This window comes from Parabacteroides sp. HGS0025 (assembly GCF_000969845.1).
Taxonomy (GTDB): Bacteria; Bacteroidota; Bacteroidia; order Bacteroidales; family Tannerellaceae; genus Parabacteroides; species Parabacteroides gordonii.
Map to the genome: position 1 here is coordinate 850,439 of NZ_KQ033903.1, position 57,671 is coordinate 908,109.

Below are 57,671 nucleotides of genomic sequence, written 5' to 3' on the forward strand. Positions count from 1 at the left end.
TTCAGCGGATCGCCAAGGTAAGCAGCATTATCGTTCCGGTGATGGCTCTCGGATACGTTGCGCTGGCATTAGGGATCGTACTTTTCAATATAGGAAAACTTCCGGCTGTACTGGAACTGATCATCGGTAATGCTTTCGGTTGGGAACAGGCTCTCGGCGGCAGTATCGGAGCAGCACTGATGCAGGGAATCAAACGAGGATTGTTCAGCAACGAAGCCGGTATGGGTTCCGCCCCGAACGTGGCCGCAACAGCAGATGTTTCTCATCCGGTCAAACAAGGCCTGATCCAGACATTAGGCGTTTTCACCGATACACTGATCATCTGTACTTGCACGGCTTTCATCATCCTTTTCAGTGGTGCCCCACTCGACGGAAGCGTGAACGGCGTGCAACTGACACAACATGCCCTGACCAATGAGGTAGGAAGTATCGGCAGCATCTTCGTCGCTGTAGCCATTTTGTTGTTTGCATTCAGCAGTATTATCGGTAACTATTATTACGGAGAGGCCAATATACGGTTCGTCACCCAAAAGAAAAGCGTATTGCTCACCTACCGTCTGTTAGTCGGTGGAATGGTGATGTTCGGTGCTTTGGCAAGCCTCGACCTGGCCTGGAGCCTGGCCGATATAACAATGGGATTGATGACGATCTGCAACCTGATTGCCATCTCCCTGCTCAGCCGCCAGGCATTCCTCTTACTCAACGATTACATCACCCAGAAACGAAAAGGAATAGCAAGCCCCGTATTCACAAAGGACAGCATCCCGGAACTGAAGGACAAGGCGGAATGTTGGTAAACTTCTTACTGATAAATCAGGCTAAACAACCGCTCCGGTGCAAATACCTCATTCGCCACTTCCTGTATCTCTTCGGCTGTCAGGCTTTCGACCTTGCTGAAAACTTCCGGGAGGGTATCATAGCGGTTGTAGTGGAGGAAGCTTTTTCCCAGTCCGAGGAAAAGCCCTTCTTTGTTATCTCCCGAAACACCCAGCTGACCGATTACCTGTTTCTTGGCAGCAGCCAGTTGTGTAGCGGACAACTTAACGTCACGTATCTTACCTAACTCTTTATGAACCAGCTTCAGCGCTTTCTCCATATTCTTCGGATCGGTACCGAAGTAGATGCTGGCTAAACCGGTATCGGTATAAGAAGTAACATTCGATTCCACATTATAAACCAATCCATGCTTCTCACGGAGTGATACATTCAGGCGGTTGTTCATGCCCGGGCCACCCAACATATTATTAAGCAGGAATAACGGTATCCGTTTTTCATCATGCATACTATAAGCGCGGCTACCGATCAGTACATGTGCCTGGTGCGTATCCTTATGCACCTTCTTCACACACGGAAGGATTTCGGCAGGCGCCACCCGGTTGCGGGAAGCAATCGGGAAAGCGATATCCGACAACAGACTTTCCGCCAGTTTCACGATCTTCTTAAAGTCCACGCGCCCCATCGAAAAGAATACCATATTCTCCGGTGCATAGAAACGGCGCATGAACGAACGGCCCGATTCCGAATTAAAACTCAGCAGGGAAGCCTCGTCTCCCAATATATTATGGCCTAAAGCATGTCCGTCATAAAGTAAATTCTCGAATTCATCGAAGATAAGTTCGGAAGGGCTATCCTCATACGAATTGATTTCATCCAGAATCACATCCACTTCCTTCTCGATCTCCTGCTGCGGAAACTGGGAGTGGAAGATCAGGTCAGTCAGCAGTTCGAAAGCACGCTGATAATGTTCTTCCATAAAGATGGAATAAACAAATGTCTCTTCCTTGGTGGTATAGGCATTCAATTCGCCCCCTACATTCTCCATTCGGTTCAGGATATGCCAGGATTTACGCTTTTCGGTGCCTTTAAACATCATATGTTCTACGAAATGCGCCAGGCCGAACTCGTTCGCTTCTTCGTCACGTGTTCCGGCATTGACAGCAAAACCACAGTATGAAACCGGCGATTCCATCGGCAGGTGTACCATACGAAGACCATTAGGTAAGATATGTGAGAAATAATGCATTGCTTCTTTTTGCTTAATTGACCCGCAAAAGTACAACAAATATTCGATAACAGATAATTATCTCTGCTTTAGACAAAGTCACCGACTGAAACTACATACCTGCGTTAAAAAAACAACGAGATACAGTAACCAACCGATTAAAATCGTATTTTTGCAAACTGTTAGAGATTATTGTATAATTAATAAAGTATCTATGTCAAACGAAGCAATCGCCTGCATCCTGCAGCAGGAAGCTGCAGCAGTCCTGAATATTCCCGTTAGCTCCGGCTATGAAGAAGCTGTAACCCTCATTGTAAAACATGTTCACGAACTGGGGGGGAAACTAATCACCAGCGGAATGGGGAAAGCCGGGCAAATTGCAATGAATATTGCCACAACCTTCAGTTCCACAGGGACACCCACCTCATTCCTACATCCCAGCGAAGCACAACACGGCGACCTCGGGATTGTACGGAACAACGATATCATGCTGCTGATCTCCAATTCCGGAAAGACACGCGAGCTGATCGAGTTGGTAGACCTGACCCGCGGACTCGTGCCGGATATGAAATTTATCGTTATCACCAGCAATGCAGACAGCCCGCTGGCCAAAGAAGCGACCGTACAGTTGCTTACCGGAGCCCCCAAGGAAGTTTGTCCGCTGGGCCTTACTCCTACCACTTCCACGACTGTGATGACAGTTATCGGGGATATCCTGGTAGTCGGTACGATGAAAAGGATCAATTTCAGCAATAAAGATTATGCGAAACGCCATCACGGCGGTTACCTCGGTTCGAAAAGCCGTGAACAGAGCAAGCACGAATAGTCTATAAACAAACCAACATATATGAGAAAAGTTATTGGCATTGGAGAAACCATTCTCGACATCATTTTCAAGAACAACCAGCCGCATACAGCTGTGCCGGGCGGATCAGTCTTTAACGGATTAGTATCGCTGGGTCGTCTGGGAGTTCCGGTTTCTTTTATCAGCGAAGTCGGCAACGACCACGTCGGCGATATTATCCGTCAGTTTATGGAAGAGAACCATATCTCAACGGAATTCGTAGACCGTTTCCCCGATGGGAAAAGCCCTATATCGCTGGCTTTCCTCGACAACGAGAACAATGCCAATTACACATTCTACAAAGATTACCCGAAGCAACGGCTGGAAGTACCCCTGCCTGTCATCAACGAAGACGACATCTTTATCTTCGGCTCCTATTATTCCCTGAATCCGGTTTTACGTGAACGGATGGTAGAATTTCTGGAATATGCCAAAGAGCGGAAGGCCATTATCTATTATGACCCGAACTTCCGCAAGGCGCATGCGCACGAAGCAATCTACCTCACTCCTACTATCCTGGATAATCTGGAATATGCCGACATCGTACGCGGCTCGGATGAAGATTTCTTCAATATCTTCGGTAAATCGGATGCTAAACGGATCTATACGGATCATATCAAGTTCTATTGCGACCGTTTCATCTCCACCCACGGAGCCGATGGCATTAATCTTTATACCGGTAAGCTGGAAGAACATTTCGATACCGCACCTATCCAACCGGTCAGCACCATCGGAGCTGGGGATAATTTCAATGCAGGCATCATCTACGGGCTACTGAAATATAATATCGGATACCATGATCTTTCAACCATGAGCAAAGAAGCCTGGACAAAGGTCATTCGTTGCGGTATCGACCTGGCCACCGAAGTATGCCAGAGCTACGATAATTACATTTCTAAAGAATTCGCCGCCTCATACGGCCGGTAGTCTTAAATATCATTAACTCTGGTACTATAAAGAGCTGGATTTATTATCTTTGTAAAGTATGTATGCTAGAAAGACAATATTTGTAAGAGTTTCATCATTGCTCGCCTGTGTAGCACTATTGATAGGCTGTTCGTCCAACAACCCTGAAATACGGACGATATGCCTGCGCGATGGTATAGGGAACTATATTATCAAGTGGGAAACAGAACCGCAGATAGACGGCATCCTAAAAATGTATGTGTCCGATGATCCGGAAACATTCAACAAATCCCTTCCGGCAGGATACGCCAATATCAACGACGGCGTTTTCACCTACATTACTAACGACAATATGTCGCGTAAATACTTCCTGCTGTCTTTCAACGATAAATACTTCAAAACAATCGGTGCCCGTTCCGTCGGAATGGACAGCATACAGAATGTACGCGAGATAGGCGGTTACGGAACCGTCCACAACCATAAAACAACCCGCTGGGGACAGGTATACCGCTCCGGACAGCTCAGTTCCCTGAGCGAATGGGACTCTATCCGCCTGAACAATCTGCATATAAAGACTGTTATAGACCTGCGTGGAAACGATGAAGTGGCCGTCAGTCCACTGCGTTATTCCAATGCAAACATTGTCCGCATCCCTATTCCTATCAAGAATATGGATAACGTGGTCACCCGCATTCAGGAAGACCGTATGCGTAAAGGAGACGGGATCCTGTTTATGCAGGACACCTATTTACAATACGTGACCGATTACAGCGAGCAATATGCCAAGGCTCTCGATGTTTTTCTGGATAAGGACAATTACCCGATCCTGATAAGCTGTTCGATGGGGAAAGACCGTACGGGTTACCTGACAGCCATGCTGCTGTTCGCCCTCGGGGTACCGGAAGAAACCGTAGTGAAAGACTATATGGCTTCCAACGAGAATATCAACATCGGACACCTGGCCTATATGGCGCGCGACCTGAGTACAAATGCGCAGGAAACGATCACAGCACTGCTCACGGTCAATGACGGGCTTATCGACCTGGTTCTGAAACGGATCAGGAAAGATTACGGTTCGGTAGACAAATATCTGTCAAAAGGCTTACACCTGACCGACAAGAAACGGGATACATTAAAAGATATCTTACTATATTAATGTGAATCCGAATAATTTATCTACCTTTGTGCCCTCTGAATTTATTATATATACATATATCACATTTTGAAAACATTTGAAGAATTAGGAGTTGCCGCCCCCATATTGAAGGCAATTCAAGAAATGGGTTATGAATCACCCATGCCGGTACAGGAAGAAGTGATTCCTTTCTTGCTGGGAGAAGACAACGACGTAATTGCATTAGCACAAACGGGAACAGGAAAAACAGCCGCATTCGGTCTGCCCATCCTGCAGAAGATCGATGTGACAAGATATCAGCCTCAAGCACTTATACTTTGTCCCACCAGGGAACTTTGTCTGCAAATTGCGGACGACCTGAATGACTACTCCAAATATATCGACAACCTGAAGGTACTGCCGGTATACGGAGGATCAAGCATTGAAAGTCAGATCAAGACTTTAAAACGCGGCGTACACGTAGTTGTAGCGACTCCGGGACGTCTTTTAGACCTGATGAACCGCAAGACAGTAGATCTGGGCACCGTGAAGAGTGTCATCATGGATGAAGCAGACGAAATGCTGAACATGGGATTTACAGATAGCATCAACGCTATCCTCGCTGAAGTTCCGCCGGCTCGTAACATGTTACTTTTCTCCGCTACCATGCCGCAAGGTATTGCCAGCATCATGAAGAAGTACATGAAGAACCCGAAAGAGATCGTTATCGGGAACAAGAACGAAGGCAACAAGAACATCAAGGATATCTATTATATGGTACAGGCAAGAGATAAATATCTTGCACTGAAACGTATCGCCGATTTTTATCCGAACATCTACGGTATCGTTTTCTGCCGCACCCGTAAGGAGACACAGGAAATTGCCGACAAACTGATACAGGACGGTTACAATGCCGACTCTCTGCATGGCGAACTGAGTCAGGCACAGCGCGACTATGTAATGCAGAAGTTCCGCGTAAAGAACATCCAGTTGCTGGTTGCTACAGACGTGGCTGCCCGCGGACTCGACGTAGACGACCTGACACACGTAATCAACTACGGTCTGCCTGATGAAGTAGAATCCTATACACACCGCCGCGGACGTACCGGACGTGCCGGTAAGACAGGTATTTCTATCTCTATCTGCCACGTAAAGGAAAAAGGTAAGATCCGTCAGATCGAGAATATCATCAAGAAGAAATTCGAAAAAGGCGTTATGCCCAGCGGACACGATATCTGCGAAAAGCAGCTGTTCAACCTCGTCGACCAGATCGAAAAGGTAAAGGTAAACGAAGAGGAAATCGAAACGCTGATGCCGCAGATCTATCGCAAGCTCGAATGGCTGGATAAGGAAGATATCATCAAACGTGTTGTTTCTCTGGAATTCAACCGTATGATCGACTATTATAAAGATGCCGACGAAATACAGGATGTGGATGAACGCTCAGCCCGTATGGATCGCTCTGAACGCAGCGGTGAACGTGGCGAACGCCGTACTTTCACGGCAGAAGAAGGTTACTCCCGTTTCTTCCTCAACTTCGGTAAGGCTGACGGTTTGTATCCGAACCAGTTGATCGAACTGGTCAACAAATGCGTACCGGGTAAAGTACGTATCGGAAAGATCGACCTGCGCGACAACTTCTCATTCTTCGAAGTGGAAGAAGGCGAAGCACAACGCGTAATGGACAGCATGAACGGCTTCGAAATAGACGGACGCCGTATCTCCGTAGAGCCTGCACAAGGTAAAAGCGAAGGCAGAGGTAGCCGCGGTGGCGGTGGATTCAGCCGGGGCGGAGGTAGCACACGCGGTGGTGGTGCCGGTTCCAGAGGTGGTTACAAAGGCGGTGGCGGCTATAAAGGTAAACGCGAAGGGGGTTTCAGCGGTAGCACGACCGATAGACGTAACGGCGAAAAGCCTTGGAGACGCGATACGGCCGACCGTACTGCCCGTAAGAAAAGATACTAATCTATACTATACATAAAGCCAGAAGGGCGGAGTTCGGAACTCCGCCCTTTTTATTTGCATTTAACCGTTCTGCAGTACATCTTCTTTCTCGGGCGCATCCGGCTCGGGAGTAGAATCGGGATTGAACGGATTAAAATAATAGATACCGAATGTATCAAGGTATTGCAGGAAGTAAGGCAACTTCTTCATAAAGAGACTGCTTTCTTTCGCTTTTGCAGGTGTCCAGGCCGACTCGGCGACAGCCGCCAGACGAGGGAATGTCATATAATCCAACCGCTTCGCATCTGCTACACGTTCTGTCCACAAAGAGAATTGCATACCCATCACTTGGTCTTCATAATCTTTCGTCAGGTGAATGATCGGATCGGGGAAACGATAAATATCCTCGATAGGGTCGTAACCGTTCCACAGGCGTCCTACCTTATGGGTACTGTATTGTACAAAGTCGGCATACAACGGACGACGCGGGGTCATAATCACACGGAAACCATTCTCCAACGCCTTTACCAACTGATGCTTACGGTCGTGGCGCCACCACATGATAACGGCTTTATCAGGAGAAACGCCTGCATCGATGATTTCATCCCAGCCGATCATTGTTTTCCCTTTAGAGGCTACGATATCGGCTGCACGTCTTACGAAGTAATGTTCCAGCCCTGTCTCGTTCTGTAATTTCTTATCCTTAATGAACTGCTGAATCTCCGGGTCGGTGAACCAGCTTTGATTGCCGTAATGCACTTCATCCCCTCCGATATGGATATAGGGAGACGGGAATAAGGCCACGATTTCGTCCAGTACATCACTGATAAACTGGTAAGTCGTCTCTTTACAGGGATGGAAAGTGAAACCGTCCCATTTACCTTCTCCCCCGCCCGACAGCTCCGGATAAGAACGGCAGACAGCCGTTGCATGCCCCGGCATATCGAACTCCGGAACGACCATGATATGGCGGTCGGCTGCATAGGCAACGATCTCTTTGATATCTTCCTGTGTATAGAACTGTGCCGGTGCTTCCGGATCGTGCCAGTTACCGATAGCGCCGACGGACGTCAGCTTCGGATATTTCTTGATCTCAATACGCCAGCCCGGTTCGTCGGTCAAATGCCAGTGGAAGACATTCATACGGAGAGATGCCATAATATCGAGATATTGTTTTACCTTTTCTTTCCCGAAGAAGTGACGGCTTTCGTCCAGCATGAACCCTCTCCATTCGTAACGGGGCTGGTCTTCGATCCGGCAGGCTTTCAAGGTACCGTCGCCAAAACGTACCAACTGCAACAGGGCTTCTTTGGCATGGAACAGACCCGACTCGGAAGAAGCTTCCAGTAAAACCGTTTCCGGTAAGATATTCAGGGAATAGGCTTCGTCAGCCATCCTCAACTTCTCGTCCAGCACCAGACGGATCTCTCCTCCGGTAGCGGAAGATTGTTTTCCTGTGGCCTTCAATTCTGATTGTAGTTTCTTTGCGAGGACATCGGCATACCCGCCATTCCCGCTGATCTTCGGATTTATTCCTACCGTAAACGAGCCCTTTTGCCCCACCACTCTGGCTGGGGTAGGAAACATCGCCAACTGTGCCAAAGCCGGCAACGTAAGGAATGCCAGCAATAAAACGACTGAAAATAGTTTTCTCATGGTAATTATTATTGTTGTGTTATCGTACACATTACAGATTTGGGCAAATATATGTAATTATTCCGATACAGTTTGTATCTTTAACGGATAAATCAAATGACGAACACATGAACAAACTGTTTATCTTAACTCTTACACTTATCTGCCACTGCCTGATCTCATCTGCGCAGGAGATAGAATACTCCCAGCCGGTGAACAGCCCGGAGAGTTGCACTAGTATTATGGTCGGTAAAAAAGCCTCGGCAGACGGCTCCGTAATGACCAGTCACACCTGTGACTCCAACTACCGAACCTGGATGGATATCGTTGCCGCCGCCACTTACGACCGCGACACCACCGTTGCCATCTACACAGGCCGGATGCACACGGAATATCCGGGTGATGAAACGAACGTCAGGCTGAAAGGAACCATCCCGCAGGCCCGTTCCACGTATCAGTTCCTGAACACCTCTTACCCCTGTCTCAACGAAAAGCAATTGGGCATCGGCGAGACGACCATCTCCGGCCGCAAGGAAATGGTTAACGAAAAGGGAATGTTTATGATCGAAGAGCTTCAAAAGATCGCATTGCAACGTTGCTCGACAGCCCGCGACGCTATCCGCCTGATGGGTAAGCTGGTGAAGGAATATGGCTACAGCGACTCCGGCGAATGCCTGACGATTGCCGACCCGAACGAAGTCTGGATCTTCGAGATCTTTGGAGAAGGGCCGGATAAGATCGGCGGTGTATGGGCTGCCGTCCGTATTCCGGACGACCACGTCAGCGTATCGGCAAACGTTTCCCGCATTTCTACCTTAGATTTAAAGGATAAGGATAACTATATGGCTTCAGACAACGTGTTCGATGTAGCCAAAAAGATGGGCTTCTGGAACGGAAAAGAACCGTTTCGCTTCTGGAAAGCATATAGCGGCGGAAACTATTTCGGCGAACTCAAATCGTACAGCCTCCGCGAGTTCTTTATATTAAACAAACTGGCTCCTTCCCTGCATCTGTCTTACGACTCGGAAGAGCTGCCGTTAAGCGTAAAGCCTGACAAGGCCGTTTCCGTAACCGATGTAATGGCACTTTTACGCGAAACATACGAAGGCACCGAATGGGACGTGACGAAGAACCTGAAAGTGCTGGCCAAGAAGAAAGACAGCCAGGAAAAAGACTCGATTACCAGTGCGTCGGCTAATCCGTGGATGACAACCGATATGATCAATATGCTGAACGGCGTGAAAGAAGGGACAGTAACCCGCAACCGCCTGGTCGCTGTGCCGCAATGTTCCTATTCCCACGTGATCCAGTTACGCAGCTGGCTGCCCGATGCTATCGGCGGTATTGCCTGGATGTCGTTCGACAACCCGGGACAAAGCCCGCGTTTCCCCATTTTTGCCGGTTCCACCGCACTTCCCCCCTCTTTTGCGATCTGCGGACAGCACCGTCACCGCGATGATGCAGCGATCTGGTCGTTCCGTGAAGCCAACAAGCTGGCGACCGTACGCTGGGGACTGACCAAAGAAACTATGCAAAATGCAATCATGCATTTTGAAGACAAAGGACAGCGGGAATTGCCTTTCGTAGAAAGCCAGTACAAACAGATACAGCAAACAAAAGGGGATGATGCCGCCAAAGCATATCTCACCGGCTACACCTCCGACTTTGCCGGAGCCACCATGCAACGCTGGGAAGACATGGCAGACGAATTCTGGAAGATGTTCGCAAGAGGTTTCTAAATTATAAACACAAACAATTAAATCATATCTTATGAAAGCATTATTTATTTCCTGCGCCTTGCTGCTTTCCGCTTTAAGCGCATTTGCACAAGGTTATCAGTTTACCGAAGTGGTAACGGTTCCGGCCACTCCTGTAAAGAACCAGGCGGCAACCGGTACTTGCTGGTGCTTCGCCACAACTTCATTTATGGAGTCGGAATTGTTGCGCATGGGAAAAGGAGAATACGACCTTTCCGAAATGTTTATCGTACGCCAGAAATACATGAACCAGCTACAAGATAACTACCTGCGCCGCGGGGAAGGCAATATCGGACAGGGAAGCCTCTCGCATACCTTCATGAACGCTTACCGCCAGGTCGGTATCGTGCCGGAAGAGGTGTACAAAGGTATCAACTACGATTCCGAACGCCATAACCACAGCGAACTGGTTCAATACATGAAAGCAATCGCCGACGTTGCCGTAAAGAATAAGAAACGCAGCCCCGAATATGACAAGCTGATCGAAAACCTGTTCGATACTTATCTGGGCAAACTTCCGGCTAAGTTCACCTACAAAGGGAAAGAATATACCCCGAAGTCGTTTGCCGCTTCCCTGGGACTGAATATGGACGACTACATCGAGCTGACCAGCTTCACCCATCATCCATATTATGTAAAGTTCGACATGGAAGTACCCGACAACTGGGAACATTCGCTGATGTATAACCTACCGCTCGATGAAATGATGGAAACGGTAGATTATGCCTTAAACAATGGTTTCACCGTATGCTGGGATGGTGATGTAAGCGAGAAAGGTTTCTCTTTCAAGAATGGCGTAGCGATCAACCCGGAAGTAAAGAAGGTAGAAGACTTCTCGAACACCGACCGTGCCCGTTTTGAAAAGATGGACGAAAAAGAACGTCTGGAAGAAGTGTATAAATTCGAACAGCCTTATCCGGAGATCCAAGTAACTCCCGAAGTCCGTCAGGATGGTTTCGAAGCATTCGTCACTACCGACGACCACCTGATGCACCTGACCGGTATCGCTAAAGATCAGAACGGCACAAAGTATTATATCACCAAGAACTCCTGGGGTACAGACCGCAACAAGTTCGGTGGTTACCTGAACATGTCGGAAAGTTTCGTCCGTGCCAAGACTATTTATGTAATGGTACACAAGGATGCTATCCCAAAAGCAATCAAAACTAAATTAGGTTTATAAGGGAAGTGCATTCATTGGATTCATTCAACGGATCTCCCTTTAATTATCAATTCATAGCAGATGAAGGCATCTCTATATAGTGCCTTCATCTGCTTTCATTTTGGGGTTCATTGTCTTGTCCTGATTCCGGTTAACGGCTTATTCCCGTGAACCACTCTTTTTATATCACATATGTTTCAACCGCCAGTAAACGCTCCGCCTCTTTCTTCATTACATCCGGAACCATCATCACGGCACCATCATCGATCGACCGGATAAAGTCGGGGAATTCCCTGCGATACACATCGAGCATATGGTTGACAAAGACGAACATTGTCGTGTATTGTATATTGGCTAACCGGTCGCACATCTTGATAAACGAAGCGAATCTAGTCTCACGGATTCCTTTATAATAGCGTTCGTCCGCACGTTCCTTCCGGTTTCGTCCCTTCTCATTCGTCAGTGCATAGACAATATCAGGTACCTGTTCCTCTATCCGGTGCAACAGGTCTTCCGGCAAAGCAATGTTTCCTTCACGAAAATCCCGGATAAACTTTACGACATCATTATAAGTCATTCGTGCATCCTCTATCGTATCGTGGAGATAAGCGGCCGCATACAGGATCAGGACATCCGCCTCACACTCCGCCATCAGATACCCATAGCGGGAGACGTACGAAGCCGTCATCTTCAGATGAAAGCCATAAGGTAATACATAATCATATTTCTGATTCACATCCTCATGTATCCTAAAAGCGGCTTTTTCCATACAGCTGATCCAGGAGTAATAACGCTTTGCTATAGCAATAAAAGACTGCTTCTCCATTTTTCAATTCTTACTGATTAACCAATAATAAACAACCGGCAAATATATCACTTAAAATCAATATCCAATCGATATAGGCTAATAAATTCAATCAATCCGACCATAACACAATTATCCTGTACCCGAACAACTAATCGCAACGTCCTATCCAACTAAATGTAAAGTGCCGACCCACTAATTCAAGACTCCCTACTCACTAAAACCAGAGTGTACAGGATAACCGATTAAGGTGTACACCTTAATCGGTTATCCTGTACACTTTGATGAGCCACCCTGTACACCCTGGCAATACGAAGTAGTAAGCTTTGGATTACTTAGTCCATACATTAGCTTTAAAAAGGGCAGGAGTAAACAATAGTGGCTGTAAAAGACAACATCTCATTGTTAGGAAAAAGCGAGGCTCAAAACTAGAAAAAACTGAGCTATCTGATTTGTGACTGATGGTAACCAGCTCCCCTCTTGAGAGGGGGTAGGGGGTGTGTAAATGCCAGTAAATAAAACCGGCAAAAACATAGGGATGGCTTAAATATATTTATGTGTTATTAATTAAAGCTCGTTTATAGGCGGGACTATGACACACCCCCTTCCCCCTCTCAAGAGGGGAGCCAGATACAACCGGTCGCTATTATCAAAGACTCACTTCTGCCAAATAGTGAACCATTCATATCTCTAAAACTTACACGATGAAGGCCAAATGAAAGCAGAATCAGGAATGGATTCATAGTTCTTTTGATTGAATATCAAATACTACATTGCCTAAATGAACACTGACAGCAAAAATCATTCTTGCAGTATTAATACCTGTTTTCTGAAGGGTGTACCGCCTGGGGCTTCTTCACCCTTTTTGCATATGCAGCTCAATATAAGCAGAAAGCATTCCGGACAAACAATACGGCATATTTATCAGAGTAAAACTCTTTCCTTCAGAAATCTTAATTTCCTCCTGATGATACCCTCCGGCATACAAACGAACAGCCAACGGAGCTCCTGACAATTCCATGTACATCAATAACGATTTCAAGTGACCGGTAGCACCCGCTTTCACTTCCACAGGTATATGACCATAGGTAGAAGGGTATAAGAAATCTACCTCTGCATTGGAAGTTTTCTGTTCTCTTACCCAAAACTGAAGGGGTTGCAGATAATTATCAGAGTGGGCGATCAGTTCCTGCCCTACGATATGCTCGGCAATCCGTCCTTTGTAAAGATTATTCAGATCCTTAGATGTAAACACTTCCTTCTGTATATTGGAGAAATAGTTAAGCATCCCCGTATCTAATACTTGTAAACGCGGCGAACGTTTAATATCCGGAATAAAAGGAAGCATCGTCTGCGTTGTCGGATAAGTAAGATGCAAAATTAATGCCTTACGCAAAGTACGCATCGCTTCGCCCACCTCTTTTGAAGAATAGGCAGACTCCCCAAACCCGGCAAACTTGATACGCTCACCGGCTTCTGCAAAACAGGAACGGATACAGTGGCGCATTACTTGTACCTGGTTGGTCGTCGTCGCATATTTCTCCACGTCATCCAAATAAGATAAAAGAAGCGTATCATAAACCGGTTTGACCTGCGCCAGATCCTTTGTGACAACATAACGATACACCGCTTCAGGCATCCCCCCGACCAAAGTATAGGTATGAAATAACTGCATCAATTTATCAACAGCATAATCAGGAACCGGGACTTGACGATAAGCACTCAGCACATTCTTTTCATCCAGTGCCTCCAGGAATTCATCAAACGAAAACGGATACATATAAAGATAATCCACACGCCCCACCGGAAAACTGACATCCCGGTCAAAAAGCGATTCCAACAAAGAGCCGGCAGCAATTACATGATATTCCGGATATTCTTCATAAAAATAACGAAGCATATTCAAAGCAGACGGAACTTCCTGAATTTCATCTATAAAGATTAATGTATCAGCCTTCCCCTTTTCTGCATCTTTCAAGAAGAAGATCCGGTCAACTATTTTGTGTATATCACGTTCGCCCTCAAACGATTTTGCATCATCTGTCTCCAGATTCAGGTAAACAAACTGTTCGTAATTGACAGCAAACTGCTTTACAGCCGTAGTCTTCCCTACCTGCCGGGCTCCCCGTAAAACCAACGGTTTCCGGAAAGGAGACTGGCTCCATGCCTTTAGCTTATCTTCTATGTTTCTTCGAAATGCCATGTATCATACTGTTATACAATGACAAAGATAACAATTATATCCATTGAAAGCACAAAGTAAGGGTAAATTATGCGCCGAAATGGAACAAAGTAGGGGTAAATTTGCCCGGACAATGGCACAAAGTAAGGGTAAATCTCAATCCGAAGGAAAACGATACTCTGTGATATGCTGGTACTTTTCCGTTTCATCGATCAGGATGGAAGGGAAAGAGGGTTGGTTGGGAGCATCCGGATAACCCTGGGGTTCGATGGCGATACCGGCACTGGCATAGTAGGGAGTTTGATCCTTTCCAATATCTGTTCCGTCCATAAAATAACCGTTATATACCTGGACAGAGGGTTGATTGGTATAAATCTCCATCTTTCTTCCGCTGATTTCATCCGACAGACGGGCAGCAAAGTTTAATCCGCCGTCCTCCGCTCCGTCTAAAGCATAGGCCAGAGAGAAACCTTTACCCTTTTGTATTTGCGAATGTTCCTGCGTTAACGACGAGGCTATGGTACGGGGCGCACGGAAATCCAGCAACGTATTATCAACCGGAAGCAGCCGGCCTGTTGGGATCAGCTCGCTGTCGCAGGCAATGATAGCAGAAGCATTAAGGGTAAGCAGATGGGATAAGACATTCTTTTTTCCGGACATTTGAGAAGAGGATTGCAGGTTGAAGAAAGCATGATTCGTCAGGTTAACGGGGGTCGGACGATCGGTCGTTGCTTCACATTCCATCCGGAGAGTATTATCTTCCTTCAGTAGGTACGTAACTTTTACTTGCAGGTTGCCGGGATAGCCCTCTTCACCGCTTTGTGAACTATTTGTGAACTCGACAGCTTCCTCTCCAGAGGGAGTAATATATGTACGGGATTTCCAGTAACGGTTGTGAAAAGCATCGATTCCACCGTGTAAATGGTTACGAACAGGTGTACCGTATGCATCGTTGGAAGCAAGCAGATACTCCTGTTCTCTTATTTTGAAACGGGCATTACTGATCCGTCCGCAAACACGGCCAACGATAGCACCGTGATACCTTTCACCCGCTGTCAGATAACCATCGATCGTATCGAAACCGAGGATAATATCAGACAGGTTCCCGTTACGGTCGGGTGTCCACATACTGACCCAGCGGGCACCATAGTTGGTAAACTGGGCAACAAGCCCGTTACGGTTCCTTAATGTAACCAATTCAGCGGAAGAAGACTGGCTTCCTCCGCTGAAGGTTGATGCAGATAGTAATTTCATCAACGAGACTATGCTTTATTGTTTTACTATTTTAAATATCCGGCTCTTGAATGCACCATGCAAAGGAAATTCCACACCTATATTCATCAGCTGGCTACCTTTACAAAGACCTTCCATTCCTTCGATCTGATAGGAAGCATCCGGTTGCAGTCCACGTAACTTAACGTTTTTAGGACGTTTCGTTTCCAGTATCGCGTTATTGGGATATTCTGCCAGATTATATACGAACACGATGGATTCGGACTTCGGCTTATTTACAAACTGAAGTACGCTCCGGTTATTCTCATAAGGTGAAACCAGGCGGTAATGATCCCCTTTGTGAACAGTTTCACGGATCTCTTTATACCGGGCGATCTTCTCACGTGCCACCTCTTTCTCCTTATCTGTCCATTTCGTTATGTCATAGCCAACACCCAGTACACCGCACATGGAGACATCGAACTTAAATTCGAGCGGATGGTTCTGGCCGTGCCAATCTTCCTGTGTCACCCAACTGATCATTGAGTTAGCGGGAAAAACATTCAGGAAGGAATGTTGTATAAATGTCCTTTCCACCGGATCGGTATTATCACTTGCCCAACAGAAATCAGTACGGGCCATCATACCCAGATCCACTCTACCACCTCCACCGGCGCAATTCTCAAACCATACTTCCGGAAATTCCGACCGTAATGTTTCAAGCAGACGGTACAGGTTCTCGACATACTTAATACGGACAGCACGTTGTTCATCAGTCGGAGCAGCAAGGAAACCGGGCTCAGTAACGCCCCTGTTCATATCCCATTTGATAAACTTGATATTGTTTTCACGCAATAATGTAGAGAAACAGGTATATAAATACTGATAGACATCTTCACGGGCAAGGTTCAGCATCAACTGGTTACGCGTTTCATGACGGGTACGGTTCGGATAATGGAACACCCAGTCCGGATGCTGACGATACAGGTCGCTGTTGGGATTAACCATTTCCGGCTCTATCCAGATACCGAAATCGAGTCCCATATCATTGATCTTCTGGATCATGGGCTGCAAACCGTTGGGGAACTTGTTCTTATCTACTGTCCAGTCACCCAGACCGCCTTTATCGTTGACACGGCCTTTAAACCATCCATCGTCAATCACAAAGATCTCCACACCCAGATCTTTTGCAATCTTAGCCAGTGCCAACTGATGTTCTTCGTTTACATCGAAAGTAGTGGCATACCAACTGTTATATAAAACCGGACGAACCTGGTCACGATGCGACGGATAAAGAACTTTTTCACGAGTATAGGAAGCTAGGTTCTGAGAAGCGCCTTCCATTCCACGATCAGAATAGCCGATGATCATTTTAGGAGTAGTAAAACTCTTACCGGGTTTGAGCATCAACGTCTGATCCCAGAAGTTGATACCGCAGGTAGCCTGAAGTTCACCCGGTGCGAATTTTTCAAGGTCAACACGCCAGTTACCGCTGTATTGCAACGTACCGAACCATACTTCGCCACAGGTCTCTTCCTGTTCCCCCTCGGGGCGTATCGCAAAGAAAGAAGAACCATACGAACGCAGGTCTTTTGTTTGAAGCGTTTTCAGTCCCTGTGTTAATTTTGTTACATTCTGCTGATACTCATATCCCCATCTACCGGACAGATGCGTCAGTTCGTAAGCATTTTTCGGAAGGAAGAAAGTTCCCGATTGGGCATTCTCTATTTCAATATCACCCTTCTTCCCCGTATTTCTGATCTCCACCCATTTCTCTAACAGGTCGTATTCCGGCAAAACACGGATATATTCCGTTACAGACAATGGGTAAAAGTTATCTTTCTGATGGATAGCCAACACTGTATATCCATCTTGCGTCTGTATTTCAGAACCTGCATAAGTCAATTCGATATCCCGCACACGGTCTTTAAAGATCGCTTCCAGCATAGGGGTTGTAGCAGAATAGCCACCACGTACAGTTACTTCTTCACCTAACGGGTTATTGAGCATATCCGGATTCTGGTTCTTATCACCAAAATAAAACATATTCACCACCCCCTGGTTGGAAACACGGATCTGATAAATAAACGAATTTGTCGTCAACGTCCAGGATTTCCCATCATTGCCGACTGTGACAGGCGACTTCTGCGCCCAGGTAATTCCTGTCACAAAAACAAATAACACAACTAAGAGCTTTTTCATATAACTTCATTCTTAATATTAATAAATATCTTCCGGTTTGCTCACACCCGAAAGTGCTCCACCCAGACGTAATTGAGATAAAACATCCGATTCCATCGCAGATGACGGATGGAAAGCGTCACTTTTCATGTACTCCAGCAGGCTGAAGTATAATTGCCGTGCTTCAGGACGTTGTGCCCAATCGGACAGCAGATCCATAGAGCAGAAGATCAGTTTACCCTCTCCCACTTTTGCCTCAAAGAGATTGCTCAGTCGGCGGTTGTTAGCGAAGTTGTCGACAACCTCTACTAGCGGGGTTACGGAAGAAAGACTATCCAGTACGACTGTTTTAGACTGTTTCAGAAGCGACCACCATTGCCAGTCGGTATAGTTTCCTGTCGGGAACCGGCCGAATGCCGGATGGTTGGCATCACATAAGATGCCCATCGAACCGGCTTGTTTCGGGAAATGTACGGGGCTCCAGAATACCGGAACGAATTTTCCTTCCAGACCTGCGGTCTTCTTATAATCCGGATTATACAATACTTTCTTTCCACCGGCCAATGCTTTCCGGGCTTCATCCAGGTCACAGGTAACAACGATTCCCCCTTTATCCGGACTCAGTTGGGCCGGATATACCCATACGCTCCATTCATTTTTGTAAGGAGTATTTTCCAAAGCAAGCGATAAGGTTAACCGTGTTGCTTCAGGCTGATCCAACGGGCTGACGATCGTTCCGGACAATTTGTTCAAACCGATGGAGAGTGACGGACAAGCAATCGTCCCTTTATTCACTTCTTTTCCCTTTTCATCCTTCAATGACCAGGAAAGGGTCTGATCTTTTAATTCCCGGTCTGTAAAGTTGGCAACCTCAACCGCAGCCGTAAAAGACTCGTTATTGGTATATACTGCTTTCGGGAAACGCACCAGAGGAACTACCGGAGAGCTGGCCTGACGGAACGTAGCCGCATCCGTTACCCCCTTACTATCCCAGAAAGCATCCAACAAACCGACCAAAGCCGTTCCCTGTCCGGGGAAATCATGCAGGTCGAGCAACTGGAAACCACTGCATCCGGCCGTTTTCATCGCACGTTCAACTTCTTCTTTATATAGAATAGTTGCCAGGTAACCGGACGCTTTCAAATAATCGTCAGCTTTATCCAGCAGGCCTTTCTTTTCCAGTTCTTGCTTCACTCCTTTAAAGTTCAGCGGATCGAGTACACCGGTGTATTTATCGATCTCCTTCAGATTCGGGTACACTGAATACTGGCCGATCTCATGCGTTACCAGTGGAACGGTCATTCCTTCTACGGAAGCCACATAATCTTTGTCGAACGAAGGAGACTCACTGTCGAATACACCCTGACCGCGCACCCACCCTTTCTTCGTTCGTTGGGTGATAAAGAAATCGTCGCCCGGCTCAGGCCAGTCACCATGCCCACTCTCAAAAGTGAAAGCGGTGGTTGTATATAAATGACGTGAGTCTTTTGCTTTTACATAACCCAACAACTGAGACAGGAAATTAAAGTCAGGCTGCAACTCATTCCCCAGACAGAAGAAACTGAAAGAGGGATGATTGCCATATTCAGCCAGGATACGGTCAGCTTCGGCATACAGAAATTCATTCATATTCTTATCCCGCCCAACATTTACCGACCAGAGCGGAAGCTCTACCTGCAGATAAAATCCCAGTGAGTCAGCCACCTGAAAAGCAGCTTCGGGCGGACACCAAGAATGGAAACGCAGATGGTTCAACCCCCATTCGCGGGCAGTCAGGAACACTTTCTTCCATCCTTCCGGCTCCATCGGCGGACGTCCGGTAAGCGGGAAGATACAACATTCGAGCGTTCCACGCAGAAAGACCTTCTTTCCGTTTAACAACAGATCTGATTGGTTTCGGCTGAATTCGCGCATACCAAACTTAGCACTCCCTTTTGCCTTCACCGAACCGGCCTCCACCTTCAGATCCAATTGATATAATGTCGGAGTAAACTCACTCCATACCTGCATCGAGTCACCCATCGGACAAGTGATATCCACCAGTGTTTCTCCCGATGGGAATTCCATATCACGCGTTACGGTTGTAATAGGGTTATTCTCCTGTTTTTGTACTACAGCCTGTAAAATACCTTTCGCAGCTTCTCCCCGGTTGCTTATCTTTCCTTTCACATGGATTTGCCGGCCGGTAACATCCGGATAAACCTGCAAATCCTCGATGGAAAGGGCTTCTTTTGCTGTTAGGGATATTTCGCCAATGATACCGTTCCACATGATCTGTGTTTCGTTGGTATAGGCATGAGCCATATCATTGACAGTAATATCATATCGTTTCCGGTTGTCTACACGAACGGTCAACTGATGTTTACCGGGTGTCAGATAGCCTGTCAGGTCAAAATAATGCGGGCTGATCAGGCTTTCGCAGCTACCCGGAACAGGATTTCCGTCCACCCAGACCGAGGTCTGCCAGATAACACGTTCCAGCTTCAACTCGATGGATTTGCCTTTCCAGTCTGCCGGGATCGTTACTTCCCGCGAATACCAGGCCGGCCCTATATAACTGTTCTTACGGGTAAGATGAAGGATCTGCGGTTTCTCTACCGAAGGCGGCAAGCTGTTAGGAATACCGTACCCGGCTTCGTCGGTCGTTCCCGGTAGCCGGATCTTATCGGCAAACGAACGGTCGAACCATTTCTCCGATAGACCGACATCCGTACTATCCATCGCAAACTGCCACTCCCCGGCCAAAGAGATCACCGGTGATGTTTCCTTACAAGCAGAAAACATCAACAAGCTTATACATACAAACAGAAATTGCTTCATCTTACTTTTCATAATTCAAACCCTTATTTAATCATTTCCCGGTGTATCTGCACGCCCTGATGGTTATTATCCATCCCGGCAGCGGCATTGAAATAGGTCATAGCCTTTTCATTATTCCCCAATCCCAGATGTCCGAGTGCCATCAGATAGTTGCAATGGATACGGTTCTTCTTATTCATATCATCTTCCCATATCTGCAAGTCAGGCAAAGAAACGGCAAAGTAGTCCATCTTAAAGACATCATACAAATGTTTCTCTCCGTAAGAGATCAGGTTATTGAAACGGCCGCAGGCTTCCTCCTCACGTCCCAGTTTGCGCAAGGCCAATCCCTGGTAGAATATCTTATCCGGCTTCTGGTCATTGTAATACATGGCGGCGGCCGGCTGGCTGTTTCCTACACTCGCTTCCAGGAAAAGAGCTTGGGCTTCTGCCTTCTTATCCAGACCTTGCAGTGCACAGGCCTTATAATAATTGAAGTCGTTCTCCTGGGCACCGTACAGTTTTCCTTCTCCGAGGTTATGCGGATAGACGAAACATTCTTCGATCAGGGATAATGCTTCCGTATATTTTTCTTCAGCCAATAGTTTCTTAACCAGTTCGACACGTGCCAGTTGGTATTGTGCCGGCACCTTTCCTTCTCCCCCTTCCCACGGATGGAACTTACGGGCATCGATCATGCGGATCGCTTCTTCATAACGGCCGAGCTGATTCAACAAGGTCAGGTATTCCAGATACAGGTCGTCACGGCCAAAGGCTATATCCTTATATTTGTCCAGGAACGTCAACCGTTCGGCATGCGGACGATTCAACCGCTTATATAATTGATCGAGCTCCATCAGGATGCGGGCGTCGGTTGTATCCAGGGCGAAAGCTTTCTCCAGTAATGTTACGGCTTCCTCCTGTCTGTCCAGCTTGTTAAAGTAAGCCAGCGACAGGTTACGCAATACGGTCGGGAAGGTATCATCCTGTTTCATGGAAGTCTCCCAAGCTGCAATTGCTTCCGGGTATTGGCGTTTATCGTACCATAAATTACCCAGATAATAGAGCGCCTTCGGTGTTTCAGCGGTAAAATCGATCACCGCCTCAAGAGCAAGGATAGCTTCCAGCACATTGGGGAAACAGCAATCCGGAATCTGCTGTTCTGCCTCATGGATAGCGGCCAATGCCTCTTCCTTCCGATCCAGACGGATCAGGAACCAGGATTTGTAATAATGCAGCATTGTCTGACCCGATACATTCAGGCGGATCGCTTTGTCAGCCACAGCCAGTGCTTCTTCCCAACAACCGGCCGAAGCATAGTCGAGTGCCAGTTCTTCATAATTATGAGCTTCCGGACGCATCAGGGAGACCAAAGCTTGCCAGTCGGCATCACTTCCGGTGAGCAAGAACTTCTCAAAACCGCAACCGAAGTTGAAACGGTCGATACGAAGCGATTCCTCAATTAGTGACAGGGCTTCCTCTTTCCTTCCCAAGTGGCGAAGGATAGCGGCTTTCAAATGACGTCCGCGCAAGTTATGCCAGTTGCGGAGCAAAGATTTGTCGATTTCACCGAGTGCTTCTTCCCAATCACCACGGGCGGCAGATAACTGTGCCAGCGAATAATATCCGGCATCCTGCCAGGCTGCATTCCAGCAAGCCTTGTAGAAAGAGTCGTAAGCTTCTTCCGTCTTGCCCTGGTATTTCAGTGAAAGGCCGAGGTTATACAACGGTTCGCCGTCGTAAGGGTTCGGATTCCGTTCCGTCAAGGTCTTTACTGCCTGGCGCAAATAAGGTTCAGACTTGGCGAACTGTCCTTTACGGATCAGCCACAAGCCCATCGCATTATTGTTGCGGACATCGGTCGGGTCACGGCGGATAGCTTCCGCGTAATAATCGGTGGCCGAATAAGTGGCATGGCGATATTGTTCCAGGTGCAGACCTGTCAGGTACAATTGTTCCGTGGTACGGACATCTGCCGGATCGAGCGCCGCTTTGGCCGGTTCGGGCACTTCCTTGATCACATCGGGCTCCGGCTCCCAGGCAAGCATCTGCTTTCCTTTGGCATTGGAGATACACACTTTTACATCTGTGAGGCTGTCGATAGGGACAAACGCTTCGAAGATGTTTTCGGGGGTGATGTCGCCAGTCATATCCAGGCAGATCTCGCCAGATTTCTCCACTACGATATGCAAGTCCTTCTGTACGGAAGTAGCAAATATTTTTAGTAAAGACCCCTTTCCATCGGGTTCGATATTCATCAAAAGCTCGGAAGAAGCATTCTTCACCACACCCAGTTCCCGGTAAGGCATAAAGTATTGGGTAAAGGTTTTCTCTTCGTAAGGCTGCAACCAGGTGAAGTCGGGCTGATTGTCGGTATAGACACCGGTCATGAGCTCGATATACGGGCCGTCCGAGTCTGTCAGGTTACGATCCCAGGCCTGGCCGAAGTCACCATTTCCCCAAGTCCATTGCTTCTTACCCGGTGAGATATGATGGTTTGCCACGTGTAATACACCGGCACGGGTGTCATTCTCATAACCGCCCACAAAGTTGTAGTTGGAACGGATCGCCATATAAGAGGTAGGAACCGGGATATTCTTGTAACGGGAGATATCCACACCCGCTGAATAATCCATCTTATAATACGTGCCTGTTGCGATCGGATAACGGGACACATCGCGTTTGCCATGATCGAACACCGCATTTACGTCAGCGGGGAAGACCGATTGATAGGCATCGTTCACAGCCACCGCCGGATTCGCCCACCAAAGGAACGTCTGAGGTATCGGAGTGGGATTGTACAGTTTACCCTGTATCTCCAGCACGGCCCGGCCCGGGCGCAACGTAAAACCAGCCATTCCTTTCTGGTGGAACATACGTTCGCGTTCGCTCACCCAGACAATGGCACTGCCGTCGGCACAACGTTCGATTGTAAAGTCAATCGGAAGGAACGTGCTCGGACGGTGATGCTGCGGCCAGTTAAACTCGATACCACCGGAGATCCACGGCCCGGTCAGACCGACCAAAGCGGGTTTGATAACATGGTTATAGTAGATGAAATGGCGTTTTTTGATCTTATCGTACGCCATCTGTACACGTCCGCCCAGCTCGGGCAGGATCATTACCTTTATATATTCGTTTTCCATCCATACGGCATGGTAACTCTTATCTTCGCAGGTATCTTCTATCTTTTCCACTACCGGATAAGGATAAACCACCCCGCTGCTTCCCTGGTAGACACGTTTCTCCAGGAACATCGGATTCTTTTCGGCTTTGCCAATACCGTAGGTAGGAAGAAGGATATCTTCTTCCCAAACTTTCACATTTTCAGTCATTTCAGTATATTTATTTTGTTAATTCCTTTTCCAGTTCTTCCAGAGTCTTACCTTTTGTTTCAGGGAGTTTGGCACGGATAAAGAAAAATCCGGACAGGCAGATAATGCCATACAACCAGAAGGTTCCCGAAGCTCCTACCGCTTCATTCAATATCGGGAACGTATAGGTTAGCACGAAGCAGGCCACCCAGAGGAAGAAAGTCGAGATCGCCATCGCCATTCCGCGTATCCGCACCGGGAATATCTCGGAAAGCACAACCCATACAACCGGGGCCAGCGACATGGCATAGCAGGCAATGGCCATCACCACCAGCAGCAACATCGGCCAACCGCTTATCCCGAAGAAATAGCAGGTACCCAGAATAGCATATATGATCGCCAGTCCGGCCGAGCCGACAAACATCAGGCTTCGTCTGCCCCATTTGTCCACAGTATAGATGGCAACGAAAGTAAAGATCACATTCGTCACACCCGTCACCACGATATTCATCAGGACATCAGATACGGCATAACCGGCTTCCGAAAAGATCTCGTGTGCATAATTAAAGATCACATTGATACCGCACCATTGCTGGAAGATGGCCAGTACGATCCCGATAATCAGCACATTCCGTACTCCCGGCTGAAGCAAAGCGTTCCAGTTGACTTTCTCTTCCTGCTTACCCGTCAGTTGTGCCAGTTCGTTCAATGTCTGGTCGGCATATTGGTCGCCGCCAATACGTATCAATATATTCCTGGCCTGGGTCGTCTTCTGAACCGTTGCCAGCCAGCGGGGACTCTCCGGTATAATAAAAGAAAGCACGAAGAATAATCCGGCCGGAACCAGTTCCGCCCAGAACATCCACCGCCAAGCCCATTCCACACTTTCGGCACTCAGCACTTCACTTCCTTTGGTAAAGTACTCTCCGATCTGCCAGTTAGCCAACTGCGCCATCAGGATACCCAGCACAATAGTAAGCTGGTTCAGCGAAACGAACTTTCCGCGAACCGATGCCGGAGCCACTTCCGCAATATATACAGGAGAAATATTCGATGCAATCCCGATGCCGAAACCGCCAAGAATACGATAGATTATAAACCAGGTGAAACTATCGACCGCCCCGGTTCCGTAGGCCGACCATACAAAAAGGAAAGAAGCGATGATCAGCATCTTTTTACGTCCGTACTTATCGCTCCATTCGCCGGACAATAAAGCACCTGCCAGGCAACCGATCAGTGCACTACTCATCGCCCACCCGCGGAGAGCGGCAGAACCTTCCAGCCCGAAAAACGGTTCATAGAATATTTTAGCGCCACCGATCACCACCCAGTCGTAACCGAATAGCAATCCTCCCATAGCTGAGACCAGACAGATAAGTAATAAGTAAGCAGTTGTACGCTTCATGGTAGTAGTATTAAAGTTATGGTGCAAAGAAACAGTCTTTCAGGAAACTACAAAATAGATAAAACCGACTTGAAGATGGATTATCTTACGATTTCCCTCCCCAGGCCGGTACTAAAATGAGCGTCTTTGTTTCTAGCCGATCACTCCATTTTCTTAAAGCTTATCCCTATCGGCGATCCGTCCACAGTTACGTCAGCTTCCAGCTTTCCGGCCTTCTGCTTAAATGAGATGTTCACATCACTGCCTTCGATATTCAGGTCGCATTTGTAAGTATCCCCCGCTTGCTCTATCTGATCGATGGTGATCTTATTATAACTGATACTAAGGATCACGTTCAGTTTACCCTCTTTCGTCTGGAATTCGATATTCCCTGTTTCATATCCGTAAGGAACATCCGTGGCGCTAAACTCCCATTTACCGGATAAACCGTCTGTTTTGTCCTGTGCCGACACAGTCAGCGAGAATAACATACAAAATAAAATACATACGATCTGTTTCATAACAATTCACTTTTTAATGATTACTAATCTTGTTGAACTCAACAGCGGCAAAGATAGAGGCCTTTTCCTGCAATGAAGAGGTTTTCGGGGTAAACAGCACCATTCCGGGACGAATGGGCAAAGGGGCAAACAGGCTATATCTCCAGCGCCTCCTTCACCAGTTCGACATACCCCCGGGAGACCGGGACAGTACGTTCCATCCCGCTGATCTCTATCTCATAGGTACGCCCTGACTTCCGCAGACAATGTATGGCTTCCCTGTTCACCAGATAGGAACGGTGGCAACGAAGACTACCCAAAGGTGCCAGCATTTCCTCCATATTCTTCAATGAGTTCCTGATCAGCTCCCTGACGATCCGCTGTTCCTTTCTGAAATAAACCAGCACATAGTTGTCGGCCGATTCAATATACAGCAGGTCGTCCGGCTTGAGAGAAAGACGTAATTGGCCGTTTTCATCGGTAATATTGATCCTTTCCGGCAAAACCGGCTCTTCTTTGAACGACTCGGCTTTCTGCAAAGAAGCCTTCTGTTCCCTCCTCAGCTTCAGCAAAGCCAGCAAGTTGAGCCCGACCAGATAATATAGGAACAGGATGGGTATAACCATCCGGGCTGTCTGGAACAGATTCGTTATCCAGGGATTATCCGGACTACGGTATAAGATCCCCAAAGAGACGATCAAAAAGAGCGCATCCAAAAGGTATCCCAGAAGAAGGTGAAGCATTATCATCGGTTGCTTTCTCCAAAGAAAAGCCTGCAACAACTGTGAAAACAGGATGGCCAGGCATCCGATAGCCAGTAAGCCGACTAAAGCGAACGACCGGAAAGGAGACAGGTATCCGATCCAGGAGATTATATTGAACGGAGAGAAAAGATAGAGAAAGAAGGTACAGAATATCCCCATGCCGATAGCAAAAAGCATCCGCATCCGCAAAGACTCCAACAAGTCGAATGGTTTATTCAGTAGTCGTATAACCGGCTTCATTCTTCTCTTTTATTAATCGGGGATAAAGATAAATAATATATCTTTGCACACATCTATAAATCCGGTACCATGATCAAACGAAAAGACGGTTTTAGCGGCGAACGCGCGCTTGTACTTCCCCAATCGGTCGTACAGGAGATGGAGAAAGATGCGCTTTCATCGATCCTTCACATTACAGACATCGGCTATTATCCAAAGGCGTTGCATCATTTTCGCGAACGCCTGGAGCCGGTCAGCCAGTTCGTTTTCATCTATTGCATAGAAGGTGCCGGATGGTTCCGCATCGGTGATCAGGAATTTACGGTTACGGCCAACCAGTATTTCATCCTCCCGGCCGGCGTGCCCCATGCTTACGGTTCCGACGAAACGAATCCCTGGACGATCTACTGGATCCATTTCAAAGGGAAGCTGGCTTCTTATTTTGCAGGACAGGCTGCCCGCCCGGTCGAGATAAAGCCGAGCGTGCAGTCCCGGATCAGCAACCGCAACGATCTTTTTGAAGAGATATTCCGCACGCTGGAAATGGGTTACAGTCACGAAAACCTGTTGTATGCCTGCTCCGCTTTCCACTATTACCTGGGTTCTTTACGTTACCTGCAACAATACCGCGAAGCCGCCCGCAGCGAGTCCGACAAAAACGACATCGTAACGGCCGCCATCCACTTCATGAAAGAGAACCTGGAGAAACGGCTCACACTGGCCGACCTGGCAACCCATACCGGCTATTCCCCCTCCCACTTTTCCGTGCTGTTCAGCAAACGCACCGGCTATGCCCCGCTCACCTACTTCAATCAACTGAAGATACAGCAGGCCTGCCAACTGCTGGACTTCACCGATATGAAAGTCAACCAAATCTGCTTTAAGATAGGAATCGAAGACACCTACTACTTTTCCCGCCTGTTCAGCAAGGTGATGGGGATGTCACCGCGGGAGTATAAGAAGCAGAAGAAGGGGTAAGTATTTATATCCCCGTTAAAAATAAGAATAAACGGAATAGTTTTATTCTCTTCATCTCAGATCATTCTTTGAAATTTATTCATCAAATGACAAAAAGAAATCACTGATCCAAGAAACCAGAGGAAAAGTATTGATTTCATTCGGCATATTTAGCTCTTGGGGAGTTGGTGGGACAAATTCTGCAGTAGTACCCTTCATATTTATTCCATTTTTATCAACTGTAACAATCCCATATAATGGTTTTGTATAAGCCATTGAATATTCCATTAAAGGATATTTTTTATTAATCTCTTCCGGATAACGTTTTTCGGTCATTGTCGGTTTCCCGATCCAAACATAAGAGGCACTGTTCATTTGCACATAGGTAATGCCATTGATCTCTTTCGTATAATTACTGTGGTTATGACCGCTAAAAGCTACAACGACTTTTTTAAATCCTGACTTTTCATTCACTTCTTCCAATACCCGCTGTACTTGTTCACGGTTTTCCATTTCCGTATCTATACTTTGATGTGAAAATAAAATGCATCGCTTATCGGTAGACATTAAATCTTTTCTCAACCATTCCAATTGTTCCGGATCCATAAAATCCCGTTTATCTATATCCACATAATAGTTTCCTTTATTATAAGGTATATAAACCCCATCGTCACATAGATTGTTTCCATCTAAAACAACAAAATGAAGATCTCCTTTATCAAAGGAATAATAGGACCCTGGCATACCAAATCCTTTTGTGAATTCCTCTTTTGAATATCTATCCAGATCATGGTTTCCTAAAACATGATACTTCTCTCCGGGAAAACCATTCCAAACCTGCATTAAAGGTTTACTGATACTATCTAAACGAATAAAATCTCCCAACTGAATAATAAAATCAACCTTTTCCTGATTCGCAGCATCTACAACCGCCTGCATACGCTCTTTCCCATCTGGAACATCCGGAGCATGCAAATCGGAAACAAGAAGGAATTTTACAGGTTTCTCGCTTTTCGTACAAGCAATCCAAGATATTAAAAATAAAGCAAGCATTCCATAAAATGATATTTTTTTAAATCTAATCATCCAATAATTTTTCATATCTATCGATTTTATAATAAACAATTTATTTTTAGTGATATACCTATGCTAGTAATAAGCAAAACAACTAAATATAAAGAGCCTGTTAAATGTTTAAACAGGCTCTTTATCATATTCAACTCTATTATTCAATTACCAGCCTGGGTTATTTTCTGTTATATTGGCATTCTCATCCAATACGAACGAAGGTAACGGCCATAATTCACATTTACCTTTCTTCCATTGAGAATTTGGAATTTTACCTAATGTCTCTTCCTGGATACCCCAACGGATAATATCCCATCCCCGAATATCCTCGAATGCAAATTCCACACGACGCTCATGTCGTATTGCCTTCCGCATTTCATCTTGACTATAGGCACTTTTCGTTTCCAGTCCAGCCCTATCCCGAATTCGCTTCAATAGCGGAATGGCCTCATTCGTTCTTCCCATTTCATTCAATGCTTCAGCTCTAAATAATATAACTTCCGCATAACGCATGATAATAGTATTGATACCTATAATACGAGGTTCTCCATAATAAACATTCCCTTTCTTAATACAATGACCTGTACCGCCAGGGGCGGCCATTTCCGCCTTATATACAAACTCATTCAATCCTAATGTAAACTTTTCTCCATCAGAAAAAAATGTTGTTGCAAAACGTTTATCTCCTGGTTCAAATTCTTTTACTATACTTTCTGAACACTGAACCCAACCATAAGAGGCATCTCTCGCTATATTAACATTTCTTGGACTCATATAAACAGGCCTCATGTTCTTTTTGTGTTCTGTTGAGTATTGTAATTCCAATATAGATTCTTTATTATTTTCATTAGTTTCCAAATGAATAGAGGCAAAATCTTCCAATAATTGATAAATACCCTGATCTTCCAGCAACATAACTTTTGCTGCCCACTGCTCAGCTTTATCCCATTCTTTTAGATTTAAATAAACTAACGACAAATAAGACATAGCACCCCCCTGTGTGATTTTACCAACTTCAGCATCAGGCCATTCCAAAGGTAAATTTTCTGCTGCAAATTCCAAATCTGATATAATCAAATCATATACATCCTGGACTGATGCCCTTGGAGGATATAAATTATCCAAGGATGTATAATCTTTTGTAATCAGAGGAATGCCTCCATACAATCGTACCAATCGAAAATACCAATAAGCTCTAATAAAATGAGCCTGTCCTAAGACTTTATTTTTGATTTCATCACGTATTTCCATAGGAGAAACATTATCAATGCAAGTGTTACAGCGAGATATTCCTTTGTAGGCAGCTTTCCATACACCTTGTACTGTTTCGTGGTTCCCGTCAAATTGATACGTGTTCACCAAAAGTGTCCAACCCAAATAAGGCATAACATCATCAGATTGTATATCACCAACTGCATCTAGACCTGCCGCCCAGAAATCGGTGGGATTACTCATTTGCGTATAACAAGAAGTTCCTGCCATAATCGCGTCATTTTCTGTCTTATAGAAAGTCTCTGGAGTTACTGTTCCGTAGGGTAACTCTTCCAAAAAGTCAGAACAACTACTCAACAAAAGCAAATTTGCTAACGCTATCAATATATATTTATTCATAATTATTCAATTTAGAAATTTAGATTTAAACCAATTGTATAAGAACGGGCCTGAGGGTATGTAACAGGAGAACCTACTCCGGACATTTCAGGATCAATTCCTGGGAACGGAGTAAATGTCAATAAGTTTTGTCCTGCGACATAAACACGCGCTTTCATTATCTTTTTTAGATTAAATGTATATCCCAACGAGATATTTTTTAACCGGAGATAATCCGCACTCTTAATATGGAATGTTGAAACATCAGCATAAGCTTCTCCATATTTAGGTTTGGGCATTTCATTAGTTGATCCCGGACCTGTCCACCGATCTAGCCATATCGTATTTACATTTCTCCAATCAGTTACAGGATACATACCTCCTCTTTCACCACTCCAATAAAGTTCTCTACCAAATTCGCCCTGCCAAAACATAGAGAAATCAAAGCCCTTATATTGCATAGACAAATTGACACCTAATGTAGAATGAGGCATCGCATCTGCTATGTATGTACGGTCTTCTGCATCAATTTTATTGTCATTATTCAAGTCTTTAAACTTGATTGACCCTACTTCTGCTTTTGGCCAAGAAGGAGAATTTGCTATTTCTTCTTCTGTTTGATAAATCCCCTCCATGACATAACCATAAATAGAATTGATAGGATGTCCTATTTCACTTCTCCTTACAACATTAGAAGTTGTAGTTGTCAAAAAGTTTTGTTCTTTAATCAATCCTCTTACTTCATTATGGTTATATCCATAAATTAAAGAAGCATTTAAGGACAAATCACCAAACCGATTATTGTAACGTAGTTCCATCTCGAAACCCGTATTGCGAACTTTTCCCGCATTCACTGTTGGTGCATTTTTGCCTACGGTTGAAGGAATCGGATAGGATAATAAGATATCTTTGGTATCTTTAATATAATACTCAGCGACCAATGACAAAGTATTGTCCAAAACTCCTAAGTCTATTCCAATATTAGTGATCGTTGTAGTTTCCCACTTAATATTAGGATCTATCAAACTTAAAGACGAAACGCCAGGAGTTCGTACTGCACCATCTCCAAATAAAGCCCATTGATTAACATCGAGCTGATCCAGGAAAGAATACAAGCCAATCTCTTGATTACCTAAAGAGCCATAACTAGCACGCAATTTTAAATTGGAAACCCAAGAAACATCTTCCATAAACTCCTCTGAATTGATACGCCAAGCCACTGATCCGGAAGGAAAATAACCATACTTGTTATTTTTACCAAAACGGGATGATCCATCCACACGCATATTGAAAGAAAACAAATAACGAGACATGAAATTGTAATTTACATTTCCAAAATAGGATAGCATTGACCAACGTTCCAATCCTCCGGTTGCACGCCAATCTCGTTGTCCTGCATTCAATATCTGCATATATTCTTCATCATTCAAAAAACCACGAACTATACCATTTACAGCTTTGTCTTGATTTGCTTGTAGTGACAAACCCGCCATTGCATCTAAATGATGTTTTTCCCAGTCTTTATTAAAATAAAGCAAGTAATCATTTTGCCAGGTATATCCCAAAGACATATTATCTTCAAGTTTCTGGTCTGAAAAATCAGTATATTCACCAATTACTGAAACTTTGGGATAATAAGCTCTCTTATTGTTTGCTGTAAAGTCAATAGCACCAGTAACTTTAAATTTTAATTCATCTAATATTTGATATTCGGCATATAGATTAGCAAGGGCTCTCCAAGCTTGTGTCTTATTCCCTTTATATAATTCAGACATGTAAACTGGATTCACACCACCTTCACCTCGGCCTGGTTCTCCCCAAGAGCCATCCTCTTTTTTAACTGGCATTGTGGGAGGGGCAGCCATAGCAGTACCTAAAACAGAATTGCCGTAAGACTGATTCCAAGTAAGAGCAACTGAATTACCAACTTTTAATTTCGGCAAAATTGTAGCATCTCCATTAAAGCGGAAGCTGGCACGATCATATCCCGTATTTTTAATGATTCCATCTTGCGAGTAAAAAGTTCCGGAAATATAATAGTTCGATAAATCTGCCCCTTTTGAAAAGTTTACATTATATTCTTGAGTAATTGCGGATTGAGTAATCTCATTCATCCAATCCGTGCCTCTCCCATAAGAAGCAGGATCTGCAAAAACCGGAGTAAGTCCTGCATTTTTGTAGGCTTCATTCTGCAACATTGCATACTCCTCCGCGTTCAACACATCATAATCTTTAATCATAGATTGTACGGAAACATATGAGTTTACAGATAATTTGCCGATACCTTTTGCTCCTCTTTTAGTTGTTAATAAAATAACACCATTTGCGGCTCTTGAACCATAAATAGCTGCTGAAGAGGCATCTTTCAATACACTAACCGACGCTATATCATTAGGATCAATCGTTTCAATACCATAATCTACAGCCTGGCCATCTACAACAAGCAACGGATCGTTTTTCTCATCAGCACCTAATGTACCAACACCACGGATACGAATGGTAGATCCAGATCCCGGTGTTCCGCTATTTTGTGTAATTTGTACTCCGGATAAATGCCCTTTAATCATAGATGACACAGAGTTCGTTTGTACATCCCCCATGTCTTCCGGACGAACAGAGCCTACTGCTCCCGTTAAATTCACTTTCTTTTGTGTTCCATATCCTACCACAACAACTTCATCCAAAGCCTGAGTATCTTCATGTAAAACTATACGAATCACATTCTCTTTCCCGACTTTTACCTCCGCTGGATTATAACCGATATATGAAATCTGCAACACAGCCCCATCAGAGACTTCTAATACATATTTTCCATCAACATCTGTAATCGTTCCACTTGTAGTTCCTTTTACAACGACATTCGCACCAATAATAGGTTCTCCATTTTTATCTAAAACAACACCTGTTATTCTCTTTCCAGCCTGTTGTAACATTTCCCTTTCAGCAGAAAGAATAATCTTTTTATCCAATACCGAATAGCTCACATTCGTTCCTGCAAAAACACGATCAAGGACTTTAAATATATCACTTTTCTTTTCAGAGACAGATACCCGACGTTGTAAATCGAGATGCCGATTATTGAAAAAGAAAGTGAACTCCGATTGATCTTCAATTTCATCCAGAACTTCTTTTACTGTCTGGTTACGAACATCCAGACTGACCGTGGTTTTTTGCGCATAACTGTTCGTGGCTTGTACCAGGCTAATGGATGTGATGATAAAAATAACTAATAGCCTCATAACTAACGGGATTTTTTTTAAGGTTACCCAAAGTGACTTTGTCACCCATAATAATTGGGTACAAAAATAATTTTGCATAATTTTGTTGTGCTAAGTAAAAAAATAGTTGATTACTATGCTTGTCGCCAAACAAGCATTTAAAGTTAACTCATTTCATACGGGATAATACGCCAATATTATTCCGTATGTTTTTCTAAGGCGGACTTCTTTTCATAATGCAAACAGTTTTAATAGATTTCTATCCTACTCTTCTCATTGGCTGTTTTATCCGTATCAATATAACGCCATTTTATTTTTGATGATATTTCAAACACTTCCAATACACGTTCTAGTCTCTGACTTGCAAAAGATCCGGTAAAAGAGTCCTTTGCATATTTTGATGTCGAAACTACAAATTCTACATTATATCGCTTTTCCAACATCCTCAAAGCTTGTTGAAAAGGGGTATTCTGAAAAATAATGCGTCCATCTTTCCAGGCTGTTTCAGATTCACCAGTCGTAGTAAACAATTGAGCCTGCATCCGATTCGAGTCATATACAAGTCTCTGGCCGGGTTTCATTATTATATTTTCGGACTGATTATCCGCAGAATATGCAAAACGGATCTTTCCCTCCAATAAAGTAGTCGTAATCATCGTGTCTTTTTCAAATGCTTCTACATTAAATTCAGTCCCCAAAACTTCTATTTGTGCGTTGTGAGGGGTAGAAACAATAAACCGCTGTTCTGCATTTTTAGTAACTACAAAGTAAGCCTCTCCCGAAAGTTTCACCCTTCTCTGATCTCCTTCAAAATGTGAAGGATATTGCAAAGACGATTCAGAATTCAAATAAACAGTTGTTCCGTCCGGCAAATCCAGTGTAGTTGTCATTCCCGGATTAGTTTTAACATCAACCATATGTACTTCTAAAGTTTCATGATCTGTTATATTTTGTACCAGAATCGTAATCAATGCCGGTATTAATAAAACCGCAGCAATACGTTGTAACCGATTTAACCACACGATGTTCTTTTTCTTCGATACACCAACAAAAACTTTCTTCAAGGCCTTCTCTGTATCAACCTCCTCTAACACTTTTATAGTATTGGTTGCCAGATAGATTGTATGTATCTGTTTTGCTATTCTGTAATTCTCTTCCGATTGGTTTATCCAATCTTCTATAACCTTACGCTCTTCTTCTGTTACTGCTCCTTCGCAATAACGGGGAAGAATTTCATTTATCATATCTGAATATTGCTGATCCATCTGCATATATGTCCGTTTATATATTAGACAGGAGAGATCCCGAAGATTCCTAAACCTAAATCGACTTTTTTTGAAAAAAAGTATTTATAAGCCGATTGTATCATAAAAAAGCTATTTTTGTGTATCAAACGAGAATTGGGATTATGAATAAAAACCTACTTTTAGAAGATAAACACCTTTTGTCGGCCATACGTATGGCCGACAAAAATGCATATGCATTTTTATTCAGGAAATATTATCCCATTCTTTGTGCCTATTGTAATCGATTTATCGAACTGGAAGACGCGGAAGAGATCGTACAAGACGTAATGCTATGGTTATGGGAAAACCGGACAACGCATCAAATTGAAACTTCACTTAGTCAGTACTTATTCAGATCTGTCTATCACCGGGCTATAAATAAGATCGCCAGCAAACAAGCACAGAACCGAGCAGATACCCTGTTTTATGAACAAATGCAGGAAATGTTACAGGACATTGACTACTACCAAATTGAAGAATTAACGAAACGCATAAAAGAAGCCATCGACAAACTACCTGAAAGTTACCGGGAATCATTCGTCATGCACCGATTTCAGAATATGAGTTATAAAGAAATCGGCACACAACTTGGCATATCTCACAAAACAGTCGATTACCGTATACAGCAATCTCTAAAGTTATTACGTATCGAACTAAAAGATTATTTACCGATGGTGCTCCCTTTTTTGATGTGTTGATATTCCTAAAAAATAAGATAAATAAACCTATATATCCAGATATCTACTATGGAGAAAGTAAATAATCAATTCTCCAATCTACCCCCTCGCATTTAACAGGAATATCATCGTTTGTCAATGATAAGCATAAATCCGGATAGTAATTTTTTAAATAAGCCATATCATTCAGAATCCAAAGAGTTTCAGCTCCGGAACGGGCTTGCAACAAAACTTTTTTCAATAAACCGACCGGATTAATATGAGTTGTCGTTGTCAAGAAAACCACAGCACGACTTTGAACCAGGGCACTCGGATCTTTCAGCATTTCTCCTATTTGTGAAGACAACTCAGAAGCCTTGTCTCCCCACCAAACACACGCAGTTAATGCCCAGCAACGTTCAGCCTCATCCGGAGATACAAGAGCTTTTCTTATTTCTTCTTTTGCTTTTGAAAAAGGAAGTAATTGCAAATTTGCAACATTCATCAAACGCTTAAGACGTTTATGCGATTGTGAACCATAACCAACCGGATTTTGTTTCCCTTCTTCCAACCAAATGCTTTCCGGTAACAAGCCCAGATCATTTTGTGTCATGAGATTGTTAATAAGTAGACGACGCATCTTTTTCAAATCGTCCGCATATAACGGATCTGCAGCCAAATTACAGGTTTCATAAGGATCTACCGATAAATCATACAATTCTTCCGGTCCTTGCGGCTCAAAGAAACGTTTCTGAATATCATCCAATTTATTCTCTTTATATAATAATTCCCATTCCCGGAAAGCTTTTTGCTTATAACGGTATGCGGCATAAAGAGACTTCGGATGATAGGGTTGGAAATTGCGCGAATACTTCCACTTCCCTTTCCGAACCGTCCGGTTAAAAGCATATAATTCATCAAAACGATCGCCATATCCATATACGATATCCCGGCTGTTCAGTTTCTCTTCGGAAATATCCGGCCCCAAAAACGGGGTTCCGTCCATTTTCATTGGAACTTCCAGTCCAGCCAAGTGTAGAAGGGTCGGACCAAAATCCATAAAACTCACAAAACCATCCGTACGACTATTAACAGATAACGGGATACGGTCACGCCACTTTTTCGGGATGTAAACCACCAACGGGACCTGTAGTCCGGTTTCTCCAGTATATCCTTTGGAACCGGGTAAACTTCCCCCATTATCCCCGAAATAGAAAATAAATGTATTATCCAATACTCCATCTTCTTCCAACATATCCATTAATGTTCCCAATTCATCATCGACCCGGCGTATCTTATCATAAAAGGTTGCATATGTATAGCGGAACGTCCGGGTGTCTGGATGAAAAGGCAGCAAGTTCACTTCTGAAGGATCATGTTCCGTTTGTTTTATGTTCATCGTTCCTTCATCAAAATGCAGGCAACTCTCATGACTGGCGGCATTGGTTCGTACAAAAAAGAAAGGCTGATTTTTATCCGGACGACTACGCCATTCTCCCATTTTACCCTTTACCTGATCCCAGGCATTCTCATCCATAAAACAGTTATAGTCAGTCTTTGCTGCATTTGATGTATGATAACCGGCTTCCCGCAGATAGGATGGGAACATCTGTAATCCTTCAGGCATAGGTACTTGCTCCAGTTTACGATGCCAACTGACTCCCAAGCGGGGAGCATAACAGCCTGTTATCAAAGTGGAACGAGCCGCCGAACTGACCGGAGCATTACTGTATGCATTACTAAAGATAACACCATCCCTGGCCAAACGTTCCAGATTAGGTGTCTGAGCACCTTTACCATCATTATACAGTCCCATAAATTGCGGGGCAATATCTTCTGCCATAAACCATACAAAGTTCGGACGTTCTTCTGCACAGATGATATTTGCCAAAGAAGGCAGAGAAACTGCAATCCATATAATATTAATCTTATTCATCCTGTTTCACTTTTTCTTCCAACTAAACCAACTACTTTCCGAACGGGCTGTTGAAGTCAGCTTTCGTAACTCCTCTGCCTTTTCGGGATGTAAATCGATCAAATTATGTTTTTCTCCGATATCTTCATTTATAAAATACAATTCTTCTACTAACCGGTCCTGACTATCCATATTCAAACGGATCAGTTTCCATCCGTCTTTCAGAATAGCCTGTTTACCCCCCTGTTCGTAAAATTCGTAATAAAGATAATCATGTTTATGTTGCGACGATTCGTTATCTTTCAAAACCGGAAGATAAGAGATGCCATCTATATCCTTAGGAGCCTGTGAACCTATCAAATCGCATACAGTCGGAAGAAAATCCCAAAATGTCGCTGTATGCTTTGTTTTACGAGGTTTATCTATAACAGTCGGCCAACTGACAATGAAAGGCACATGAATTCCCCCTTCGTAAAGATCCCGTTTATATCCCCGGTAAGGTCCGTTACTGTTAAAATATTCAGGATCGTGTCCTCCGACATTATGTACACCATTATCGGATGAGAAAATAACCAACGTGTTTTCTTTTAGTCCTAGTTCTTCCAGTAATGCAAGAACTTGTCCCACATTATTATCTACTTCACTAACCATAGAGGCATAAGCTGCACGAGGTTTCAGTTGAGTTTTAAAACCTTTTCCTTTTTCATTTATAAATGGCTTTTCCTCAAATATACCATCATACTGACTCAAGTCAGGATAGTCCAGATCTGCATGGGGTGGAGTGATTGAAAAGTAGGCAAAGAACGGAGTATCTTTATGTGTACGAATAAAATCCAGCCCTTTCTCCATAATGGCAAAGTGACTATATACTTTTCCTCCAAGCCTGATTTTCTCCTCATTCTCATACAAGTAATCCGGATAATAACGATGTGCCGCCCCTTGACTCAAATAACCAAAGAAATAATCAAAACCCTGATTAACTGGACTTCCGGTGGTTCCTGGACCACCTAATCCCCATTTACCGACGCACATTGTTGCATATCCCTTTTCTTTAAAAAGCTCGGCAACAGTAATTTCCGATTCCGGCAAATGCAAGTCGAAAGTGCCTTGTTCACTCTGCACGCCTTTATTTCCCCTTACATAAGCATGTCCTGTATGCTTTCCTGTCATTAAGCAACAGCGAGAAGGCGCACTGACAGTAGAACCACTATAATGATTCTCGAACAACAATCCTTGTGCTGCCAGAGCGTCAATATTAGGAGTTTTGATCTGACGCTGTCCATAACAACCAAGATCGCCGATTCCCATATCATCAGCCAATATAAAGACTACATTAGGCTGCATATATTCTTTTTCCTGTGCATTACCCTGAACTGCCAAAGTAACCATCAGAGGCAATATAAACATTTGTTTATCCATGATATTCAATTTCTAACCGATTAACAACTAATCATCATTCCAGTTGACTTCCAATCCGGAAGCTTCCGGCTCGAAATCCGTAGAATTCACATATCCCAATTTCATTTTTTCACCGGCTTTCATCCGGTCCCAGACCATCCGCTCCGCACCCTGATACTCAAATGTATCAAAAATCGAACCATCTGCAACAATACGAGGATCTTCCTGCAAACGTAACTGCTCCAGCAATTCTTCACGCATCTGACCTTTTAATTCAGTAAATTCGTCCTTGCCCACCAAGTTTGTCATGCATTCACGATCCGTACGGATATTATACAGCTCTTCTTCTCCTCTTTTCCCAAAAGATAAATTCCAATAAACATCATCCGGCTTTCGACGGCTTTGAATAACTTCTGTCTTGGTTGGGCTTCCATCGACATTCAGATATCCTGTTTCCGGATTACCTGCCGGCCAGCGCCTTGTCTCAAAATTAATCAGATACAGATAATCACCTCTCAAAATGCCACGGATCGGATATCCCTGATCATGAGGACGTCCAACATCATGACGCTCTTTTCCTATCAAGACGTAGTCCCGGTCTGCAATAACCGGATCATCCTTTAACAGATCAGTAAAACTACGTCCTGTTATCGGTTGCATTCCCGACGCTTTTTCATCGACTCCGGCTAATTCCAAAAAAGTCGGAGCCAAATCGATCACACTGATTTTCTCATTAACTATCCTTCCCGGATTTTTTATACCATTTTTCCACATTACAGCCAAAGGTATATGGTTGGAATATTCATATTCCTGTCCTTTACAACGCGGGAAAGGCATGCCATGATCGGCCGTAACAACAATAATCGTATTATCCAGTTCCCCTGCTTCTTCAAGCGTTTGTATGATCGACTGCAAATGCTTATCAAAATGTTCGATCTCCAAGGCATAATCCAACATATCTGTTCGGACAATCTCATTGTCTGGCCAGAAGGATGGAACGGAGTCGATTTGATTCACTGATTTTCCAGATCTGATAGAAGACGCATACTCGTATCCCCGGTGAGGCTCCAATGCTCCATACCAAAAGCAAAATGGCTTATCTTTGGGACGGTTATTGAAAAAAGCCTTGAAGTTTTCTGCATAATTAACAGTAGAAATACCTTTCGTCGGCGCTTCCTGCTTAATTTCACTCCATCTTTTCCCTGTCAAATTCCGATTCTGTCCGGTACTATCCTTAGCAACCCCTGGTCCCCAGCCTTTTCCGGTAAACCCGACATAATATCCAGATTCTGTCAATACTTCCGGATACGACTTGAATTTTGCCGGGAATTTCGGCCAATGGTTACAGGCCTCTTCCAATTGCCAGGAATTGCGTCCGGTTATTATGGCCGAACGAGATGGGGCAGATTTCGCATTACAAGTGTATGCCTGCATGAAAATCAGACCTTCCTGAGCCACACGGTCGAATCCGGGAGTATTCACCCAAGGTGTTCCGTATGCACTCATATGAGGGAAAGAAATATCATCCGCTATACAAAACAAGATATTCGGTTGTTTCTGCTTTGCTTCATCAGAGCAGCCTGTTATAAAAAGGCTTAATGAAACCGATACCAATATATTGGTATAACCTGGATCAGACTTTATATTTTTCATGGCTTATAATTTTTATATTGAGGATTTAATTCTGTTGGGACCGGAGCTTGTACTTGTTGCTTCCAATTTGACAATAACCGACGTAACTCCTCCCGCTTTTCTTTGTTCTTCTGTGCAAGATCTTCCTTTTCGGATATATCCTCATTGATATTATACAGCTCCAGATCTCCTGTTTCATAATTTTCAATCAACTTCCAATCTCCCTGTCGAACAACGGAAACAGGGCGGGTACGAAAATATGGCCCTGTCTGTTCCGTATCCTTTGCATTCCCTTCCAAATAAGCCGGGAAATGCCAGTAAATCGGTCGGTTTTGATATTTTTCTGTATTCTTTTCCGATAATAGAGGTAACAGACTTTCTCCATCCAGTATCAAATCTGATCGCTTTATACCTGCAATATCCAAAAAGGTAGGAAATAAATCTATTTGCGATACAGGAATATGCACAATCTCTTTTGCTTCAAAACGTCCTTTTTGATAAACAATCATAGGGATTCGGATACCTCCTTCATAGAAAGAGCCCTTGCCCGCTCTTAACGGCCACTGACAAGAGACACGATACAACCCACCGTTATCAGAAGTAAACACTATTAATGTATTATCCTCCAAGCCCTGTTTCTTTATTTCAGCCAAAACCTTCCCCACATTGTAATCCATATTTTCAATCATTGCAGCATAAACAGGATTATCATGTCCCGCAACCGTTTGCTTCCTTTTATACTTTTCAACCAAACTGGAATCTGCCTGCAAAGGTGTATGTACGGCAAATGTCGCTAAATACAAGAAGAATGGTCGATTTTTGTCAACCGCGCGTATGTAGCCGACTGCTTCATTTCCCAGCCGATCCATCAAATATTCACCATTAGGCCCATCTTTCAGGTCTTTATTCGAATAAGGTGAAAAATGGCTTTTTGTACCTCCGGCATTATTCCCTCCAATATTGAGCTCTACCCCATTTTCTGCAGGATTATCCGTCACATGCCACTTTCCAATATGACAAGTTTGATATCCGGCCTCTTTTAAAACCTGAGGTAGTATTTGAATATCCGGTTCCAATACCCGCCGGTTGGGAATTGTAATGAGTTTTCTTTTACTGGTATCTCCTCTATCGGGAGTCCCCACCGTATAAATTCCATGACGGGGAGTGTACATTCCCGTCAACATACACGCCCGACTTGGCGCACTGTTAGAGGATCCGGAATATGCTTCATTAATCCAGATACCCTTTTTTCTTAAATCGTCGATATGAGGAGTCTCATAATAAGTACAGCCATTTGAACTTATATCCGTCCATCCTAAGTCATCAATATTGATCAATACAATATTGGGAGACCGCTGTGCTATCAATATTCCCGGAAAAATTAATCCGGCTGATAATAATATTTTATTCTGAATTTTCATACTAGACACTTGTGAGAGAGAGGCCCATCTTATCATCAGAACGACGAGACCTCTCCTGATTATTTCAATATATTAATTCCATCCCGGATTCTGTTCCAAATTCGGATTCAAAATCATATCATTAGACGGTATCATATATAAATAATATTTATCCAGCCATCCCTTTCCTTCTTTCACCGGATCATTAAATAGATAAATATATCCTTCCGTCGCATTCGGGTCAGGTAACCCTGTTTCCAAATTATAAATCTTACCCGTTCCGACCTCTTCTTTTGTCGCCCACATTCCATATTCAGGACGATTGACAAAATAATCAGCTTTTTTCCAACGGCGCACGTCATAGAAACCAAATCCTTCCCCCATCAATTCAATAATTCTTTCCCGACGAATTTCCCACAACAACGGTTCGACAGCCTTATCCCGCTTCGGATCGAAGTTATCATTAATTTCCGCAACTTTCATGTTGGCAACATTTGCCCTTAGACGCAGTTTATTGATTGTCCGGTCGGCTATGTCCTGCGTGAATCGACCTAATTCATACATGGCTTCTGCATAGTTTAATAACACTTCATCTATTTTGAAAATGGGTTTATCCGCTACATTGGCAGCATACTGGTTACTGTTTTCATCCCATACACAGTAATTCCTATACACATAATATCCGCCACGGCAGGTCAATATCTGCTGTTTGGATTTTGTCGCTATATTCGGAACTTTCAGAACAATCCTACCACTCCACTGAAGTAAAGGCAAAATCTTATGCTTCCCTTGTTCCCCCGGGTTTGCAATAACAAAATTAGCCCCCATCATATCGATATATTCTCTATATGCCGGATTACTATGATAATCCCAGCTCTTTTCACTCGAAGTTTCCGCTAACTCATAAGGAGGAGCAACCGTTTCCAACAAACGATGATCACGATTTCTGAATACAGAATATATCGATTTATCCTTCTTTCCCCATTCGTAAACAGCACTGGTCGAAATCGGCTTTCCATCCTGACATAAATACATATCGACTGTCAACTGCGGCATCTCTACTCCATGATACTGATTACGTTCTAAGTGCGAATAACGATTGGTTATTATTTCAGCAATATATTCTTTATACAAAATCATTCCCGGAATCACGGATAAGTCCGGAGAAGTCCATTCCTCTCCCCAATCCGAATGCAAAGTCGGATAGACTTTCATTAATTCTTCTGAAACACGAACACATTCCTGCAAATAACCGGTTTCATCTCCCAACCCATGATACTTTCGCCATGTCCCTTCAAACAGAGTGAATCTTGAAATCAAAGCACGTACACAATGTATATTTATCGTATTCAATCCGTCTCCCCCAGGCTTGATATGAGTTTCTGCATATAGAAGATTTTCCAAAACTTTATCCGCCACCTCTTTCCGAGGAGTTCTCGCTGCATAAAGAGTTTCGTCGTCATCCGTAAGAACATGTTCCAACCAAGGCACATCTCCAAAACGTGCAATCAGTTCCATGTAATAGTATGAACGGAAAAAATATCCTACAGAACGCCAATGCTCTTTATCAGCCTCACTCAACGATGAACTTTCCAGATTCTTAAGCATCACATTTACTTTGCGGATATAACTAAAATCCCATCCGTTTCCGGTCGTCGAGTTAACAATCGTTTGAAAAGCATAAGGATTATAAGAGTTTACACCTTTATTACTAAAATATCCGGCATACCGATCACTCGTATACAATCCGTCAGTAGCACTGTTTCCCAACCTTTTCAAAATATTTGTATTTTCAAATACACCATACAAAGACCATGCATAAGTTTTAAAATTACCATATGTTTCAAACGAAGTCTCCTCCGTCAAATCTTCAACTGGTAGCCGATCCAGGAAACTGTCATTACACGAACTGGTCATCAAAATGATTGCAATCAATATTATAATTTTATTCTTCATAATCTATTCATTTAAAGATTCAAATTAAACCCTAACGATATTGTACGATAAAAAGGATATCCCCAGCTTAAACGTTCCGGATCAAAACCCATCGGCAAAGAGCTGAAAGTATGCAGATTCTCTACACTGACATAAAACTTTACCGCATTCAACCGAATCTTTTCTACCAGTGTTTTAGGCAGTGTATAACCCAATGTTACATTTTTTATACGCAAATAAGAAGCGTCCAACATATACTTTGTTTGAACTCTGCTGTTATAACTGTAATTTTCATATTCATCATAAATACGTGGTAACTTGGCTCCCGGGTTTAGAGCCGTATAATTACCATTAGCCTCATCAACCGGTTTCCAATAATCCAATTGTCCCTCATACAAACCTCCGAATTCACTCCCTCCGAACGGGAATATCGCCGTAGCAGAATAATAATCCCTTTTCCCGACTCCCTGCAATAAAACATCCAACGTCAGAGTTTTCCAGCTAACCCCCAAATTTATGCCGTAATGATAACGAGGCCGGGTATTACCAATAATTTTTCTATCTCCCGGATTATCCAACGTATTATCGCCTACATCAATTTGATTAACACTGTTTTTATCATCATGTAAATTTTTATACTTTATATCTCCGGGCTTCACTTTGACTCCTTGAACAGAAACGACTCCCTCCTTCAATTTCCAGGTATGTGTATCTTCAAAATCATCTACCGTATAGAATCCGTCTGTTACATATCCCCAAAGTTCTCCGATCTTCCGGCCGACATAATTAGTATGCTTACTGTCATCCGTATTCATCGGACTTCCTAACAAGTAATTTTTATTATCAAACCTCGTTATTTCTGTTTTAGAATCATAAATATTGAATCCGACATTATATCCCCAATCACCGATCTTATCTCTCCAACCAAGCGTTATTTCCCATCCTTTTGTCCGCAAATCCGCAACATTCTGCTCCGGAGCACTCGCACCTAACACAGAAGGTAATTCCATTCCCGGAGCCAACATATCTTTCGTATCCCGGATATACCAATCCGCAGTCAGATTCAAACGATTATTAAGCATAGATAAATCAATACCTATATCCGTTGTTTCAACCGTTTCCCAGGTAAAACTACTGCTGACCAATGCAGGAGTCCCCAATGTTGTAGGTTGTTTTCCTTCATAAATCCAAGAAGCCAAAGAAGCGCCCATTGTCGGAACAAAAGCATAATTACTGATTGACTGATTACCAATCTGTCCCCAGGAAACTCTTAGTTTAAGCTCACTCAACCATGTATCATAATCAGCCATAAAGTCTTCTTTTGCCACATTCCATCCCAAAGAAAAAGAAGGAAAGAAACCAAAGCGGCTATCTTTCGGAAATCTTGACGAACCGTCGTAACGGCCATTCGCCTCAAACAGATAACGTCCTTTGTAATCATAATTGAGGCGATAAAAAGCTCCTCGAACAGCATATTCACTGTAATCGTCTATAATCGTCCTCTCGCCTGTTGCACTACTAAATGAAGGATATTCCTCATTTATCATTCCTAAACGCTCCACCTTCAATTGCTCTTTGCGACTCGATTCTTGATTATATCCGGCCATCAGTTTAAAATTATGATCCTCTCCTATGTTAAATTGATAAGTTCCATACAGATTTATAGCATTATAATTAATTGTATATTTGGTATCTTCATATCTCGATGTTTCATAAAGCGGGACATTACCTAACTGCATCGATGTTTGATTATAAGGTTTGTCATAAATTTTCCGGTCATATACTGTTTTATCATAGGTATATTCAAAAACAGCATCTAACCCTTTAACAGGACTGAAGGTTGTTTTAGAAAAAATACGTGGATTCTCTATATTCGTTACATCTGGAGTCGCATTCAACAAACCATTCTTAGGGGTTCCTACAGGGAGCATAGTACCGTCCGCTGCAGCCATTTCTCCTTCAGGTGTCAAAGGCATATGTCCGGTTCCATAAATACCACTTCCATGCGGAACGGATTTTTTAGAACGAGCATACCGCACATCTACTTCTTGCATCAACCAGTCCGTCACATCTAAAGAAACATATGATGATGCGGTTATACGTTTATAACGATCTAAATCCGTAATTAAAACACCCTGTTCGTCATTATACCCCAAAGACAGACGATAACTCGCCTTATCAGTACCACCTGATGCCGAAACATTATGACTTTGCAAGAAACCAAAATTGTCTAATATATTCCTCGTCAAATCTTTTTCATTCAAATAATAACGTGTTCCTGCCGGATTATCTTCCGTCGGAATATAAATTCCATCTCCTACTACATTAAATCTACTCGGATCTTTTTGATATTCAGACAAATATAGCATCCACTTATCCAAGTTTTGCCCATAAACAAAATGACCAGCCAACCAATCCGTATCTTTATATACCCTCAGGAACTCCATTGCAGAAACAGGCTCCAACAGATTCACAGACTTTTGGAAACCAAAATTATTATTATAGTTCAATTGGAAACGATCTTTCTTTTTCGCTTTTTTGGTAGTCACCAATATAACACCGAATGCAGCACGTGCTCCATAAATGGCAGAAGAAGCTGCATCCTTCAATACGGATACAGATTGTATGTCTTCCGGATTCAACATGTCGATATCACCAGGTACATTATCGATCAAGACCAACGGACTACCTCCATTGATAGAGGTCGTACCACGAATATTAAAACTTTTACTTTCACCCGGAGTAGAACCTCCTGAAATATAGAGCCCCGGCATCGAACCTTGTAACGCACCCATCGCACTAACAACCGGACGATTGCCTAAAACATCTTCCATCTTTACCTGAGAGACTGCTCCGGTCAGATTCTCTCTTTTCTGAGATCCAAAACCAACAATAATAACCTCATTCAATATTTCACTATCTTCTTTCATTGTTATGGTTACAGAACTTTTTCCTTCCATAGATATCTCACTTGAAGTATACCCAATGTAAGAAACAATCAATGTTGAATTCAGCGCGACATCTATAGAAAATTTACCGTCTATATCCGTTATAGTTCCATTTGTTGTTCCTTTTTCTACCACGTTCGCGCCAATAACAGGATCACCCGACTGATCAACAACCTGACCTGTTATCTTTTTTAATGATTGCTGATCAACCATATCTCTATCAGCAATCTTTCTATCCTTAATAAGGGTTATGTTCTTACCAACCAGTTTATAGATCACACCTGTACCCTCAAATATTTTATTTAATACCTGAGATACAGATTCATTATTAGCATTCAGGGTAACTTTCCTGTTTACATTTATTTCATTCTTATCATATACAAACAGGTAATCAGTCTGTTTCTCGATCTCACTAATCACTTTCTGGACGGAAAAGCCATTAGCCAGTATCGATACTTTCGCATTCTGCGAGTTGGCTTCAACCGCAAAGAGCGTATAAATACAAGTAAACAAGGCTACAATAGTGATCTTCATAATACGAAATATATGTTTAATTTCAAGTATAGATTGTCTGTACAAAATATAATTCATAATTTTGTAGTTAATAAGTTGTTAGTACTTCGATAAATATCCCAGTTCGGGGTTCTAACCCATAACCGGTGAGCGTTGGCGCGCTTGCCGGTTTTTCATATACTTTTTACGTTTGTATCATAGGCTATCAGATTTAAAAGGTTACACAATAAGCTTAATTAATAATTATCAGATTCTTCTCCTCATCTTTCTTATAAGTGAAATGATTTGTCAATTGCAAAACACTCAGGATGTGATCCAGGCCGTCTCTTGTACGGAATTTACCGGTACAATGTCGCTTGTTCTCAAGTACGGATTTATTATTTACATCGATATTTACATCAAAATATAATTTCAATTTATCCAAGACTTCTGTCAACGGCTCATCAAAATAGAGAATACCTTCGCGCCACAGGAAATAATCCGTACTTTCTATGGGGACAACAGACAGGCCGTTATTCATAAGCACTGCACGATTATTCGGGGTAAGAGAAATGGTATGGTCGGTTATACGATCAGAAATTTCCACTTTTCCTGTCAACAAAGCGGTTTCAAATTCCTTCGATTGCTTATAGGCATTTACATTAAAGGAAGTACCCAATGCCTTAATATCATAAGTAGATGTCGAAACAATAAACGGCTTTTCCTTATTGGCCTTTACTTCAAAAAAGCCTTCACCTTCCAGAGTGACCCGCCGTTTTCCCTCAACAAAACGAGTCGGGAAATTCAATGTACTTCCTGCATTTAGCCAGACTTTTGAACCGTCCGCCAATGTCAACTGCGCATTCTGTCCGGCCGGAACATGTACGGTCTGCATAGAAATATCTTCCTCTACACCCTGATTGAGCCAATAGTTCAATGTAAATCCCAGAATAAAAACAGCTGCAATTTTCACCGCTTCGCGTAGAATAACTCGCCACCTGAACTTTTCTTTCAATGAAATTACGGCTATTTCCGGTTCTTCGTGCCAGAATCCTATTTCATACAACCGGCAAAGCTGCTGATAATGTTTCATATTTACCACATCAGCATCCAGCCATTCCGTGATCAGACGGGACTGTTCTTCCGTTGTACGACCTTCAAAATATAATTGTAATAATTTATCGTCCATATTTTATTGCTTTACACATATAAGACGATAGCCGGAGAAAGTTCACTAGTAACAAATCCGCTTTTTTTTACTGTATAAACAAAAAATAAGCCAAAGGCAGATAATCCTTTAAAGAAACACGCAAGGCTTTCAATGCTTTTGCTATATGATAATCAACTCCTTTTACCGTAATACCCAGCTCTTCGGCAATTTCCTTACCGGATTTCTGCTCGAAACGACTCATCATAAAAACCTTGCGGGTCTGCGAAGGCAGTTCTTCTAAAGTCCTGGTTAGGATCTGTTGGATTTCTTCTGAGAAAATATCATTGGGGTTACATGCTTCGAGCGTTGAAATGCGGATGGACAATTCCCGTTGTTGCCAGGCTGCCATCGCTTCAAAGGCTTCTTCTATACTAACTTGTTTTTTCAGATAGTCGAGTGATTTGTGTTTAAGTATAGTCAATAACAGGGCAAGGGGCTTCTCCACTGTCTCCTTTTTCATCGTTTCCCATAATTTGATAAGAGATTCCGTTGCTATATCTTCAGCCACCTGATCATTACGAACATACAACCGGGCAAAGCGGTATGTCTTATCATAATGCTTAATATATATGTTATTAAATCGATCGATCTCAGACATTGTTATATAATAAATATAGGAAATGCAAACTTACATAAATATCCCAGACTGCAATACAAACACAATCAAATATAACAGGGAGATAACGCCAATTACCTCCCTGCAAGATAAAATTACCCGGCAGACAGTATGGATTTCCTGGGATATATTGTACATTTGTACCGATTCTCTTTTCATACCACAGCTGTGGTATGAAAGAAACTCAACTGTGGTATGAACGGAATCCAATTGTGGCATGAAAGAAAAGCAGTTGTGGTATGCAATAGAGAAGCAATGCAAACCTTTTATTGGCTATTATTATGGGAGCAAAATACGCATTATATGAGAATCCGAATCCTAAGGGCGATGGAAAGAAACAGCCTTTACATGCCCGGATCGTGCCTAAAGGAACTATCCACACGCCTGAAATTGCAGAAGAGATAGCCGATAGCTGCGGTTATTCCACTGCAACCACCAAAGGGATGCTGGATGCCCTGGCAAAAGTGATCTCCAAAAATCTACGTAGAGGATATACCGTAGAACTGGATGATCTCGGCTCGTTCTCCATTTCCCTGAAATGCCGTCCGGTTATGGACAAGAAGGAACTTCGTTCATGGTCGGTACATTTTAATAATATCCATTTCAAAGGAAGTAAAAAGTTGAAACAAAGACTGACGGCCATTGATCTGGAGCGGGACTCGGATGCCGGTGCAACTTCTTATTCTCCCGAACAACGTAAAGGCCGGATGTTACGCATGATGGATGATAAAGAATATTTCACGGCTTCTGAATATATGCGTCTTAATGGTTGTAACCGGACAACTGCCATACGCGACCTGAATGAACTGATGGAAGACGGAAGAATAAAAAAGCTGGGACATGGAAAAGCTGTGCTATATGTACCTGTAAATAAAAAAGAAGAAGTATGACTAGCTTCCCCCAAACAGAGAATGCCGCATTTTCGAAAATATACCGGATATATTTTCCTAAACTCGTGCGCTTCTCCCGGGAATATGTAGTCTCGACCGAAGATGCGGAGAATATCGTTCAGGATATCTTCATGTATCTGTGGGAACACCGCGATATGCTGGAATCGCTGACCAATCCGAATGCCTTCCTGTTTACCCTGACCAAAAACCGGTGTATCGACTTCTACCGGCATAAAGTACGTACCGAAAGCAAGAAAGAGTCGCTCGACGCCCTGTCGGAAAGAGAGCTTAAACTGAAGATGGAGGCTTTACAGCAGTTCGACGAGAATATGTTCACCGTAGATGATATCGATGCGCTCCTCAACAAAGCGATCGCCCATCTGCCGGAAAAATGCCGCCAGGTATTTATTCTCAGCCGGATGGAAGGGATGAAGCACGAAGAGATAGCCACGCAGCTGAATATCTCCGTTAATACCGTCCAGAACCATATCGTAACCGCCCTGCGCAAACTGAAAGTCGAGTTAAAAGACTATCTTCCCCTGTTCTTCTTCATCATCTGAAATCATCAATAAAAAATAATTTACTTTTTTTGTTGTTGCCACTAGTAGATGCCCGAAACTATTTCGTCATAATAATAGAACAAGCATAATAGTATGAACGAACAACTAGATAAATATTTCCTCGGAGAACTTTCTGATGCGGAAAAGGTTCTGCTTTTCGACCGGATAGAGTCTGACCCGGACAGTAAAGCTGAATTTATCCGGATGCAGAATACCGTCACCGTATCGAAACTGGCCGGACAAAGCGAAGACGCCGAATGGAGCGGTAAGAAGATGAAGGAGCTGGAAACACGGATCAACCGCAAGCAAGCCCGTCGCCTTTATCTCAATCTGGCAAAATATGCGGCTGTCATTGCCATCCTGTTGGTAAATGTCTGGTTACTTACCGACAAATTCATTCCGGAAAAGAAAGTACCGCTTTACACGCAAATAAAGGTTCCGACCGGTCAACGTATATATATGACACTTCAGGACGGAACGGAAGCGTGGCTGAGCCCTCGCTCTGTCATCAAAATCCCGAGCGAGTTCAGTAAGGAAGAGCGTTCGGTGGAACTGGATGGTGAAGGATTTTTCTCGGTAACGAAGGATGCGAAACGACCTTTTATTGTAAAGACACAGGGATATAATATTAAAGTTCTCGGAACGAAGTTCAACGTTTTTGCCTACACAAAGAGCAAGCGTTTTGAGACAAATCTGGTGGAGGGTAGTGTACAAGTGATCAACAACAAGCAGCCGGAAGAGCATATGATCTTGAAACCGAATGAAATGGTGTCTTTAAAGGATGGCGTACTTGTAAAATCGATTGCTGCATTCAATAATGAAGAATACCTGAAAAGTGGAATATTCTATTTCAGCAACAAGAAATTCTCAGAGGTACTAGACTATCTCACTTTATGGTATAAGGTCAAATTTGAAGTGAAAGATTCTGCTCAAATTGACAAGTATGTATCCGGAAAGTTCAGGCAAAGTGATGATATAGAAAGGATACTGAAAGCATTACAAGGGGTACATCACTTCCGGTATAAAATAGAGAACAATGAAGAAATCAAAATATACTAATATAATATTCATTTAAAAAAAGCGAATGCCTATGAAGTAAACACAATCATTTCAGGAGGAATGGTATAAAAATGGGGCAAGTGTTACCAGCACTTACCCCGGAGTCAATACCTTTCTTTTATGTATCCACAAAAAATCAAAAACAGTATTAACTTTAAAAGTACAAGCAAAGTTATGAAAAAAAACTTATTGCTATTATTCAATTGTGCCTTTTATCTTGAATTAAAGCATATAATTCGTATTATGAAAATCGCAACAATTATCACGTTAATCGCAGTCTTCCAAATAAGTGCGACCACTTTGCATTCACAAAATGCCAAAGTAAACATCAGTAAGAGTGATCTGCCGCTCAAAGAGTTCATTCAGGAGATCGAGAAGCAGACGGACTATTTATTTATGTATAGTGAAAAGGAGATCGACATGCAACAACAAGTGCATGTAAACGCTAAGAACAAGCCTGTATCAAAAGTACTTGAGGAGGCTTTGGCCGACAGTGAAATCAAATATAATTTCAACGAAGGATATATTTCACTGAGTAAAGTCAAGAATGTAACCGTCAGTCAAGAAGGTAGGAAAGTAACCGGTATCGTAAAAGATCCCACAGGCTATCCGGTAATCGGTGCTAATATCATGGTGAAAGAAACCACCAATGGTACTATTACCGATATAGACGGAAAGTTTACTCTGGAAGTACCTGCAAATGCTACTTTGTCAATCTCTTATATCGGTTATCTACCGCAAGAGATCGCTACAGGTAATCAGTCTGACTTCTCCATCCTGCTGAAAGAGGATACACAGGCATTGGAAGAAGTAGTAGTTGTCGGTTACGGTCAGCAAAAGAAAGTCAGTATAACCGGTGCTGTCGGTAATATCAAGAGCGACAACATCAACCGTCTGGCCAATAGTACCACAGCTTCTATGCAAGGTGTATCACCGGGTTTAACGATCCTGGACAAAGGAGGATCACCGGGTCGTGCCAGCACTACACTTCGTATCAGAGGTATCACTACTATTAACAACGATAAAAATATTGACCGTAATGAGGCTTTATTGCTGGTAGACGGTGTTGAACAGCGTATCTCCGATATCAACCCGGACGATATTGAAAGTATCTCTATCCTGAAAGATGCTTCTACGACAGCCATCTACGGTTCGCGTGCCGCTAACGGAGTTGTGCTCGTAACAACCAAACGTGGAAAAGAAGGAAAGATCAGAATGGATTTCAATACTTACTGGGGGATCCAAAGTGTGACCAACAAACCGGAACACATGGAAACAGTCACTTATATGCAGCAGCAGAATTATGCTTTCCAGAATGCCGGACAAGCTCCTCGTTATTCCGACACTTTTATCAAAGAATGGCAGGCTAATCACAAAAGCGATCCTATCACATACCGTAAAGCCAACCAATGGCAGGATGCAGTTTACAGTTCTGCCCTGCAACAGAATTACAGCCTTACCGTAAGCGGTGGTAACGAAAAAGCAAGAGGTTTGATGGCGTTGCGTTATTACGATCAGGACGGTGTTGTTCCAAACTATAAATCCGACATCAAAGAAATCCGTGTAAACACAGACTTTAAACCCTTCGAACGACTGAAGATATCGGCGGATGCCAATTTCAGAAGCAGTTATTCCAAAGCACCTATCGATGCCTACGAATACGATAAAAATGGTGGTGGTATTTTCTACTCCATGTATCATGCCACACAATTCGTTGTTCCGCAATATCCTGACGGCAGCTACGGATTGGGTAACAAAAATGCCAACCCGCTGATGCTGGCCGAAATGGGCGGAACAGACAAGCAATGGAACAATTTATTCATCGGAAACATTAAGGCTGAATTACAAATTATCGACGGCCTGAAGTTTACAGCCCAGTATGCACAACGTTACGGCTTCAATAAGACCGTTAAATTCGAAAATGCCTATACGGTAGTGGATCATCAATATCTGGACTGGACAGCTACGGCAAAAGACGAGCCTTATAATCCGAGCAGCAACCGCCAGCGTACCAGAAATATTTCACGTAACAGCATGGACGACAAACGGGAAGATACCAACGAATATACACTCAACCTGTTGTTGAACTACGAAAAGCAGCTAGGTAAACATAACTTACAAGCCCTGGCCGGTTTCTCGCAGATAAAGAATGAATGGACACACAACCAGGCACAACGCTGGGACTTCTATAACAACGATGTTCCTTCCATCAACATGGGTTCCGAAAGCTCCTGGAAAAGCTACGGATACAACAATGAATTCGCCCTGCGCTCTTATTTCGGTCGTCTGAACTATAATTACGACAACCGTTACCTGCTCGAAGCGAATCTGCGTTATGACGGAACATCCCGTTTCACCGGAGATAATCAATACGGAACATTCCCCTCCTTCTCCGCCGGTTGGCGCATCTCCAACGAAGCATTCTGGAGCGATGAATTGCGTAATATCGTTTCTGACCTGAAGCTGAGAGCTTCCTGGGGTAAAACCGGTAACCAGACTGCCGATCTATATGCCTTCTACGAAAGTTATACCTCTACCTCTTATAATTTTGGCGGTAACCTGGTACAAGGCTATATGCAGAAGGAACTTGCCAACAAAGACCTGAAATGGGAAACAAGTACACAAACCGACGTCGGTATCGATGCTGGCTTCCTTAACAACCGCCTGACGCTTACAGCCGACTATTATTATAAGAAAACAGACGGTATCCTGGTGAAACTACCGATCTCCGGAACTATCGGCCTCGATGCTCCGGTACAAAATGCTGCCGTTGTCGACAATAAAGGTTTCGAGTTGGCTCTCGACTGGAAAGATAATATCGGTGATTTCTATTATGGCGTCAACTTCAACATCTCCAACAACTGGAACAAGGTGATCAGCCTGGGTGGTGCAAATCCGACCCTCGACGGAGGAACAGCCGACGTTATAACAACTGTCCGGGAAGGTTATCCGATCAACTCTTACTGGGGTTACCAGACAGACGGATTCCTGACACAGGAAGATCTCGATAGTAATTATCCTGTTTATGATAGTAGAATGACATTGGGTGATGTTAAATACGTAGACCGCAACAAGGATGGCAAGATTGATGCAGAAGATATGACCGTGATCGGTAACGAGTTCCCGCGCTACCCGTTCGCCTTCTCTGCCAACTTTGCTTATAAAGGTTTCGACTTCTCCTTCATGTTCCAGGGAGTGATGGATGCCCAGACCCGCGTATCAGGAGCATTGGCTGAAGGTGGTAACTTCGAAGGCTTCACCCTCGATATATTCAAGGATTACTGGACACCGGAGAATACGAATGCTCGTTTCCCCCGTCCACGTAAGAGTGTGGATTACAACTCTATGATGTCTGACTTCTGGGTAATAGATGCCGGTTACATCCGTCTGAAAAATGTACAGTTAGGCTATACGCTCCCGAAGACATTGAGCCAGAAAGCTTACCTCGACAAAGCACGTATTTACCTGGCCGGAAGCAATCTGCTGACATTCTCGCCGCTCAAGGAATGGGGACTGGACCCGGAATTCGTATCAGGACGTTTTCTGTATTATCCTCAGACTTCGGTATATACAATCGGAGTTAACTTGACATTCTAAATACTATTAATATTGAAATATAATTCATTATGAAGAAGATTTTTATATATCTAGCCTTACCATGTATCGTATTCGGATGCGACGTACTCGATACGATACCGACCGACCGTATTTCTTCTGAAGTATTCTGGAAAACCGACAAGGATGCCGAATATGCATCTAACGCCATCTATCGTTTCCTGGAAGACCACGGTACTTTACTGAGCCGTGACGAGATGTCGGATATTGCACGTGCCACTTTCGAAACCTCAGACGAAACAAAGATAGAAGCCAGTATCGCAGACCCGCAAACCAACCTTTTCCAAAATACCTGGAATGATCTGTACAAAGGTATCCGCCGTTGTAACGACTATATGGCCAACGTTGACAAGATAACTTCTGAAAACGAATCCAAAGTAAATACCTATACGGCTGAAGTTCGTACCCTACGTTGCTATTTCTACTCCCGTCTGGTAGCCTATTTTGGTGATCTTCCCCTGATTACTACACCGATCGGCATCAGTGAGTCGAAAGAACTGACACGGACTCCTGTCTCTGAAATATACGATTTCATCTACAAGGAACTGACAGAAGCAGCCAATGATCTGCCGGTAAAAGCCAGCGAAACAGGCCGTGTAACTAAAGGGGCGGCTCTCGGTATACTGGCACGCACCATGTTGTTTGCTGCAGGCAATGTGACGGGTACGGACGACCAGGCGACATTATACTATCAACGGGCTAAAGAAGCCGCTGATGCAGTAATCGCCTCCGGAACTTATTCATTACTGCCTACTTATAAAGAATTATTTACGTACGAGAATGAAAACAATCAGGAGGTTATTTTCGACAAACAATTCATGAAGGATGTATACTCCAACTCGGTTATGAATAATTTCGGAGCCGTATCATTGGGTAACAACGGTTCGATGATGTCGCCTACTGCCGTACTTGTCGATGAATATGAAACGACCAACGGAAAGAAGATCACGGAAGACAGTTCTTACGATCCTACGAATCCTTACGAAGGTCGTGACCCGCGCCTCAGTTACACACTGTATGTACCGGGCGACGAACTGCCTAACGGAACGATATACGATTCCCGTCCGGGATGGAGTACTACAGGCGATGTGATCGGAGCCAGTTACCAGGTTTCCAAGACCGGATTACTTCCGAAGAAATATATCAATGCGGAAGATATCGGCCAGAGTAACCGAACCAACTGTGGTATCAACCTGATCATCATGCGTTATGCGGAAATCCTGCTGACTGCAGCTGAAGCCCGTATCGAACTGAACACAGAAACGGATCTGGCCTTGCAATATATCAACCAGGTTCGCCAGCGTCCGGATGTAAACATGCCGGTATTATCAGGTATCACCTCGCAGGCTGCCCTACGCGAAGTCGTACGGCATGAAAGAACAGTTGAACTTGCATTGGAAGGCCACCGTTTCTTTGACATCCGTCGCTGGAAAATTGCTGAAGATGTATGCAATATGGATCAGATCGAAGGTATGCGTTATGTAGATAAAGAAACAGGAAAACTTGTAACGGTTACCACCGACTATAAGAAGAAGTTCACATCCAGAGATTATCTGTGGCCTGTTCCATACAACGAAAGACAATTAAATAATAATCTAACCCAAAATAATGGCTGGAATTGATCATGAAAACAGTTGTATTTAAAACATTACCCATTGCAGCGTTGGCCTTTTCGGCCAGCGTGTGCAATGCACAGGAAAATAACAAAGAAAGTAAACCCAATATCCTAGTGATCCTGGCGGATGATATGGGATTCTCCGACCTGGGGTGTTATGGTGGAGAGATCCATACTCCCAACCTGGATAAGCTGGCAGCAGAAGGGCTTCGCTTCACTCATTTTTATAATACAAGTCGTAGTTGTCCGACCCGTGCATCGTTGTTGACAGGGCTTTACCAGCATCAGGCAGGTATCGGGCGTATGACCTTCGACGATAATCAGCCGGGTTATCGCGGTACGATGACACACAACGGAGTTACCATCGCCGAAGCTCTGAAGGAAAACGGTTACCAGACAGCCTGGGTCGGTAAATGGCATATTGCGGAAACACCTTTGCGTCCCGATCAGCGTCAGTGGCTGGCACACCAGGTGCAGCACGATGAATTTGCACCCAAAGATAACTATCCGATCAACCGTGGTTTCCAGGATTGTTACGGTACGATCTACGGAGTGGTGGATTATTTCGACCCGTTCAGCCTGATCAGTGGAGATAAACCGGTGAATTCTGTTCCGGATGATTATTACAGCACGATCGCACTGGCCGATACGGCAGTCGCCTACGTGAATAAATATGCGGAAACCGATAAGCCTTTCTTTATGTACCTGGCTTTCCACTGTCCGCACTGGCCGTTGCATGCATTGCCTGAAGATATAGAAAAATATAAGGATACCTATAAAGACGGCTGGCAGGCTATCCGCGAAGCCCGTTACCAGCGGATGAAAGAGATGAAACTGTTCGGTGATGCCGACAATTTCCTATCTCCCCGTCAGTTCTCCGACTCCTG

General features: G+C 43.7%; 38 protein-coding genes (2 of these 38 running past the window's edge). 15 read left to right on the forward strand and 23 right to left on the reverse strand.

Annotated features, from left to right (window positions below):
* Positions 1-797, forward strand: partial view of an alanine/glycine:cation symporter family protein gene (locus HMPREF1212_RS20470; RefSeq protein WP_046150883.1) — the 3' portion only. 604 nt of this gene lie to the left of the window's left edge; only the last 797 of its 1,401 coding nucleotides appear in the window; its start codon lies beyond the left edge, outside the window; its stop codon occupies positions 795-797.
* Between the two features lie 5 nt (positions 798-802).
* On the opposite strand, the gene HMPREF1212_RS20475 is transcribed toward HMPREF1212_RS20470, so the two are convergent.
* Entirely contained in the window at positions 803-2,023 is a 1,221-nt protein-coding gene (locus HMPREF1212_RS20475; protein ID WP_046150884.1) for a M16 family metallopeptidase, read from the reverse strand.
* A gap of 193 nt (positions 2,024-2,216) precedes the next feature.
* Between HMPREF1212_RS20475 and HMPREF1212_RS20480 the strand changes: the two genes are divergently transcribed.
* From HMPREF1212_RS20480 to HMPREF1212_RS20495, 4 genes are all read left to right on the forward strand, one after another.
* Positions 2,217-2,828 carry an SIS domain-containing protein gene (locus HMPREF1212_RS20480; protein ID WP_046150885.1) on the forward strand — a complete coding sequence of 204 codons (612 nt, stop codon included), beginning with the start codon at positions 2,217-2,219 and terminating at the stop codon, positions 2,826-2,828.
* 21 nt (positions 2,829-2,849) lie between these two features.
* Entirely contained in the window at positions 2,850-3,773 is a 924-nt protein-coding gene (locus HMPREF1212_RS20485) for a carbohydrate kinase family protein (RefSeq protein WP_046150886.1), read from the forward strand.
* A gap of 58 nt (positions 3,774-3,831) precedes the next feature.
* Positions 3,832-4,908 (forward strand): tyrosine-protein phosphatase, encoded by a 1,077-nt coding sequence (locus HMPREF1212_RS20490; RefSeq protein ID WP_046150887.1) that lies wholly within the window; start codon positions 3,832-3,834, stop codon positions 4,906-4,908.
* A gap of 123 nt (positions 4,909-5,031) precedes the next feature.
* Entirely contained in the window at positions 5,032-6,831 is a 1,800-nt protein-coding gene (locus HMPREF1212_RS20495) for a DEAD/DEAH box helicase (RefSeq protein ID WP_046150888.1), read from the forward strand.
* 60 nt (positions 6,832-6,891) lie between these two features.
* Here the strand turns inward: HMPREF1212_RS20495 and HMPREF1212_RS20500 are convergent, their stop codons facing one another.
* Positions 6,892-8,466: a beta-N-acetylhexosaminidase gene (locus HMPREF1212_RS20500; protein WP_046150889.1), complete on the reverse strand. Its 1,575-nt coding sequence runs from the start codon at positions 8,464-8,466 to the stop codon at positions 6,892-6,894.
* Positions 8,467-8,573: 107 nt separating this feature from the next.
* Here HMPREF1212_RS20500 and HMPREF1212_RS20505 point away from each other — a divergent pair, with 107 nt between their 5' ends.
* Both HMPREF1212_RS20505 and HMPREF1212_RS20510 read left to right on the forward strand, forming a co-directional pair.
* Positions 8,574-10,184, forward strand: a complete 1,611-nt coding sequence (locus tag HMPREF1212_RS20505; RefSeq protein ID WP_046150890.1) for a dipeptidase — start codon at positions 8,574-8,576, stop codon at positions 10,182-10,184.
* Positions 10,185-10,215: 31 nt separating this feature from the next.
* Positions 10,216-11,385: a C1 family peptidase gene (locus HMPREF1212_RS20510; RefSeq protein ID WP_046150891.1), complete on the forward strand. Its 1,170-nt coding sequence runs from the start codon at positions 10,216-10,218 to the stop codon at positions 11,383-11,385.
* Positions 11,386-11,545: 160 nt separating this feature from the next.
* Here HMPREF1212_RS20510 and HMPREF1212_RS20515 read toward each other — a convergent pair whose 3' ends face one another.
* From HMPREF1212_RS20515 to HMPREF1212_RS26420, 9 genes are all read right to left on the reverse strand, one after another.
* The gene (locus tag HMPREF1212_RS20515) at positions 11,546-12,190 is read right to left on the reverse strand and encodes an HD domain-containing protein (RefSeq protein ID WP_046150892.1); all 645 of its coding nucleotides are present in this window, start codon (positions 12,188-12,190) and stop codon (positions 11,546-11,548) included.
* Positions 12,191-13,025: 835 nt separating this feature from the next.
* On the reverse strand, positions 13,026-14,372 hold the full coding sequence (locus HMPREF1212_RS20520; protein WP_046150893.1) for an ATP-binding protein: 1,347 nt from the start codon (positions 14,370-14,372) through the stop codon (positions 13,026-13,028).
* Positions 14,373-14,507: 135 nt separating this feature from the next.
* Positions 14,508-15,605: an aldose epimerase family protein gene (locus tag HMPREF1212_RS20525; RefSeq protein WP_232430201.1), complete on the reverse strand. Its 1,098-nt coding sequence runs from the start codon at positions 15,603-15,605 to the stop codon at positions 14,508-14,510.
* A 15-nt stretch (positions 15,606-15,620) separates the two neighbouring features.
* On the reverse strand, positions 15,621-17,765 hold the full coding sequence (locus HMPREF1212_RS20530; RefSeq protein WP_046150895.1) for an alpha-galactosidase: 2,145 nt from the start codon (positions 17,763-17,765) through the stop codon (positions 15,621-15,623).
* 18 nt (positions 17,766-17,783) lie between these two features.
* Positions 17,784-20,576, reverse strand: coding sequence for a glycoside hydrolase family 2 protein (locus HMPREF1212_RS20535; protein ID WP_232430171.1), 2,793 nt, complete (start codon positions 20,574-20,576; stop codon positions 17,784-17,786).
* 11 nt (positions 20,577-20,587) lie between these two features.
* The gene (locus HMPREF1212_RS20540; protein ID WP_046150896.1) at positions 20,588-23,878 is read right to left on the reverse strand and encodes a tetratricopeptide repeat protein; all 3,291 of its coding nucleotides are present in this window, start codon (positions 23,876-23,878) and stop codon (positions 20,588-20,590) included.
* Between the two features lie 10 nt (positions 23,879-23,888).
* A complete protein-coding gene (locus tag HMPREF1212_RS20545) occupies positions 23,889-25,262 on the reverse strand; it encodes a sugar porter family MFS transporter (RefSeq protein ID WP_046150897.1) in 1,374 nt (457 codons plus the stop codon).
* A 140-nt stretch (positions 25,263-25,402) separates the two neighbouring features.
* A complete protein-coding gene (locus HMPREF1212_RS20550; RefSeq protein ID WP_028726595.1) occupies positions 25,403-25,762 on the reverse strand; it encodes a hypothetical protein in 360 nt (119 codons plus the stop codon).
* Positions 25,763-25,896: 134 nt separating this feature from the next.
* Positions 25,897-26,745: a LytR/AlgR family response regulator transcription factor gene (locus tag HMPREF1212_RS26420; RefSeq protein ID WP_082099945.1), complete on the reverse strand. Its 849-nt coding sequence runs from the start codon at positions 26,743-26,745 to the stop codon at positions 25,897-25,899.
* 69 nt (positions 26,746-26,814) lie between these two features.
* On the opposite strand from HMPREF1212_RS26420, the gene HMPREF1212_RS20560 reads away from it, so the two are divergent.
* Entirely contained in the window at positions 26,815-27,702 is an 888-nt protein-coding gene (locus tag HMPREF1212_RS20560; protein WP_028726597.1) for an AraC family transcriptional regulator, read from the forward strand.
* Positions 27,703-27,777: 75 nt separating this feature from the next.
* Here the strand turns inward: HMPREF1212_RS20560 and HMPREF1212_RS20565 are convergent, their stop codons facing one another.
* The 4 genes from HMPREF1212_RS20565 to HMPREF1212_RS20580 all read right to left on the reverse strand — a co-directional run bounded on the left by HMPREF1212_RS20565 (position 27,778) and on the right by HMPREF1212_RS20580 (position 34,822).
* Positions 27,778-28,782, reverse strand: a complete 1,005-nt coding sequence (locus tag HMPREF1212_RS20565; protein ID WP_232430172.1) for a metallophosphoesterase family protein — start codon at positions 28,780-28,782, stop codon at positions 27,778-27,780.
* A gap of 132 nt (positions 28,783-28,914) precedes the next feature.
* Positions 28,915-30,360, reverse strand: a complete 1,446-nt coding sequence (locus HMPREF1212_RS20570; RefSeq protein ID WP_046150899.1) for a RagB/SusD family nutrient uptake outer membrane protein — start codon at positions 30,358-30,360, stop codon at positions 28,915-28,917.
* 11 nt (positions 30,361-30,371) lie between these two features.
* On the reverse strand, positions 30,372-33,578 hold the full coding sequence (locus HMPREF1212_RS20575; RefSeq protein ID WP_046150900.1) for a TonB-dependent receptor: 3,207 nt from the start codon (positions 33,576-33,578) through the stop codon (positions 30,372-30,374).
* 227 nt (positions 33,579-33,805) lie between these two features.
* Positions 33,806-34,822 (reverse strand): FecR family protein, encoded by a 1,017-nt coding sequence (locus HMPREF1212_RS20580; protein WP_046151265.1) that lies wholly within the window; start codon positions 34,820-34,822, stop codon positions 33,806-33,808.
* 143 nt (positions 34,823-34,965) lie between these two features.
* Between HMPREF1212_RS20580 and HMPREF1212_RS20585 the strand changes: the two genes are divergently transcribed.
* Complete coding sequence (locus HMPREF1212_RS20585; RefSeq protein WP_046150901.1) at positions 34,966-35,541, forward strand: RNA polymerase sigma-70 factor; 576 nt, start codon at positions 34,966-34,968, stop codon at positions 35,539-35,541.
* Between the two features lie 46 nt (positions 35,542-35,587).
* On the opposite strand, the gene HMPREF1212_RS20590 is transcribed toward HMPREF1212_RS20585, so the two are convergent.
* The 8 genes from HMPREF1212_RS20590 to HMPREF1212_RS20625 form a co-directional block, all read right to left on the reverse strand.
* Entirely contained in the window at positions 35,588-37,435 is a 1,848-nt protein-coding gene (locus HMPREF1212_RS20590) for a sulfatase family protein (RefSeq protein ID WP_052725066.1), read from the reverse strand.
* Positions 37,436-37,441: 6 nt separating this feature from the next.
* Positions 37,442-38,833 (reverse strand): arylsulfatase, encoded by a 1,392-nt coding sequence (locus HMPREF1212_RS20595; RefSeq protein WP_232430173.1) that lies wholly within the window; start codon positions 38,831-38,833, stop codon positions 37,442-37,444.
* A 27-nt stretch (positions 38,834-38,860) separates the two neighbouring features.
* Positions 38,861-40,465: a sulfatase family protein gene (locus HMPREF1212_RS20600; protein WP_052725067.1), complete on the reverse strand. Its 1,605-nt coding sequence runs from the start codon at positions 40,463-40,465 to the stop codon at positions 38,861-38,863.
* Positions 40,462-41,865, reverse strand: a complete 1,404-nt coding sequence (locus HMPREF1212_RS20605) for a sulfatase (RefSeq protein ID WP_046150903.1) — start codon at positions 41,863-41,865, stop codon at positions 40,462-40,464. The genes HMPREF1212_RS20600 and HMPREF1212_RS20605 overlap by 4 nt, the downstream gene beginning before the upstream one ends.
* 72 nt (positions 41,866-41,937) lie before the next feature.
* On the reverse strand, positions 41,938-43,800 hold the full coding sequence (locus HMPREF1212_RS20610) for a RagB/SusD family nutrient uptake outer membrane protein (RefSeq protein WP_046150904.1): 1,863 nt from the start codon (positions 43,798-43,800) through the stop codon (positions 41,938-41,940).
* 11 nt (positions 43,801-43,811) lie between these two features.
* On the reverse strand, positions 43,812-47,261 hold the full coding sequence (locus HMPREF1212_RS20615; protein WP_046150905.1) for a TonB-dependent receptor: 3,450 nt from the start codon (positions 47,259-47,261) through the stop codon (positions 43,812-43,814).
* Positions 47,262-47,472: 211 nt separating this feature from the next.
* Positions 47,473-48,408: a FecR family protein gene (locus HMPREF1212_RS20620; RefSeq protein WP_046150906.1), complete on the reverse strand. Its 936-nt coding sequence runs from the start codon at positions 48,406-48,408 to the stop codon at positions 47,473-47,475.
* A 67-nt stretch (positions 48,409-48,475) separates the two neighbouring features.
* Positions 48,476-49,027: an RNA polymerase sigma-70 factor gene (locus HMPREF1212_RS20625; RefSeq protein ID WP_046150907.1), complete on the reverse strand. Its 552-nt coding sequence runs from the start codon at positions 49,025-49,027 to the stop codon at positions 48,476-48,478.
* Between the two features lie 299 nt (positions 49,028-49,326).
* On the opposite strand from HMPREF1212_RS20625, the gene HMPREF1212_RS20630 reads away from it, so the two are divergent.
* From HMPREF1212_RS20630 to HMPREF1212_RS20655, 6 genes are all read left to right on the forward strand, one after another.
* Positions 49,327-49,935: an HU family DNA-binding protein gene (locus HMPREF1212_RS20630; protein WP_046150908.1), complete on the forward strand. Its 609-nt coding sequence runs from the start codon at positions 49,327-49,329 to the stop codon at positions 49,933-49,935.
* Positions 49,932-50,495: an RNA polymerase sigma-70 factor gene (locus tag HMPREF1212_RS20635; protein WP_046150909.1), complete on the forward strand. Its 564-nt coding sequence runs from the start codon at positions 49,932-49,934 to the stop codon at positions 50,493-50,495. Before HMPREF1212_RS20630 ends, HMPREF1212_RS20635 begins: the two co-directional genes overlap by 4 nt.
* Positions 50,496-50,588: 93 nt before the next feature.
* Positions 50,589-51,554 (forward strand): FecR family protein, encoded by a 966-nt coding sequence (locus HMPREF1212_RS20640; RefSeq protein WP_046150910.1) that lies wholly within the window; start codon positions 50,589-50,591, stop codon positions 51,552-51,554.
* 243 nt (positions 51,555-51,797) lie between these two features.
* Positions 51,798-55,151 (forward strand): SusC/RagA family TonB-linked outer membrane protein, encoded by a 3,354-nt coding sequence (locus HMPREF1212_RS20645; RefSeq protein ID WP_157317085.1) that lies wholly within the window; start codon positions 51,798-51,800, stop codon positions 55,149-55,151.
* Between the two features lie 29 nt (positions 55,152-55,180).
* A complete protein-coding gene (locus HMPREF1212_RS20650) occupies positions 55,181-56,791 on the forward strand; it encodes a RagB/SusD family nutrient uptake outer membrane protein (protein WP_046150912.1) in 1,611 nt (536 codons plus the stop codon).
* A gap of 2 nt (positions 56,792-56,793) precedes the next feature.
* Positions 56,794-57,671 carry the 5' portion of an arylsulfatase gene (locus HMPREF1212_RS20655; RefSeq protein WP_046150913.1) on the forward strand. The gene runs 799 nt beyond the window's last position, so only the first 878 of its 1,677 coding nucleotides appear in the window; it begins with the start codon at positions 56,794-56,796; its stop codon lies beyond the right edge, outside the window.

What these genes read in the sequence shown, in the direction of transcription:
- HMPREF1212_RS20475 (WP_046150884.1), bottom strand. Translation starts at nt 2,023, where the DNA reads ATGCATTATTTCTCACATATCTTACCTAATGGTCTTCGTATGGTACAC.
- HMPREF1212_RS20480 (WP_046150885.1), top strand. Translation starts at nt 2,217, where the DNA reads ATGTCAAACGAAGCAATCGCCTGCATCCTGCAGCAGGAAGCTGCAGCA.
- HMPREF1212_RS20485 (WP_046150886.1), top strand. Translation starts at nt 2,850, where the DNA reads ATGAGAAAAGTTATTGGCATTGGAGAAACCATTCTCGACATCATTTTC.
- HMPREF1212_RS20490 (WP_046150887.1), top strand. Translation starts at nt 3,832, where the DNA reads ATGTATGCTAGAAAGACAATATTTGTAAGAGTTTCATCATTGCTCGCC.
- HMPREF1212_RS20495 (WP_046150888.1), top strand. Translation starts at nt 5,032, where the DNA reads ATGGGTTATGAATCACCCATGCCGGTACAGGAAGAAGTGATTCCTTTC.
- HMPREF1212_RS20500 (WP_046150889.1), bottom strand. Translation starts at nt 8,466, where the DNA reads ATGAGAAAACTATTTTCAGTCGTTTTATTGCTGGCATTCCTTACGTTG.
- HMPREF1212_RS20505 (WP_046150890.1), top strand. Translation starts at nt 8,574, where the DNA reads ATGAACAAACTGTTTATCTTAACTCTTACACTTATCTGCCACTGCCTG.
- HMPREF1212_RS20510 (WP_046150891.1), top strand. Translation starts at nt 10,216, where the DNA reads ATGAAAGCATTATTTATTTCCTGCGCCTTGCTGCTTTCCGCTTTAAGC.
- HMPREF1212_RS20515 (WP_046150892.1), bottom strand. Translation starts at nt 12,190, where the DNA reads ATGGAGAAGCAGTCTTTTATTGCTATAGCAAAGCGTTATTACTCCTGG.
- HMPREF1212_RS20520 (WP_046150893.1), bottom strand. Translation starts at nt 14,372, where the DNA reads ATGGCATTTCGAAGAAACATAGAAGATAAGCTAAAGGCATGGAGCCAG.
- HMPREF1212_RS20525 (WP_232430201.1), bottom strand. Translation starts at nt 15,605, where the DNA reads ATGAAATTACTATCTGCATCAACCTTCAGCGGAGGAAGCCAGTCTTCT.
- HMPREF1212_RS20530 (WP_046150895.1), bottom strand. Translation starts at nt 17,765, where the DNA reads ATGAAAAAGCTCTTAGTTGTGTTATTTGTTTTTGTGACAGGAATTACC.
- HMPREF1212_RS20535 (WP_232430171.1), bottom strand. Translation starts at nt 20,576, where the DNA reads ATGAAAAGTAAGATGAAGCAATTTCTGTTTGTATGTATAAGCTTGTTG.
- HMPREF1212_RS20540 (WP_046150896.1), bottom strand. Translation starts at nt 23,878, where the DNA reads ATGACTGAAAATGTGAAAGTTTGGGAAGAAGATATCCTTCTTCCTACC.
- HMPREF1212_RS20545 (WP_046150897.1), bottom strand. Translation starts at nt 25,262, where the DNA reads ATGAAGCGTACAACTGCTTACTTATTACTTATCTGTCTGGTCTCAGCT.
- HMPREF1212_RS20550 (WP_028726595.1), bottom strand. Translation starts at nt 25,762, where the DNA reads ATGAAACAGATCGTATGTATTTTATTTTGTATGTTATTCTCGCTGACT.
- HMPREF1212_RS26420 (WP_082099945.1), bottom strand. Translation starts at nt 26,745, where the DNA reads ATGAAGCCGGTTATACGACTACTGAATAAACCATTCGACTTGTTGGAG.
- HMPREF1212_RS20560 (WP_028726597.1), top strand. Translation starts at nt 26,815, where the DNA reads ATGATCAAACGAAAAGACGGTTTTAGCGGCGAACGCGCGCTTGTACTT.
- HMPREF1212_RS20565 (WP_232430172.1), bottom strand. Translation starts at nt 28,782, where the DNA reads ATGAAAAATTATTGGATGATTAGATTTAAAAAAATATCATTTTATGGA.
- HMPREF1212_RS20570 (WP_046150899.1), bottom strand. Translation starts at nt 30,360, where the DNA reads ATGAATAAATATATATTGATAGCGTTAGCAAATTTGCTTTTGTTGAGT.
- HMPREF1212_RS20575 (WP_046150900.1), bottom strand. Translation starts at nt 33,578, where the DNA reads ATGAGGCTATTAGTTATTTTTATCATCACATCCATTAGCCTGGTACAA.
- HMPREF1212_RS20580 (WP_046151265.1), bottom strand. Translation starts at nt 34,822, where the DNA reads ATGGATCAGCAATATTCAGATATGATAAATGAAATTCTTCCCCGTTAT.
- HMPREF1212_RS20585 (WP_046150901.1), top strand. Translation starts at nt 34,966, where the DNA reads ATGAATAAAAACCTACTTTTAGAAGATAAACACCTTTTGTCGGCCATA.
- HMPREF1212_RS20590 (WP_052725066.1), bottom strand. Translation starts at nt 37,435, where the DNA reads ATGAATAAGATTAATATTATATGGATTGCAGTTTCTCTGCCTTCTTTG.
- HMPREF1212_RS20595 (WP_232430173.1), bottom strand. Translation starts at nt 38,833, where the DNA reads ATGGATAAACAAATGTTTATATTGCCTCTGATGGTTACTTTGGCAGTT.
- HMPREF1212_RS20600 (WP_052725067.1), bottom strand. Translation starts at nt 40,465, where the DNA reads ATGAAAAATATAAAGTCTGATCCAGGTTATACCAATATATTGGTATCG.
- HMPREF1212_RS20605 (WP_046150903.1), bottom strand. Translation starts at nt 41,865, where the DNA reads ATGAAAATTCAGAATAAAATATTATTATCAGCCGGATTAATTTTTCCG.
- HMPREF1212_RS20610 (WP_046150904.1), bottom strand. Translation starts at nt 43,800, where the DNA reads ATGAAGAATAAAATTATAATATTGATTGCAATCATTTTGATGACCAGT.
- HMPREF1212_RS20615 (WP_046150905.1), bottom strand. Translation starts at nt 47,261, where the DNA reads ATGAAGATCACTATTGTAGCCTTGTTTACTTGTATTTATACGCTCTTT.
- HMPREF1212_RS20620 (WP_046150906.1), bottom strand. Translation starts at nt 48,408, where the DNA reads ATGGACGATAAATTATTACAATTATATTTTGAAGGTCGTACAACGGAA.
- HMPREF1212_RS20625 (WP_046150907.1), bottom strand. Translation starts at nt 49,027, where the DNA reads ATGTCTGAGATCGATCGATTTAATAACATATATATTAAGCATTATGAT.
- HMPREF1212_RS20630 (WP_046150908.1), top strand. Translation starts at nt 49,327, where the DNA reads ATGGGAGCAAAATACGCATTATATGAGAATCCGAATCCTAAGGGCGAT.
- HMPREF1212_RS20635 (WP_046150909.1), top strand. Translation starts at nt 49,932, where the DNA reads ATGACTAGCTTCCCCCAAACAGAGAATGCCGCATTTTCGAAAATATAC.
- HMPREF1212_RS20640 (WP_046150910.1), top strand. Translation starts at nt 50,589, where the DNA reads ATGAACGAACAACTAGATAAATATTTCCTCGGAGAACTTTCTGATGCG.
- HMPREF1212_RS20645 (WP_157317085.1), top strand. Translation starts at nt 51,798, where the DNA reads ATGAAAATCGCAACAATTATCACGTTAATCGCAGTCTTCCAAATAAGT.
- HMPREF1212_RS20650 (WP_046150912.1), top strand. Translation starts at nt 55,181, where the DNA reads ATGAAGAAGATTTTTATATATCTAGCCTTACCATGTATCGTATTCGGA.